The 43,818-nt window shown below is 74.0% G+C and carries 33 protein-coding genes (1 of these 33 cut by a window edge); 19 read left to right on the forward strand and 14 right to left on the reverse strand.

Annotated elements, in window-relative coordinates; translation table 11 throughout:
- Positions 1-429: the 5' end (the start) of a glycoside hydrolase family 18 protein gene (locus tag ABZ172_RS20240; RefSeq protein WP_356885113.1), read on the reverse strand. The gene continues 843 nt to the left of window position 1, outside the view; only the first 429 of its 1,272 coding nucleotides appear in the window; it begins with the start codon at positions 427-429; its stop codon lies off the left edge, out of view.
- A 345-nt stretch (positions 430-774) separates the two neighbouring features.
- Between ABZ172_RS20240 and ABZ172_RS20245 the strand changes: the two genes are divergently transcribed.
- Positions 775-1,947 (forward strand): acyl-CoA dehydrogenase family protein, encoded by a 1,173-nt coding sequence (locus ABZ172_RS20245; protein WP_356885114.1) that lies wholly within the window; start codon positions 775-777, stop codon positions 1,945-1,947.
- A 457-nt stretch (positions 1,948-2,404) separates the two neighbouring features.
- On the opposite strand, the gene ABZ172_RS20250 is transcribed toward ABZ172_RS20245, so the two are convergent.
- A complete protein-coding gene (locus ABZ172_RS20250) occupies positions 2,405-2,833 on the reverse strand; it encodes a hypothetical protein (protein WP_356885115.1) in 429 nt (142 codons plus the stop codon).
- A 203-nt stretch (positions 2,834-3,036) separates the two neighbouring features.
- Here ABZ172_RS20250 and ABZ172_RS20255 point away from each other — a divergent pair, with 203 nt between their 5' ends.
- From ABZ172_RS20255 to fxsA, 4 genes are all read left to right on the forward strand, one after another.
- Complete coding sequence (locus ABZ172_RS20255; RefSeq protein WP_356885116.1) at positions 3,037-3,477, forward strand: Lrp/AsnC family transcriptional regulator; 441 nt, start codon at positions 3,037-3,039, stop codon at positions 3,475-3,477.
- Between the two features lie 69 nt (positions 3,478-3,546).
- On the forward strand, positions 3,547-5,187 hold the full coding sequence (locus tag ABZ172_RS20260) for an amidohydrolase (RefSeq protein WP_356885117.1): 1,641 nt from the start codon (positions 3,547-3,549) through the stop codon (positions 5,185-5,187).
- Positions 5,188-5,724: 537 nt separating this feature from the next.
- The gene (locus ABZ172_RS20265; RefSeq protein WP_356885118.1) at positions 5,725-6,492 is read left to right on the forward strand and encodes a polyprenol monophosphomannose synthase; all 768 of its coding nucleotides are present in this window, start codon (positions 5,725-5,727) and stop codon (positions 6,490-6,492) included.
- A 67-nt stretch (positions 6,493-6,559) separates the two neighbouring features.
- Complete coding sequence (gene fxsA, locus ABZ172_RS20270) at positions 6,560-7,159, forward strand: FxsA family membrane protein (protein ID WP_356885119.1); 600 nt, start codon at positions 6,560-6,562, stop codon at positions 7,157-7,159.
- A gap of 196 nt (positions 7,160-7,355) precedes the next feature.
- Here fxsA and ABZ172_RS20275 read toward each other — a convergent pair whose 3' ends face one another.
- From ABZ172_RS20275 to ABZ172_RS20290, 4 genes are all read right to left on the reverse strand, one after another.
- Positions 7,356-7,730: an RNA polymerase-binding protein RbpA gene (locus ABZ172_RS20275; RefSeq protein ID WP_014044757.1), complete on the reverse strand. Its 375-nt coding sequence runs from the start codon at positions 7,728-7,730 to the stop codon at positions 7,356-7,358.
- A gap of 265 nt (positions 7,731-7,995) precedes the next feature.
- On the reverse strand, positions 7,996-9,375 hold the full coding sequence (locus ABZ172_RS20280; RefSeq protein WP_356885120.1) for an MFS transporter: 1,380 nt from the start codon (positions 9,373-9,375) through the stop codon (positions 7,996-7,998).
- 46 nt (positions 9,376-9,421) lie between these two features.
- Complete coding sequence (locus ABZ172_RS20285) at positions 9,422-10,195, reverse strand: glycerophosphodiester phosphodiesterase family protein (RefSeq protein ID WP_356885121.1); 774 nt, start codon at positions 10,193-10,195, stop codon at positions 9,422-9,424.
- A 29-nt stretch (positions 10,196-10,224) separates the two neighbouring features.
- Positions 10,225-10,860: a hypothetical protein gene (locus ABZ172_RS20290; protein WP_356885122.1), complete on the reverse strand. Its 636-nt coding sequence runs from the start codon at positions 10,858-10,860 to the stop codon at positions 10,225-10,227.
- A gap of 102 nt (positions 10,861-10,962) precedes the next feature.
- On the opposite strand from ABZ172_RS20290, the gene ABZ172_RS20295 reads away from it, so the two are divergent.
- Positions 10,963-12,459: a PLP-dependent aminotransferase family protein gene (locus tag ABZ172_RS20295; RefSeq protein ID WP_356885123.1), complete on the forward strand. Its 1,497-nt coding sequence runs from the start codon at positions 10,963-10,965 to the stop codon at positions 12,457-12,459.
- A 48-nt stretch (positions 12,460-12,507) separates the two neighbouring features.
- Here ABZ172_RS20295 and ABZ172_RS20300 read toward each other — a convergent pair whose 3' ends face one another.
- Positions 12,508-14,124 carry a hypothetical protein gene (locus ABZ172_RS20300; protein ID WP_356885124.1) on the reverse strand — a complete coding sequence of 539 codons (1,617 nt, stop codon included), beginning with the start codon at positions 14,122-14,124 and terminating at the stop codon, positions 12,508-12,510.
- 37 nt (positions 14,125-14,161) lie between these two features.
- Positions 14,162-14,356, reverse strand: coding sequence for a hypothetical protein (locus ABZ172_RS20305; RefSeq protein ID WP_014044751.1), 195 nt, complete (start codon positions 14,354-14,356; stop codon positions 14,162-14,164).
- 329 nt (positions 14,357-14,685) lie between these two features.
- Here ABZ172_RS20305 and ABZ172_RS20310 point away from each other — a divergent pair, with 329 nt between their 5' ends.
- The 6 genes from ABZ172_RS20310 (at position 14,686) to ABZ172_RS20335 (ending at position 28,140) form a co-directional block, all read left to right on the forward strand.
- Positions 14,686-15,078, forward strand: a complete 393-nt coding sequence (locus ABZ172_RS20310; RefSeq protein ID WP_356885125.1) for an ankyrin repeat domain-containing protein — start codon at positions 14,686-14,688, stop codon at positions 15,076-15,078.
- 230 nt (positions 15,079-15,308) lie between these two features.
- Positions 15,309-16,742: a HEAT repeat domain-containing protein gene (locus ABZ172_RS20315; protein ID WP_356885126.1), complete on the forward strand. Its 1,434-nt coding sequence runs from the start codon at positions 15,309-15,311 to the stop codon at positions 16,740-16,742.
- 263 nt (positions 16,743-17,005) lie between these two features.
- The gene (locus tag ABZ172_RS20320; protein ID WP_356885127.1) at positions 17,006-20,617 is read left to right on the forward strand and encodes a hydantoinase B/oxoprolinase family protein; all 3,612 of its coding nucleotides are present in this window, start codon (positions 17,006-17,008) and stop codon (positions 20,615-20,617) included.
- A gap of 57 nt (positions 20,618-20,674) precedes the next feature.
- Complete coding sequence (locus tag ABZ172_RS20325; protein ID WP_356885128.1) at positions 20,675-22,201, forward strand: hypothetical protein; 1,527 nt, start codon at positions 20,675-20,677, stop codon at positions 22,199-22,201.
- Positions 22,202-22,268: 67 nt separating this feature from the next.
- Positions 22,269-23,180: a hypothetical protein gene (locus tag ABZ172_RS20330; protein WP_356885129.1), complete on the forward strand. Its 912-nt coding sequence runs from the start codon at positions 22,269-22,271 to the stop codon at positions 23,178-23,180.
- Between the two features lie 58 nt (positions 23,181-23,238).
- Positions 23,239-28,140, forward strand: coding sequence for a hypothetical protein (locus ABZ172_RS20335; RefSeq protein ID WP_356885130.1), 4,902 nt, complete (start codon positions 23,239-23,241; stop codon positions 28,138-28,140).
- 262 nt (positions 28,141-28,402) lie between these two features.
- Here ABZ172_RS20335 and ABZ172_RS20340 read toward each other — a convergent pair whose 3' ends face one another.
- Positions 28,403-28,876, reverse strand: a complete 474-nt coding sequence (locus tag ABZ172_RS20340) for a hypothetical protein (RefSeq protein ID WP_356885131.1) — start codon at positions 28,874-28,876, stop codon at positions 28,403-28,405.
- Between the two features lie 508 nt (positions 28,877-29,384).
- Here ABZ172_RS20340 and ABZ172_RS20345 point away from each other — a divergent pair.
- From ABZ172_RS20345 to ABZ172_RS20360, 4 genes are read left to right on the forward strand one after another with little or no spacing between them, the layout of a single operon-like run.
- Positions 29,385-32,156 (forward strand): nitrate- and nitrite sensing domain-containing protein, encoded by a 2,772-nt coding sequence (locus tag ABZ172_RS20345; RefSeq protein ID WP_356885132.1) that lies wholly within the window; start codon positions 29,385-29,387, stop codon positions 32,154-32,156.
- Positions 32,153-32,596 (forward strand): roadblock/LC7 domain-containing protein, encoded by a 444-nt coding sequence (locus tag ABZ172_RS20350; protein ID WP_356885133.1) that lies wholly within the window; start codon positions 32,153-32,155, stop codon positions 32,594-32,596. Before ABZ172_RS20345 ends, ABZ172_RS20350 begins: the two co-directional genes overlap by 4 nt.
- A 9-nt stretch (positions 32,597-32,605) precedes the next feature.
- Positions 32,606-33,043 carry a DUF742 domain-containing protein gene (locus ABZ172_RS20355; protein ID WP_356885134.1) on the forward strand — a complete coding sequence of 146 codons (438 nt, stop codon included), beginning with the start codon at positions 32,606-32,608 and terminating at the stop codon, positions 33,041-33,043.
- Positions 33,024-33,629 carry an ATP/GTP-binding protein gene (locus ABZ172_RS20360; RefSeq protein ID WP_356885135.1) on the forward strand — a complete coding sequence of 202 codons (606 nt, stop codon included), beginning with the start codon at positions 33,024-33,026 and terminating at the stop codon, positions 33,627-33,629. Before ABZ172_RS20355 ends, ABZ172_RS20360 begins: the two co-directional genes overlap by 20 nt.
- A 129-nt stretch (positions 33,630-33,758) precedes the next feature.
- Here ABZ172_RS20360 and ABZ172_RS20365 read toward each other — a convergent pair whose 3' ends face one another.
- Positions 33,759-34,106, reverse strand: coding sequence for a DUF962 domain-containing protein (locus ABZ172_RS20365; protein WP_356885136.1), 348 nt, complete (start codon positions 34,104-34,106; stop codon positions 33,759-33,761).
- A 115-nt stretch (positions 34,107-34,221) separates the two neighbouring features.
- Positions 34,222-35,028, reverse strand: a complete 807-nt coding sequence (locus ABZ172_RS20370) for a M15 family metallopeptidase (protein WP_356885137.1) — start codon at positions 35,026-35,028, stop codon at positions 34,222-34,224.
- A gap of 60 nt (positions 35,029-35,088) precedes the next feature.
- On the opposite strand from ABZ172_RS20370, the gene ABZ172_RS20375 reads away from it, so the two are divergent.
- Entirely contained in the window at positions 35,089-35,586 is a 498-nt protein-coding gene (locus ABZ172_RS20375; RefSeq protein WP_356885138.1) for an NUDIX domain-containing protein, read from the forward strand.
- Here the strand turns inward: ABZ172_RS20375 and ABZ172_RS20380 are convergent.
- Positions 35,577-37,946, reverse strand: a complete 2,370-nt coding sequence (locus tag ABZ172_RS20380) for a glycoside hydrolase family 31 protein (RefSeq protein ID WP_356885139.1) — start codon at positions 37,944-37,946, stop codon at positions 35,577-35,579. The genes ABZ172_RS20375 and ABZ172_RS20380 overlap by 10 nt on opposite strands.
- Positions 37,947-38,161: 215 nt before the next feature.
- On the opposite strand from ABZ172_RS20380, the gene ABZ172_RS20385 reads away from it, so the two are divergent.
- Positions 38,162-40,147 (forward strand): acetoacetate--CoA ligase, encoded by a 1,986-nt coding sequence (locus ABZ172_RS20385; protein WP_356885140.1) that lies wholly within the window; start codon positions 38,162-38,164, stop codon positions 40,145-40,147.
- A gap of 77 nt (positions 40,148-40,224) precedes the next feature.
- The gene (locus ABZ172_RS20390) at positions 40,225-41,142 is read left to right on the forward strand and encodes a hypothetical protein (RefSeq protein WP_356885141.1); all 918 of its coding nucleotides are present in this window, start codon (positions 40,225-40,227) and stop codon (positions 41,140-41,142) included.
- A 76-nt stretch (positions 41,143-41,218) separates the two neighbouring features.
- Here ABZ172_RS20390 and ptsP read toward each other — a convergent pair whose 3' ends face one another.
- Positions 41,219-42,889, reverse strand: coding sequence for a phosphoenolpyruvate--protein phosphotransferase (gene ptsP / locus ABZ172_RS20395; RefSeq protein ID WP_356885142.1), 1,671 nt, complete (start codon positions 42,887-42,889; stop codon positions 41,219-41,221).
- A 76-nt stretch (positions 42,890-42,965) separates the two neighbouring features.
- Positions 42,966-43,415, reverse strand: a complete 450-nt coding sequence (locus tag ABZ172_RS20400) for a PTS glucose transporter subunit IIA (protein WP_356885143.1) — start codon at positions 43,413-43,415, stop codon at positions 42,966-42,968.
- Between the last annotated feature and the right edge of the window lie 403 nt (positions 43,416-43,818).

Raw genomic sequence — 43,818 nt, forward strand, 5'->3', positions numbered from 1 at the left:
CTTGCGCAACTGGTTGAAGCTGCCGCGCAGTTCCTGGTCCCAGGTGTCCGCGACGCCGTCCACCGACTGCTCGGCCGTGTAGGCCTTCTCGTAGTCGGCGTAGCTGTCCCCGACGGTGCACTTGCCGCCTTGGACGTTGCCGAAGGCGTAGTTGATGTGCGTCAGCTTGTCGGCCGAGCCCGAGGTCTCGATGTTCTTGACGTGGTAATCGCGCTGGTAGGTACCCCAGTTGGTGAAGTACCCGACCACCTTGTCGCCTGCCGCGGCGGGGGCGGCGGTGTCCGCGGCGGCTGCCGGGGCGGGGGAGGTGGGGGCCGCACCGGCGGAGGACGTGCCCGCGACGCCGAGGAGGGCTGCTCCCAGTGCGACGGTGCAGGCGGTGGCGGCGAGCGCCCGGAGGCGGGCGCCGGGACGGTGAAGTCCGTTCATTGTGGCTCCTCGTGGGGGAGGGCTGGGGTGTGGGGGGTGGCTGCCTCCGTCCACCGGGACCGGCATGGATGCGGTGAGGCAGTGAGGAGACCGTAGAAGGACTAGACCAGTGGGGTCAATGGTTCGGACCAATTTCCCTGATCACGAGGTCCGTCACCCGGTGACGCCCGCGCTCCGATCGGGCATACTCGACGCGCCACAGCCGCTGGCCAGCGTGTCCCGTGATCCGGGAAGGCAGGATCGGCTGCGGAGCCGTAGATTTCCGGGCATCGCCCGGGACCGTCCGGCGGTGCCGCGCCCACCCCGCGCGACCGCCTCACGCCCGACAGGGAGGAGAGCGCCGTCATGTCCGACCGTGCCCCGCAGCCGGTGGAACGCCGTCTGCCCAGCGAGGAGTCCCGGCAGCTCGTCGAGCTCGTACGCGACATCGTGGCCAAGGAGATCGCGCCCCGGGCGGCCGAGGAGGAGGAAGCGGGCCGCTTCCCCCGCCAGGTCTTCACCCTGCTCTCCGCATCGGGCCTCCTCGGCCTGCCGTACGACTCCGCACACGGTGGCGGTGACCAGCCGTACGAGGTCTGTCTCCAGGTCCTGGAGGAGCTCGCCGCGGCCCGGCTCACCGTCGGCCTCGGCGTCAGCGTCCACTCCCTCGCCTGCCACGCGCTCGCCGGATACGGCACCGACGCCCAACGGACCGCCCACCTCCCCGGGATGCTCGCGGGCGGCCTGCTGGGCGCCTACTGCCTCTCCGAGCCGTCCTCGGGCTCCGACGCGGCCTCCCTCCGCACGAAGGCCGTGCGGGACGGCGAGGACTGGGTGCTCACCGGGACGAAGGCATGGATCACGCACGGCGGGATCGCCGACTTCTACACCGTCCTGGCCCGCACCGGGGAGGACGGCCCCCGGGGCATCACGGCCTTCCTGGTCCCCGGCGACGCCGACGGGCTCGACGCGGCCCTGCCCGAGAAGAAGATGGGCATGAAGGGCTCACCCACCGCCCAGCTGCACTTCGACGGCGTACGGATCTCCGGCGACCGCAGGATCGGGGAGGAGGGCCAGGGTTTCGCCATCGCCCTGTCCGCCCTCGACTCGGGGCGCCTGGGCATCGCCGCCTGCGCCGTCGGCGTCGCCCAGGCGGCCCTGGACGAGGCGGTCCGGTACGCCACCGACCGGCGGCAGTTCGGCCGCCCCGTCGCGGACTTCCAGGGACTGCGGTTCATGCTCGCCGACATGGCCACCCAGATCGAGGCCGGCCGGGCGCTCTACCTGGAGGCGGCACGGCTTCGCGACGCGGGCCTGCCGTTCTCCCGCCAGGCGGCCATGGCGAAGCTCTTCTGCACCGACGCGGCCATGCGCGTCACCACCGACGCGGTCCAGGTGCTGGGGGGTTACGGCTACACCCTCGACTTCCCGGTCGAGCGGCTGATGCGCGAGGCGAAGGTGCTGCAGATCGTCGAGGGCACCAACCAGATCCAGCGCATGGTCATCGCCCGTCACCTCGCGGGTCCCGAAACGCGCTGAACCGCAGGGGCCGGTCCGACCAGACCGGTGTCGTCATGATCCGGTTCCACTCCTGGTCGTGACGGCCCGGCAGGGTCAGGCCAGCACTCTCCCAACGGCGCAGCATGGCCCGGTAGATGGGCGGATCGGTACTGTGCGCCCCCGGGGGCCGTACGGGCTCCTGGGGCTGCGGCGCGGACCGGGGGACCGATGCTCCGGGCGGTGGTGCGGCGAGACGGCGGCGGGCGGGTCCGGCCGATGAATGCAGCGTGGTCATACCGGGCCAACGCCGCGACCCGGCCCGGGGTCACTGTCCGGCCGATTCGCGCGCCCGTTCCTCGGGTGCCGCGGTCACCGGCCGTCCGGTGGGGCCGGCGCCACCGCACCGGCCTGACCGTCGGGATGCGCGCACCGTGCCCGCGGGCCGTCCTCGGGCCGTCCGCGCCGACCGGGCGCGCCCCGGGTGTGCGTGGGGGCGTCAGGCGGCCTGACGCTGCGCCTGCGGCAGGTACCGCAGAGGACGCGAACCGGGACCCCCGGCGTGCGAGAAGGGCTGCATCCGCCAGTCCAGTCCCTGGGGGAGCGTCAGCAGCAGGGCCGCCTCCTGCTCCTGGACCCCGGGCGCCTCGTCCGCGGGGCGGGCCCGGGAGGCGTCACTGTTCGTGCCGGGGCAGACGGTGAGGACGAACGGATTCCACGGCGTGGCGCACAGCGCGTGCTGGGGAAGCACGTCCTCGTCCTCCAGCAGGGCGATCGCCCGGGAGCAGTCCGGGCAGATCACCCGGTACATCCCGACCGTGTCGTACGCGTCGAGGACGGTGTCCTCGTCCGGAGCGGTGAACGCGGTGGTGACCGCGTCGGTATCGGGCTGCGGTTCGGTACGTCGGGTGAGCTTCAGGCTCTGCATGGGTCTTTCCCCCCTCGGGTGGGCCGGCGTGGCGCCTTGGCCTCGGCCACAGCAAGCACTTCCCGTGGGAGGCCGGCCGTAATCGCGGGTCCGTCGGCTACCCCTCCGTAAACATGTGGCATTGGTCACATGCCCCTCGAACGCGGCCCTCCCGGGCCTCCGCGACTGTGCCTGGAGGGACCCGGGGCCATAGGTTGATCCGCATGGAGGAGCTGGACCGTCAGATCGTGGAGTTGCTCGTCAAGGACGGGCGGATGAGCTACACCGACCTGGGCAGGGCCACGGGCCTGTCCACCTCGGCCGTTCATCAGCGCGTCCGCCGGCTGGAGCAGCGCGGGGTGATCCGGGGCTACGCCGCCGTCGTCGACCCCGAGGCCGTCGGCCTGCCCCTCACCGCGTTCATCTCGGTGAAACCCTTCGACCCGAGCGCACCCGACGACATCGCCGAACGGCTGGCCGGCGTGCCGGAGCTGGAGGCGTGCCACAGCGTCGCCGGCGACGAGAACTACATCCTCAAGGTCCGGGTCTCCAGCCCCCTGGAGCTCGAACACCTGCTGACCCGGATCAGGACGCTGGCCGGGGTGTCCACCCGGACGACCGTCGTCCTCTCCACCCCCTACGAGGCGCGGCCGCCGCGCGTCTGAGGCGCCTGGGCCGCCGGTCGCGCGGGGGGCGGCGCCGGGGCCGGTCCCGGCAGGCGCGAGACTGGTCCCATGACCGAGAGCACCGCCCCCCAGAGCGAACACCGCACCGTGCTGCTGCGCGGTGGAGACGTCCACAGCCCCGCCGATCCGTTCGCCACCGCCATGGTCGTCGAACGCGGCCACGTCGCCTGGGTGGGGTCCGAGGGGGCGGCCGACGCCTTCGCCGGCGGTGTCGACGAGGTGATCGACCTGGAGGGGGCCCTGGTCACCCCGGCCTTCACCGACTCCCACGTGCACACCACGTCGACCGGACTCGCCCTCACCGGTCTGGACCTCTCCGGTGCGCGCACCCTCACGGAGGCCCTCGCCCTCGTACGCGCGTCCGCGTCCGGCCGGACGGACGGCGGGGTGATCCTCGGGCACGGATGGGACGCGGCCCGCTGGCCCGAGCAGCGGCCCCCGTCGCGTGCCGAGCTGGACGAGGCGGCCGGCGGCCGGGCCCTCTACCTGCCCCGGGTGGACGTCCACTCGGCCGTCGTGACCACGGCGCTGCTGGATCTGGTCCCGGGCGTCACCGGGCTGGCCGGCTACCACCCCGACGGCCCCCTGACCGGCGACGCCCACCACGCCGTGCGTGCGGCGGCCCACGGCGCCGTCACCCCCGCGCAGCGCGCCCGGGCCCAGCGCGCCGCCCTCGCGCACGCCGCCTCCTTGGGGATCGGCACCCTGCACGAGTGCGCGGGCCCCGAGATCTCGGACGAGGACGACTTCACCGGGCTCCTGGCGCTCGCCGCCGAGCAGCCCGGTCCGCGGGTCTTCGGCTACTGGGCCGAGCACGTCGAGGACGCGGAGGGAGCCCGCCGGATCCGCGAGCTCGGCGCGGTGGGTGCCGCCGGCGACCTCTTCGTGGACGGTTCGCTGGGCTCGCACACCGCCCACCTGCACGAGCCGTACGCCGACGCCCCGCACACCGGCACCGGCCTCCTGGACGCGGCGGCGATCGCGGTGCACGTGAAGGCCTGCACCGAGGCCGGTCTTCAGGCCGGCTTCCACGCGATCGGCGACGCGGCGGTCTCCGCCGTGGTGGCCGGGGTGCGGGCCGCCTCCGAGACTCTGGGCCTGGCCCGGATCAGGGCCGCCAGGCACCGGGTGGAACATGCCGAGATGCTCACCCCGGAGACCGTCGCCGCCTTCGCCGAGCTGGGGCTCACCGCCTCCGTCCAGCCGGCCTTCGACGCGGCCTGGGGCGGCCCGGACGGCATGTACGCCCGGCGGCTCGGCCCCGAGCGCGCCGCGACCCTCAACCCGTACGCCGCCCTGCTGCGCGCCGGCGTGCCCCTCGCCTTCGGCTCGGACAGCCCCGTCACCCCGCTGGACCCCTGGGGCACCGTGCGGGCCGCCGCCCACCACCGCACCCCCGGGCACCGGGTCTCCGTACGCGCCGGTTTCACCGCGCACACCCGGGGCGGCTGGCGGGCCGTCGGCCGCGACGACGGGGGTGTGCTCGTGCCGGGCGCCCCGGCCGACTACGCCGTCTGGCGCACCGGTGACCTGCTGGTCCAGGCCCCCGACGACCGGGTGGCGCGCTGGTCGACCGATCCCCGCTCCGGCACCCCGGGCCTGCCGGATCTCACCCCGGGGGCTGAACTCCCGGTCTGCCTGCGCACGGTCGTGTTCGGACACACGGTCTACGTACGGCCGAACGAGTGACGTCTCGATGTTCCGTTCCGCCGATCGATGGCGCGGGGTCCGCGCCGCGAGCGGCGAATCCTCGGCGCTGACCAGGCGCTTTCCGAAGAAACAGCAGGTCGGGGGAGTGTTGACAGAAAGCGCCCACCGGCCGGTAGGTTCGGCCGGGTCCACCACTGGACGTCCGACCGGTCGGACCTCCACGCAGTCGTCGAACGCCGCTGGGTCATGTGGGGCGGTGTGCCGCACCGGCGCACCGCCACTGACAGCCAGGTCCAGCGCCGGCGCCTCGGGAGCGAGGGAAGGTTTCGTCCGGACGGCAGGTGTGACCCGGGTGGGGCCCGGAGGTTCAGTAGACAACGGCTCTCGGTCGACCCGCAGCCAGCGGATCCCAGGTCGGCCCGAAGGACGCCGGGCCCCGACCCGCAGTGCTGCCCTTCTGTCCCCCGATCCATGCTTCTGTCCGTGCGGACGCACGCCACCCCGTGACCGTGCCGGGGTCCTGCCGCGTCCTGCTGGATATGGTGTGCACCTGCGTACGGACTTTAAGGGGCAGTAGTGAACGACGGCGGACAGCGGCAGTTCGGCCCGCTCGGCAGGGTCCTGGTGATCATCCCGACCTACAACGAGGCCGACAACGTCGAGCTGATCGTCGCCCGGGTGCGCGCCGCCGTGCCGGAGGCGGACATCCTCGTCGCCGACGACAACAGCCCCGACGGCACCGGCAAGGTCGCCGACGCGCTCGCGGTCGGCGACAGCCAGGTGCACGTCCTGCACCGCAAGGGCAAGGAGGGGCTCGGAGCCGCCTACCTCGCCGGTTTCCGGTGGGGATCCGAGCACGGCTACGGCGTCCTGGTCGAGATGGACGCCGACGGCTCCCACCAGCCGGAGGAGCTGCCCCGGCTCCTCACCGCCCTGAAGGGCGCCGACCTGGTCCTCGGCTCACGCTGGGTGCCCGGCGGCCGGGTGGTCAACTGGCCCCGGCACCGCGAGATGATCTCCCGCGGCGGCAGCCTCTACTCCCGGATGCTGCTGGGCCTCTCGGTCCGTGACGTCACCGGCGGCTACCGGGCCTTCCGCACCGAGACCCTGGACGGTCTCGGCCTCGACGAGGTCGCCTCGCAGGGGTACTGCTTCCAGGTCGATCTCGCCCGGCGGGCCGTCGAGGCCGGCTACCACGTGGTCGAGGTGCCGATCACCTTCATGGAGCGCGAGATCGGCGACTCCAAGATGAGCCGCGACATCCTCGTCGAGGCCCTGTGGCGGGTCACCGGCTGGGGCATCACCGGCCGCGCCAACAAGGTGCTGGGCCGCAAGACCCCCTGACCGTCCCCGGCCGTCCCAAGATCACCTCCTTACGGCGCCCGGACGCCCGTACAGGCACACTGGGGGCATGACGACCGGCACACCGCCTCCGACCCGTCCACGGCGCTCACGCGCCCGTACCCTCCTGCCGCTGGGCATCGCCGTCTGGCTGGTGCTGGAGATCTGGCTGCTGACCGTGGTGGCCGGCGCGGCGAACGGCTTCACCGTGCTGCTGATCCTGGTCGCCGGCGCCGTGCTCGGAGCCGTGGTGATCAAGAGGGCGGGCCGGCGCGCCTTCCGCAACCTCACCGAGACCCTGCAGCGGATGCCCGGACAGCCGGGCGCCCCGACGGCCCCGGCCGAGGCCCCGTCCGGCACGAAGGGCAACGGCCTCCTCATGCTGGGCGGCCTGCTCCTGATGATCCCCGGCGTGCTCTCCGACGCGGCCGGCCTGCTCCTGCTGCTGCCCCCGGTCCGCGCGGTGCTCGGGCGCTACGCGGAGCGCTCCCTGGACCGGCGGATGAGGTCGGCGACGGCCGGAGGCTTCTCGGAGGCCTTCCAGCAGGCCCGTATCCACCGGCCGGACGGCAAGGTCGTCCAGGGCGAGGTCGTCCGCGAGGACGGTCCGCCCGGGCCGCACCGCCCCGACGACGGCGAGGGCACCGGCCGTCCGCCGCTGACCCCCTGAACCGCCCCGCCCGATTCCACCGGCCGCGCTACGGTCCGCCCCCCGGGGCGGGCCGTCCGGGCTCCGACGGGGAACCGCGGCGGCGCCGGGGAACCGGCGGGCGTCACCGTGTGAGGACGGACACACCAAGAGCCGCGGGCCGCGACACATGTGCTGTGTCGCGGCCCGCGGCTCTTGATCGTGCGGTGTCAGGCGGTCAGGCAGACTTCCTGCTGTCCCGCGGGTGCACGGCGATGTTCATGGCACCGGAGCGCAGAACCGCCAGCCTCTCGGCCAGCACCTCTTCCAGCTCCTCGCGGGTACGCCGCTCCATGAGCATGTCCCAGTGCGTGCGCGCGGGCTTGCCCTTCTTCTCTTCGGGGCCGTCCCCGTCCACCAGGAGTGCCGTGGCGCCGCACGCCTTGCACTCCCACTCCGGCGGAATCTCCGCCTCTACCGAGAACGGCATCTCAAATCGATGTCCGTTCGGGCATGCGTACTCCACCGCCTGGCGCGGGGCCAGATCGATGCCGCGGTCCGTCTCGTAGCTGGTAACCACGAGTCGCGTGCCGCGGAGAGCTCGCTCACTCATGAATCGTGCCTCCCGGGCTTGTCGCCCACAGGACAGGTGTCGCTGTCGTCGTCATCCGGTCAACGTCCGGTCGGCGGCAAAGATTCCCGTTGCCGGTCATGCGTCGCCCGTCGTCCCGCTGCTCGGTCTGGGTTGCTCTTACCCACGGGTGCCCGGTTTGTCACCTCTGGCGGAAGATGTCACCCAGGGGTTTCACTCTTCCACTCGCAGTAACGGTCCTCCGGGCAGGCCAAAGACGTATACTACCGGCCTTTCACTTCGGCGTCTAAACGCGTTCCGGCACGGGGTTGCCCGCGGCGGCCACCGCGGCCCGCACCGGCACCCTCGCCAGCAGCGCCGAGCCGACCACGAAGAAGAGCACCAGGGACAGGATCGCATCCCGGTAGCTGCCGGTGAGCTGGTAGCCCAGACCGAAGACCAGCGGCCCCAGCCAGCTGAGTCCCCGGTCGCTCATCTCGTAGGCGGAGAAGTACTCCGCCTCCTTGCCGCGGGGCACGAGGTGCGAGAAGAGGGACCGCGACAGGGCCTGGCTGCCGCCCATCACCAGCCCGATCGCCGCGGCCAGGACGTAGAAGAACACCGGCGCGTCGGAGGGCAGCACGTACGCCGCGGCCAGGATCAGGGTCCAGACGGCCAGCGACGCCAGAATCGTGTGCTTCGCCCCGTAGCGCCGGGCGAGTCGTCCCATCCCCAGGGCCCCCGCCACCGCGAGCACCTGCACGAGCAGCACCGCCGTGATCAGGGTCGTCTGGTCGAGGCCGAGCTCTGCGGAGCCGTAGAGGGACGCCTGCGAGATCACGGTCTGGATGCCGTCGTTGTAGACCAGGTAGGCGAGCAGGAAGGACAGCGTGAGCGGATGGCGGCGCATGTCGCGCAGCGTCGCCAGCAGCTGCCGCCAGCCGGAGCCGACCGCGCCCTCGCCGGCCGCCCCGCCGTCGCCGCGCACCACCCGGCGGTCCCGCAGCCGGCGCAGCGGGACCAGGGCGAACGCGCCCCACCACACGCCGGCCGAGGCGATGCAGATCCGGACCGCTTCGGACTCGGACAGTCCGAAGGAGTCGTGCCCCGTGTAGAGGACCAGGTTCAGGACGAGGACGAGGGCGCCCGAGGTGTAGCCGAACGCCCACCCGCGGGAGGAGACCGCGTCGCGCTCCTCGGGTGTGGAGATCTGCGGCAGGTACGCGTTGTACAGGGCCATCGAGACGGAGATCGACGCGTTCGCCACGATCAGCAGCAGGGCGCCCAGCAGATAGCGGTCGCCGTCCAGAAAGAACATGCAGGCGGTCGCCGTCGCGCCGGTGTACGCGGCTGCCGCGAGGAGGGGCTTCTTGCGTCCCGTGCGGTCGGCCGCCGCTCCGACGACCGGCATGACGATCACCGCCACGACGATCGACACCGACACGGCGTAGGCGAAGAGCGAGCCCGCCCGGACGGGTATGCCCAGCGGGTGCACGAACCCGTCCGCGTCGGCGGCCGCCTCGGCTATGGACGTCAGGTACGGGCCGAGGAAGACCGTCAGCACGCTGGTGGAGTACACCGAACACGCGAAGTCGTAGAAGTACCAGCCGCGTTGCTCCCGCCTGCGGTCGGCGTCCCCGGCCGGCCGCTCCGCCGGATCCGCGGTCCCTGCGGTGTCGGTGCTCACGCGGCGCCCCCTCGATCGTCCCGTGCGGACGCCGCGGTTCCCGGCGTCACGCCCAGGCCCCCCGCTCGCCCAGCACCGTGCGCAGCGTCTCGATGTGATCGGTCATGATGCCATCCACCTCCAGGTCCAGGAGCGCTGCCATCCGTTCCGGTTCGTTGACCGTCCAGACGTGCACCTGGAGTCCGAGCGCGTGCGCCGTGCGGACGAACCTCCGGTCGACGACCCGGACGCCGTTCTGGTGCTCCGGGACCTGCGCGCAGACCGCGCCCGCCCGGAGCGCCGCCGGTATGCCGTACGAGCGCAGCCTCAGGCCGAGCACGCCCCGCACCCCGTAGGAGGTGGCCAGCCGGGGGCCCGCGAGGCGGTGGGCCCGGGCCACCCGGGCCTCCGAGAACGACCCCACGCACACCCGGTCCCACGCGCCGGTCCTGCGGATCAGGGCGACGAGCGGGGCGAGGGCGGGCTCCGCCTTGATGTCCACGTTCCAGCGGGCGTCGGGGAACTCCTCCAGCAGGTCCTCGAACAGCGGCAGCGGTTCGCTGCCCGCCACCCGCGCCCGGCGGACCTCGCTCCAGGGCAGTGCGGCTATCCGCCCCGCGGCGTCCGTCACCCGGTCCAGCGTCGGGTCGTGGAAGGCGACCAGGCGCCCGTCCGCCGTGGCGTGCACGTCGGTCTCGAAATAGCGGTAGCCGGCGCCCGCCGCCCGGCGGAACGCGGCTGCGGTGTTCTCCAAGCCGTCCGCCGCCCCGCCGCGGTGGGCGAAGGGGATCGTCGACGGATGGTCCAGGTAGGGGTGGCGCCCCGGGGTCGCTGCGGTCACCGCGGGATTATCGCCCCTCGCGACGACCGTCAGGCAACGGCCGCGGTGCGGGCGTCCGGCGCGGGAAGGGCGAAGAGGCGCAGGAAGAGCTGGGCGAGCGGTCCGATGGCCAGGGCGTAGAGGACCGTGCCGACGCCGAGGGAGCCGCCGAGCAGGAACCCGGTCACGACCACGGCGACCTCGATCGCCGTGCGCACCAGCCGGACGGAGCGGCCCGTGAGCCGGTTCAGGCCCGTCATCAGGCCGTCGCGCGGCCCCGGACCGAAGCGCGCGGAGATGTACAGCCCGGTCGCGGCGCCGTTGAGGACGACGCCCGCCGCCATCACCGGGATCCGCGCCCCGAGGCCGTGGATCTCCGGTACGAGGGCCAGGGTGGCGTCCATGGCGATCCCGACCACGAAGACGTTGGAGACGGTGCCGAGCCCGGGGCGCTGCCTGATCGGGATCCACAGGAGCAGCACCACCGCTCCGACGACGATCGAGACGACGCCGATGGAGACGCCGGTCCGCCCGGACAGGCCCTGGTGCAGCACTCCCCAGGGTTCGAGTCCGAGCCCGGCGCGCACCAGGAGCGCCGAACTGGCGCCGTACAGGGCCAGGCCCACGGAGAGGTGGGCCAGCCGCCGGCTGAGACCGGCGCCGCTCCGGACGGTGGGATCGGACAAGGTGGTGCCCCCTGTGTGGTGACGGTGGACTGCTGCATGTCACTCTGTGGCAGGGGATCGGCCGCCAACTATGGCCAATCCGAGGAAGGTGGACTGATTCGCATGGCCCAGTGGACCTCGACCGTGGGTGCGGCGCAGCTCGCCCGCCAGCTCCAGAGCCGGCAGGCCCGGCCCCCGGTGCCCGGCACCCGCAAGCCCCCCGCCTACCGGGCCCTCGCCGACGGCGTCCGGCTGCTCGTCCTGGAGGGGCGGGTGCCCGTCGCCGCCCGGCTCCCGGCCGAGCGTGAGCTGGCCCTGGCCCTGTCCCTCAGCCGCACCACCGTGGCCGCCGCCTACGAGGCGCTGCGGGCGGAGGGGTTCCTGGAGTCACGCCGCGGGGCGGGCAGCTGGACCGCCGTCCCGGCCGGGAACCCGCTGCCGGCCCGCGGTCTCGAACCGCTGCCCCCGGAGTCCCTCGGCTCGATGATCGACCTCGGCTGCGCGGCCCTGCCCGCGCCTGAGCCGTGGCTGACCCGCTCCGTCCAGGGCGCACTGGAGGAGCTGCCGCCGTACGCGCACACGCACGGCGACTACCCGGCCGGACTGCCCGCCCTGCGCCGGATGATCGCCGACCGCTACACGGCGAGCGGCATCCCCACCATGCCCGAGCAGATCATGGTCACCACCGGTGCGATGGGTGCCATCGACGCCATCTGCCACCTCTTCGCCGGACGCGGTGAGCGCATCGCCGTGGAGTCCCCGAGCTACGCCAACATCCTCCAGCTGATGCGGGAGACGGGGGCCAGGCTGGTGCCCGTGGCGATGGAGGAGGGGCTCGGCGGCTGGGACATGAACCGGTGGCGGCAGGTGCTGCGGGACGCGGCGCCGAGGCTCGCCTACGTCGTCGCGGACTTCCACAACCCCACGGGCGCGCTCGCCGACGAACAGCAGCGCCGGGCCCTGGTCGAGGCCGCCCGCTCGGCCGGCACGGTCCTGGTGGTCGACGAGACCATGAGCGAGCTGGACCTGGACGGCGGCGACCTGCCGCGCAAGGTCTGCGCCTTCGACCCGGCGGGGAGCACCGTCCTGACCGTGGGTTCCGCCAGCAAGGCGTTCTGGGCGGGCATGCGGATCGGCTGGGTGCGGGCCGCGCCGGACGTGATCCGCAGCCTGGTCTCGGCGCGCGCGTACGCCGACATGGGGACCCCGGTGCTGGAGCAGCTGGCGATCGACTGGCTGATGCGGACCGGCGGCTGGGAGCAGGCCGTGACCGTCCGGCGCGAGCAGGCGAAGGAGAACCGGGACGCCCTGGTGCGGGCGGTGCGGCGGGAGCTCCCCGAGTGGGAGTTCGAGGTGCCGCGCGGTGGCCTCACCCTCTGGGTGCGTACCGGCGGGCTCTCCGGCTCCCGGCTGGCCGTGGCGGGCGAACGCGTCGGCGTCCGCGTCCCGTCCGGACCCCGGTTCGGGGTCGACGGTGCCTTCGAGGGCTATGTGCGGCTGCCCTTCACGGTGAGCGGGGCGGTGGCGGACGAGGCGGCCCAGCGGCTCGCCATGGCCGCCGGACTGGTCGCCTCCGGCGCGGGAGCGGGAGCGGAGGCACCCCGGACCTTCGTGGCCTGAGGTGCCGCCGCGCCGCCCCTCCGCCGTGTCCCGAGGTGCCCCGCCGCGCTATCCCTCCGCGGTGGCCGGGGCCCCGATCAGCCGGTCCGCGGGGGCGGAGGCCCGGCCGGGCGGCCCGGGCGCGGGGCGAGCGTCCGGAGCGGCCCGCTCCACCGCCGGTGCCCCGGCGGGCAGCAGGTCGAGCACCGCGGTGCGGTGCGCCTCGCTCGTGGCCTCGTCGTACGGGTCCGGGGTGGCCGGTACCTGGAGCCGCAGGACGGCGCCGCCGCCCAGCCGGGTGTAACCGCGGCCCGGGGGGACGTCGGGGGTGGGCGTGGTGTGCGGCTGCGCGCCGAGCACCGCCTCGACCTGCTCGCGGTCCGCCGGGCCGAGGACGGCGCGCGCCCTGGTGTGCGCGTGCACGGACTCGTCGAGTGCGTCCAGGCTGTCGAACTGCTCCGCGACGACGACCGTCACGCCGGCGGCGCGGCCGTGCCGCAGCGGCACCCGGAGCAGCTCCTGCGGGTCCTGCCTGCCGTCGGCCGCCGCCAGGTGCCCGAGTGCGCCCGGGCGGTCGACCAGGATCCAGAGCGGGCGTCCGATGTCCTCGGGCTCGGGGTGCCCGGCCTGGCGGGCGCGGTTGGCCGCGATGAGCCGCCGCTCGGTCTCGTGCGCCGCCCATTCGAGCGTGGCGAGGGCCCCCGCCAGTCCGCGTTCCACGGCCAGGACGCCGGCCCGCCCGGTCAGGAAGCCGTACTCGCCGCTCCCGCCGCCCTCCACGACGAGGACGTCGCCGTGCTGGAGGGCCTGCAGGGCGAGCGAGCGCAGCAGGGTCGTGGTGCCGCTGCCCGGGTGCCCGGCGACCAGCAGATGGGGCTCCGTCGAACGGGCCCCGGTCCGCCAGATCACGGGAGAGGCGTCCCGGGTCGCGTCGCCGTCCTCCACGGGCACGGTCCGCCGGACCGCGTCGGCGTCGGTGAAGCCCAGCACCGTCTCGCCCGGGGCGGTGACGAAGCGCTGGGCGGCGAGGGTGGTGGGCAGCGCGGCCAGCACGGTCATGAGGAGGTGGTTGTTCTCCTCGTCCCAGGCGAAGTGGTACTCGCGGCCCCGGCCCGACTTGGCGTGGAGCACCTGCTCGACGCGGGAGCGGGCGTCGGGATCGCCGTCGGTGAAGTACGCCGGATAGGTCACCTGGAGCCGGGTGAGCCGGCCGTCGGCGTCGAAGGCGTACGAGGTGCCGAAGGTCTTCTCCCAGTCGCCGCCGTGGGAGAACAGCGGGCCGGGGTCGTCGGGGACGGAGAAGTGCGGGACCAGCGCCTCGTAGAGCGCCCGGAGCCGGGCCGTCTCCGCCTCGTCGGGGCCGGTCTTCACGGGGGTGCGGTCGCGCCCCCGCCATGCGGCGGCGCCCATCACCGAGATGAGGGCCAGCAGCGGCCCGTAGGGGATGAGCGCCACCACCAGGACGCAGGCCGCGACGAGGAACAGCGCGTGCCCGCGCCGTTCCCTCGGGGTCGCGGCCCACTTCTGCCGTGCCGCCCCCGCAAGCAGCCGCATGCCACGGGTGACCGTGATCAGCGGATGGAGGACGTCGGTGGCGTTGTCGGCGGCCGTGCGCGCGATCTCGCGACTGCGGGTGATCGAAGCGCTGCCGCTGCTCAGAATGCGGGGGAGTGGTCGCCGGGCCACGTCGGTCTCCTGAAGAGGTCGGAGCGGTTTCGGAGCGTCAGAACTTGATCCCGCCCAGCATGCTGGCGAGGCTCGCCCCGCCGGCCGTGATGCTCGGCGCGATGGCGGTGCCGGCCAGGTAGAAGCCGAACAGGGCGCAGATGAGGGCGTGGGACGCCTTGAGCCCGTCCTTCTTGAAGAACAGGAAGACGATGATGCCGAGCAGTACCACGCCCGAGATGGAGAGGATCATGAGCGGTTCTCCTGGTTGATGGGGACAGTCACCATGAGTACTTCCAGGATCACAAGATGTACCTATACGATAAAAGGTGCAAGTGAGTGAATAAGGATGCATGTCACCCGACCGGCGGGCGCGGAGCCATCGCCTCCGCAGGGCCGCCCGATCCCCGCGAGCCCCGCCCGCACGGGGAAAAGGGCCCCGGAACCGTGATCCACGGCCGCTCCGGGGAAGGCTGACGAGCGACCCGAGCAGTACTCTGTCGATTCACTCGTACGGCCCCTCCGCCGTACCCCCCACCAGGCCGGCCACGGCCGGAAGCCCATGGAAGGCGGTCCGCCCCGATGAGCGAAACCCCCGATCCCGAGGTGGTCGAGCTGGCGACGAAGGTCTTCGACCTCGCCCGCCGGGGGGAGAGCGGCACACTCGCCGCCTACGTCGACGCGGGGGTCCCCGCGAACCTCACCAACGACCGGGGCGACTCCCTGCTCATGCTCGCCGCGTACCACGGGCACGCGCCCGCCGTCGTCGCGCTCGCGGACCGCGGCGCCGACCCGGACCGGGCCAACGACCGGGGACAGACCCCCCTGGCCGGAGCCGTCTTCAAGGGCGAGCGCGCGGTGATCGACGCACTGCTGGCCGCGGGCGCCGATCCGGCCGCCGGAACACCCTCCGCGGTGGACACCGCGCGCATGTTCGGCAAGGACGACCTGCTGGAACTCTTCGGTGCGCGCTGAACGGCGGGCCGGGCGGTCCGTCGTAAATGTGGTCGCGTCGGCGAAATGGCTGGGTCATCATGACGTCGCGGGTCCGCACCGGGCCACCGACGAGAGGCAGAGGAAGATGAACACCAGGCGGAAGACGGCGGTCGGCCGATCGTGCAGCTGCGCGGGCTAGGGGATGTCACCCCGGCACAAGGAATAGCACAGTCCCGGTCGCGTCGACAGCTTGATGTGAGGCTTTCCCCATGTTCGATCCGTTCATAGCGCCGAGCGGCACCCTGCTCGGCCTGCTGCAGAGGGGCCGCGGCGACGGCACGCTCCACGCGCTCGCCGCACCGCGCCCCGAGGCCCTCGCGGCGCTCAACCACTGCGTCCTGAGCGATCCGCGTCACGACTGGCAGATCGAGAACCGCTCCCTCTACTACGCCCGCCTGTACCTCGACCTCGACGGTGGCACCGAGGAGATCGAGCGGCACCTGTGGGACCCCGAGGACCACCTCGACACCGACGACTCGCGCACGGGGCTCGCACTCGCCGTGCTCGGGCACCTCGCCTCCTACGGGCGCGACGACGCCCTCGTGCTGCTGCGCCGGTACGCCGCGTCCGGGGCCAACTGGGCCTGGGCGCTCGACGAGCTGGCCCTGCGCGACGACGACACCGGGCTGCGCTCCCTCGCCGAGGCGGTGCTGGCCCGCTTCCCCGCCACCCCCGACGGCACCGCCGAGCTCGCCGCGACCGTGCGGGACGCCTTCGAGCCCCGCCCCTGGCGGCTCTGGGCCGACGACCCGCGCGAGACGGTCGGCGCCCGTGTCCGGGCCGCGACGGAACAGGGCTCCTTCGACCGCTGGCAGCGGCAGATGAGGCCGGGCGGACCGCGTCCCGGCTGGAGCGTCGAGGCCGTCTTCGCCTGGGCCCAGGAAGGCCTGGAGCGCGGCAGCGCCCTGCACGTCCCCGCGGCGCGCTGCCTCTCGGCCGTCGCCGGGGCCGAGGACCGGCCGCTGATCGTCGAGGCCGCCCGCAGCGGCCCGGACGGCGCGCGCTGCGCCGCCCTGCACTACCTCGCCGAGGCCCGGGACCCCGCCGTGCTCGATCTCGTCGAGCTCGCCGTCACCGGCCCCTCCCGGACCGGCCCCTCCCGGACCGTCGCCGATGCGGCCGTCGCCGCCTTCGAGCGCATGTGCGGCGACGAGGCCGTCGCCCGCGCACGCCGCTGGGCCCACCGGCCCGACGCCCTCGGCGCCTCGGCGGCCGGCGTCCTCGCCTGCCGCGGCGCCGCCCAGGACACCCCGCTGGTCCTCGCCGCACTGCGCGAGGCGGTCCGCGGCGAAGGCCCCGACACCACGCGGCTGTGGACCCTCGTCGACGGTGCGGGCCGGCTGGGCATCGCCTGTGCCGCCCCCGTCCTGCGTCACGTCTACCGGGAGACGTCCTCCTCGCACCTGCGCGGCCGCGCCGCCCGGGCCCTGGCCGCCACCGACCCGTCGTTCGCCAGCGGGTTCGCCGTCGAATGCCTCTGGGACTGCGAGGAGACCACCCGGGAGCTGGCCGCACACCACGCGGAGACCGGGGACATCAGGGTCGCCGAACGACTGCGGCGGCTCGCCGCCGACCCGGCCGAGGAGGCCGAGGTGCAGACCGCCGTACGCAGCCGGATCGGACCGGACGCGCCCGCCGTCTGAACCGGTGCCCGGCCGACCGGGCCCGGACGCCGCGCGCCGGGGGCGCGCGGCCCACGCCCCTGCGACGCCCCGGGCGGAGAGCCCCGGGCCGGCCGCGGACACCCGCCCGGTGCCGCCACCCGCGTCCATGCCGTTTCCCGCGCCGCGCTTCGCGCCCGCCCGCTACCGGCCCGCCCCGCGCCCGCCCGCGCCCACCGGCCGCCCGTCACCGCCCCGTACGCGGCTCTGCTGCGGGGGTCCGTGCCCCGCACCAGAATGGAGGGATGACCGGGCGCTGGGAGTTCTGGATCGACCGCGGCGGCACCTTCACGGACATCGTCGGGCGCGACCCCGAGGGCCGCCTGGTCTCCCGCAAGCTGCTCTCGCGCGACCCCGGACGCCCCCGCGACGCCGCGGTCGCCGGAATCCGCCTGCTGCTCGGCCTCGGCCCGGACGACCCGGTCCCCGCCGACCGGGTCGCGGGCGTCAAGATGGGCACCACGGTCGCCACCAACGCGCTCCTGGAACGGCGGGGCGAGCCGACCGTCCTGGTCATCACCGAAGGGTTCCGGGACGCCCTGCGGATCGCGTACCAGAACCGGCCCCGCCTGTTCGACCGCCGCATCCTGCTCCCCGAGGCCGTGTACGACCGGGTCGTCGAGGTCCCGGAGCGCGTCGACGCCCGGGGCGGGACCGTACGCCCCCTCGACCGCGCCGCCGTGGCCGAGCGGCTCCGGGCCGCCGCCGGGGACGGTCTCCGCAGCGCCGCCGTCGTGCTCATGCACGGCTACCGGTACCCGGAGCACGAGCGAGCCGTGGCGCGGGAGGCCGAGGCGGCGGGCTTCACCCAGATCAGCTGCTCGCACGAGGTCAGTCCGCTGATCAAGCTCGTCCCGCGCGGCGACACCACCGTCGTCGACGCCTACCTCTCGCCGATCCTGCGCAGGTACGTCGAGGAGGTGGCCGGTGAACTCGCCGGGATCCGCCTCATGTTCATGCAGTCCAACGGCGGGCTCCGCGAGGCGGCGCACTTCCGGGGCAAGGACGCCGTGCTCTCCGGGCCCGCCGGCGGCGTCGTCGGCATGGTGCGCACGTCCGCCCAGGCCGGGTACGACCGGGTCGTCGGCTTCGACATGGGCGGCACCTCCACCGACGTCTCCCACTACGCGGGCGAGTTCGAGCGGGAGCTCGACACCCGGGTCGCCGGGGTGCGGATGAGCGCCCCCATGATGAGCATCCACACCGTCGCCGCGGGCGGGGGATCCGTCCTGCACTTCGACGGGCGGCGCTACCGGGTCGGCCCCGACTCGGCGGGCGCCGACCCGGGCCCCGCCTGCTACCGCCGGGGCGGCCCGCTCACCGTCACCGACGCCAACGTCATGCTGGGACGCGTCCTCCCGGAGCACTTCCCCGCCGTCTTCGGCCCGCGGGGCGACGAGCGGCTCGACGCGGCCCTGGTCCGGGAACGCTTCGCGGCCCTCGCCGAGGAGGTCTCCGCCGCCACCGGGAGCGGGCGGACGGCCGCCGAGGTGGCCGGCGGCTTCCTGGAGATCGCGGTGCTCAACATGGCGAACGCGGTCAAGAGGATCTCCGTCCAGCGGGGCCACGACATCACCCGCCACGCACTCACCTCCTTCGGCGGCGCCGGCGGGCAGCACGCCTGCGCCGTCGCCGACGCCCTGGGCATCGGCACCGTCCTCGTACCGCCGCTGGCCGGTGTCCTCTCCGCGTACGGGATCGGTCTGGCCGACGCCACCGCGATGCGCGAGCAGTCCGTCGAGGCCCCGCTGGACGAGGACACGGCGAGACGCGTGCGCGCGGTGCGCGACGACCTCGCGGAGCGCACCCGGGCCGAACTCCGCGCGGACGGCCTGTCCGACGGCGCCGTCGGCACCCGGGCGCGGGTCCTCCTGCGCTACGCCGGCACGGACGCCGCCCTGCCCGTGGCCCACGGCACCGTCGCCGCCATGGCGGCGGAGTTCACCGAGGCGCACCGGGCCCGGTACGGCTTCACCATGGACAAGCCCCTGGTGGCCGAGGCCGTCTCGGTGGAGGCCACCGGCACCGCCGGACCGCACGTCGCGCCCCGGACCGGCGTGCGCACCGGCGAGGGCCCGCCGAGGCCGCTGGGGACCGTCACCATGTTCACCGGGGGCGGGTGGCGCGACGCCGGGCTGCACCGCCGCGGCACCCTGCGCGCTGGTGACGTCGTGCCCGGCCCGGCCGTCGTCGCCGAGGACGACGCCACCACCGTCGTCGACCTCGGCTGGCGGGCCGTGGTGGGGCCGGCCGGGCACCTCGTGCTGACCCGGGCCGAGCCGAGACCGGGCCGGACCGCCGTCGGCACCCGGGTGGACCCGGTCCTGCTCGAAGTCTTCAACAACCAGTTCATGTCGGTCGCCGAGCAGATGGGCGTGCGGCTGGAGAACACGGCGCACTCCGTCAACATCAAGGAGCGGCTGGACTTCTCGTGCGCCCTGTTCGACGCCGACGGCGGCCTGGTGGCGAACGCCCCGCACATCCCGGTGCACCTGGGATCGATGGGGGAGTCCATCAAGGAGGTGCTCCGTCGCAACGCGGGGTCCCTGCGGCCCGGCGACGTGTACGCCGTCAACGATCCCTACCACGGCGGGACTCATCTGCCGGATGTGACCGTCGTGACACCGGTGTTCGACGAGCCCGCACGGGGCGGGCGGGACCGGCTGCGCTTCCTGGTGGCCTCGCGCGGCCACCACGCGGAGATCGGCGGCATCACCCCCGGCTCCATGCCCGCCTTCAGCCGTACGGTCGACGAGGAGGGCGTCCTGTTCGACAACTGGCTGCTGGTGCGCGACGGCACGCTGCGCGAGGCGGAGACCAGGCGCCTGCTCACCGGCGCCGCCCACCCCTCGCGGGACCCGGACACCAACCTCGCCGACCTGCGCGCCCAGATCGCCGCCAACGAGAAGGGCATCACGGAACTGCGGCGCATGACCGAGGAGTTCGGCCAGGACGTCGTCGAGGCGTACATGGGCCACGTCCAGGACAACGCTGAGGAGTCCGTACGCCGGATCGTGGCCGGGCTGCGCGACGGCTCCTGCCGTTACGAGACCGACGGCGGCGCCGTCATCGAGGTGGGCGTACGGGTCGACCGCGCGGCCCGCCGCGCCGTCATCGACTTCGCGGGGACCTCCCCGCAGCTGGCCGGCAACTTCAACGCCCCCCGGGCCGTGGTCATGGCCGCGGTGCTCTACGTGTTCCGCACCCTCGTCGCGGAGGACATCCCGCTCAACAGCGGCTGCCTGAAACCCCTGGACATCCGCGTCCCGGAGGGATCCATGCTGGCCCCGGTCCACCCGGCGGCGACCGTCGCGGGCAACGTCGAGACCTCCCAGGCCGTCACCGGCGCCCTCTACGCCGCCCTGGGCGTCCAGGCCGAGGGGTCCGGCACCATGAACAACTTCACCTTCGGCAACGACCGCGTCCAGTACTACGAGACCGTCGCCAGCGGTTCCGGCGCCGGCGACGGCTTCGACGGGGCCGACGCGGTGCAGACCCACATGACCAACTCCCGGCTCACCGACCCGGAGATCCTCGAATGGCGCTACCCGGTGCTGCTGGAGAGCTTCGGCGTGCGCGGGACCGGCGGGGGAGCGGGCCGGTGGCACGGCGGGCGCGGGGTGGAACGCCGGATCCGCTTCCTCGAACCCGTCACCGTGACCCTCCTGTCGGGCCACCGCAGGGTCCCGCCCTACGGCATGGCCGGCGGCGCCCCCGGAGCCCTCGGCGAGCAGTACGTCGAACGGGCCGGCGACGGGTCCGTGACACCCCTCGAAGGTTGCGACACCGCCGCGCTGGACGCCGGGGACGTCCTGGTGCTGCGCACCCCGGGAGGCGGCGGTTACGGGCCGCCGTGACCGGTCGCTTCTGCGCCGTTTCGACCGTTGTCGGTGCGAGGACCTAATCTGTGCAGCGTGACTTCGCCTGCCGACACCCAGACCGCTGCGCCCCAGCTCAGCGCGGGACCGAGGCCCGCTCCGGGACCCGCCGCCGACGAGGGGCTCTCGCGTCGGCTGCGCGCGCTCGCCTGCACCGCCCCGCTGCACGACCTCGACGTGCGCAAGGCCAACCTCGCCGGCGCGTACACGGTCTACGCCATGGCGGAGGTCGCCCTCGCGGCCATCGACCTCGTCACCCTCAACATGGACTTCGACACCGGCGCCGACCACGACCAGATAGTGGCCAGGCTCCTCCCGCGCGTCGCGGCCCAGGCCCCGGACCGCCCCGTCACCGAGCACGAACGGGTCGCGCGCTGGGTCCTGGAGAACCTCGTCAACGTCGGCACCGTGGACCGTGGCTTCCGCGCCGTGTACGGCACCTTCGGCCCCGACGGCGTCTACGTCCGCAGGGACTACGACTTCAAGCTCATCGAGGAGGTCCCGGGCCACGGCGGCAGCGTCTACCTCCGCACCACCGACGAGGCGGTCAACGTCCTGGTCGGCGCCCTGGACACGGACGTCACCAGCGCCCAGATCGCCGCCGAGGTGAAGCTGGAGGTCCTCATCAGCAGGGGCCGCCTCGCCGACGCGCAGCTCGCCGCCGAACAGGCCCGCTACCGCACCGTGCAGTACGCCGAGACGCTCCGCAGGACCCTGGAGGCGACCCGGCGCAACGTCCGCGCCGTCGACTGGCTCAACGCGGTCCCCGACATGATCACCGAGGCCCTGGACCACGTCGCCGACCGCTACCGCCACGAGAACGCGATCCTCACCAACATCCGCAAGGCCAGGGACGAGGCCGAGGAGCCCGAGCACAAGCGCCGCGCCGCCGAGCTCGTCGACATCGTCAAGGACTGCATCCGCCGCCACACCCAGCTCCAGTCCAGGCTTTTGGAGGCCGGACCGCTGTTCCGCGCCGAGCAGGACCGGCAGGCGTTCGCCCCGCCCACCGCGCGGGCGGGCCTCGACCTGTACGGCCAGCTCGTCGTCCCCGTGCTGCCGCTCCCGGTCGAGCGGGCGAGCCGGGTGACCGACGCGTTCTTCGCCCACGGCACCGGCCTGCGCACCCCCGTCTCGGTCCGCGTCGGCGACCTCGTCGACCTGCTGCTCATGCCTCCGGTCGAGCGGGAGCACCTCGGCGCGGAGATGCCCGAACCCGACCTCATCGCCACCCCCGACGACAGCAGGTTCAGCGAGGAGCAGCTCGCCTCCGCCATGGAGCTGCTCGACCTGGACCACGACGTCCCGCGGCGGCTCTCCGGACTCCTCGCCGAGGCCCGGCTGCGCGATCCCGAACTCCCCTACCTGGTCGCACTGCTCGCCGTGCACGCGGCCAGCCCGCCGGTCGGCACGGCCTACCGCCAGGGCGAGCGCCGCCTGTTGTTCGCCGTCGACGACGGCACCCCGCTGGAGGACCACGAATTCGGCGGGGCCGACCTCATCGTGGGCACGGCCCTGCTGGACGCGGCCGGCATGGCCGCGGACCGCAAGGACGCCTCGTGAGCGTCCACGGCCCGGCCCCCCACCCCCGGCCGCCGGAGCGCGGCACCCGTACCGAGGAGTCACCGAGTTGAGCGAGCAGCACGCCGAGCACACCGACGCGTGGGCAGACCCCTCCCCGGCGCACGCGGCGGACGCCGCACGGCCGGCCGCTCCCGCCGCCGTCACCCCGGCGGACGCGGCCGACGCCGCCCGCCTGGTCTCCTTCGGGCTCCAGCCGAAGCTGATGCCGGCCCGCGACACCGAATACACCGAGCTGCTCCGCCGCTACCGCGAGGAGCCCGCCTTCGCCCGGCTCGCCGACGCCGTCGCCACCGGCCTCGGACTCGTCGTCCTGGAGGTCTCCACCCGCGCCGGGATGGCCGTGACCGCCGGCGAGGACTCGGTCTTCGCCGTCCGGATGGGCGACTACGCCCGCCGCGCCTCCTCCGACTCCGCCGACCGCTTCCTGCACGGGCTGGCCCACCTCGCCGTCGCCGCCATGGCCTTCCCCCGGCCCGAGGACCTGGCCGACGACTCCTACATCGGCCGGCTCACGGTCAACGGCGTCGACGCCTTCGTCCGGCAGGCCTGCCTCCGCCTGGAGCAGCGCGCCGAGGAGCGGGGCGACAACACCGACCCCGCCACCGACGCCCCCGGCCTGGAGTCGGGCTGGCGGATCTACGCCCGCCGCAGCTCCACCGGAGCGACGAAGGACGCCCGCAGGCTCGCCGGCTCGACGACCGGCATCATCGGCAAGGCCGTCGCCTTCCTCACCGACTCGGGGTTCCTCCAGCGCACCGGGGACGACGCGGGCGGCGCCTACCGCACCACGGCCCGCTACCAGCTCCAGGTGCGCGACATGGCGGGCAGCGCCGCCATGGCCGAGCTCCTGGAGCTCGGCGTCGTCCCGGTCACGGACGGCTCGGCCACCCTGCTGCCCCCGCCCGAGACCGACGGCCTGGAACTCGCCGCCGACGCGGGCCTGCCCTTCCACTCCTGACCGACCGCCTCCCCGCCGCCCCGCCCGTCCCCCGAACGAACGACGAGAGTCCGCCGCCATGTACGAGTTGTCCCGGGTCCGCCTCTACTCCATCGGGCCCGCCGGTGCGCGCTACGCCGACACCGTGCTCGACCTGCGCGGAGTCGGTGAGCCCGTGCCCAGCCCCGCGCCGGCCCAGGCGGAGTTCTTCGAGGACGAGCCCGTCGGCCCCCCGCGCCGCCCGGCACCCGCCGGTGTGCTCTTCCTGGAGAACGGCGGCGGCAAGTCCGTCCTGCTCAAGCTGATCTTCTCGGTGATGCTTCCGGGGCACCGCAACACGCTGGGCGGAGCCAGCTCCGGCGTGCTGCGCAAGTTCCTGCTCGCCGACGACTGCGGGCACGTGGCCCTGGAGTGGCAGCACACGCTCACCGGCGAGTGCGTCGTCGTCGGCAAGGTCAGCGAATGGCGCGGCCGCCAGGTCTCCAACGACCCGCGCAAGTTCGCCGAGGCCTGGTACTCCTTCCGCCCGGGCCCCGGCCTCAGCCTCGACAGCCTTCCCGTCGCCGAGGCCGGTGCGGTCCGCAGGCCCGCCGAAGGCGTCTCGGGCGCACGCGGCAGGCGCCGCACGATGAAGGGCTTCCGCGACGCCCTCACCGACGCCGGCAAGTTCTACCCGCACCTCGACGTGCACTGGGAGGAGATCCACGACCGCTGGAACGAGCACCTCGGCGAGCTCGGACTCGACCCCGAACTCTTCCGCTACCAGCGCGAGATGAACGCCGACGAGGGTGAGGCGGCCGGCCTTTTCGCCGTCAAGAAGGACTCCGACTTCACCGACCTGCTGCTGCGGGCCGTCACCGACACCCGCGACACGGACGGCCTCGCCGACCTCGTCAGCGGCTTCGGGAACAAGCTCGGCCGCCGTGCGGAACTCACCGCCGAACGCGACTTCACCGCCGGTTCCGTCGACCTGCTCGGCCGGATCGTCGAGGCCACCGCGACCCGGGCCCGCAGCCGCGACGTCCACGCGGGCGCCGAGCGACGCACCCGCACCCTCGCCCGCAGGCTCTCCGGCCGGGCCGCCGAGGAACGCGGCCGGAGCGCCGAGCTGGCCCGGCAGGTCACGGCCGCCGCCGACACCGCCACCGAGGCCGAGGCCACCCGCGGCCGACGGGACCTGATCGCGGCCGAACTCGCCTACCGGCACGCCTCGCTGGCCCTGACCGCCGCCGAGAAGAGCGCCGCCGCCCAGCGCCGCGAGCTCGGCGAGGCACGCACCCTGCACTCCGCCTGGCAGGCCGCCGAAGCGGTCCTGCGCCACCGGGCCGCCGCCGACCGCACCGCCCGCGTCGCCGTCGCCATCCGGGAGGCCGAGCGCGACGCGGCCCCGGCCCTCGCCGCCCGCGCCACGGCCGCCGCCGACCTCGTACGCGCCCTGCACACCGCCGCCGAAGCGGGGGAGCGGGTGGCCGACGAGGAGGAGGAGCGCTCCGCGACCCTCCAGGCCACCGGGGAGGCGGCCCACCGGGACGCCACCACCGCCGCCACCGAGGCCCAGCGCGCCCGCAGCGAGGCCGGACACCTGCGCCAGCGTCTCGCCGAGGTCGAGCAGGAGACCGCCGAGGCCGTCCGGGCCGGCTGGCTCGACGACACCGCGCCGGACGCCGACCCGGCCCGTGCCGCCCTCGCCGCGAACGACGCCGAACAGGCCGCCGTCGCCGCCTGGGACACCGCACGGGACGCCGCCCGGTCCACCGCGGACCGGGCACGGGAGGCCGCGGCGGCGGAGAGCCGCACCGAGCTCGCGTCGGCCCGCGCCGCCGACGCCGCCCGGGCCGCGGAACAGTCCTACGAGGCCGAGCACAGGGCCGCCGGAGCGATCGCCGCCGACCACCGCCTCGCCGACCTGCTGGGCCTGCCCACGGCCGGCGCGGGTTTCCCGCGCCCCCGGCGCTCGGCCGCCGGGACGCCGGACACCGACGACGGCCCGCACGAGGGGGCGTCCGGCGAGGACCGCGGCCTCACGGCCGAGGAGTTCGACCACAGCGCCGACGAGCTGAGGGCACTCCTCGACCAGGGCGTCACCACCGCCGAACGCCGGCTCTTCGACCTGCGCACCGCCGCCGCCGACGACTCCCGCATCCTCGGCGCCCTCGGCGACGGGGGGCTGCTGCCCCCGGGCCCCGACGTCCTGGCCACCGTCGAGTTCCTCGGCGAGCACGGCATCCCGGCCCTGCCCGGCTGGCGCTACCTCGCGCAGGCCGTGGACCCGGCCGACCACGCGGCGGTCCTGGCCGCACGTCCCGAGCTCGTCGACGGCGTCGTCCTCACCGATCCGGACGCGCACGCCCGCGCCCGCGAGGCCCTGTCCGCCGCCGCCCTGCTGCCGCGGTCGGCCGTCGCCGTCGGCACCGCCGCCGCCCTGCTCGCCCCCGTGCCCGCGTCCGGCGGCCCCGGCGACGCCGACGTGTTCCTCGTCCCGCCGAACCCCGCGATGCACGACGAGCACGCCGCCGACGAGGAGCGCCAGGCCCTGCGGGAACGGGCCGCGGCCCGCGACGAGGACATCAGGTCCCTGGCGGCCCGGCTCGCCGCCGACCGCTCCCTCGCCGCACGCATCGGCTCCTGGCGGGCCGACTGCCCGCCCGGGATGCTCGCCGAACTCGCCGCCTCCGCCGGCGCCGCCCGCACCGCGGCGGAGACCGCCGAGGCCGAGCTCGCCGAGGCCCGCACCGTGCGCGCGGAGGCCGACGTGGCGGCCACCGACGCCGCGCGGGTCCGCGACGAACGCCAGGAGGCGGCACAGCGCGCCCGCCGCGCCGCCGACGCGCTCGCCGGACTCGCCCACCGGCTCCGCGACCGGGCGGGCTGGCAGGCGCGGCTGCGGGAACTGACCGACGAGGCTGCCGAGTCCGAGGCGCGGGCCACGGCCTGCCTCGACCGGGCCCGGGCCGCCGACGAGGACCGCCGGGCCGCCCAGCGCGCCGCGGACGACGCCCACCGCACCGCCCGCGCCCTGCGCGCCGAACGCGCCGAGATCGCGGGCGCCCCGGAGACCCTGCCGGAGCCCGACGCCTCCGCCGTACGCACCTCCCTGCCCGCCCTGCGCGAGGCGTACCGCGCGGCCTCCCGGCTGTACGAGAAGGTGGGCGTCGGCGCGGACCTGCGGGCGGAGCAGGCGCGCGCCGAGAGCGACGAGAGCGCCGCACTGGCCGAGCTCGACCGGCTCACCAACAAGGTCCGCACCCGCGCGGCCCAGCTCCTCGAAGGGACCGACGGTGCCGACGGGCCGTCCCGGCAGGCGGCCTCCGCCCGCGCCGAGTCCCTCGTCCAGCTCCTGGAGACCCGCGCGTCGACGGCCAGCGAACAGCTCGGCCGGCTGCGCGGCGAGGCCGAACGGCTCGCCCCCGCCGACGAGGCGCCCCACCACACCGAGCTCCCCGCCGACCTGGCGCCGGCCGACGCCGGACAGGCCCAGACCCTGCTCCGTACGGCCACGTCCGAACTGGCCGCCGCCACCGGCGCGCTGGACACCGCGCGCGCGGCCCACGCCGAACTGCTGCGCGCCCACCGCATCGCCGAGGACTCCGCGAGCGGCTTCGACGAGACCGCCGCCCTGCTGCGCGACCTGCTCCGGGACCACGGCCCGGAGGACGAGCCGCAGGAGCCCGAGCCCTACCCGGGCACCCTGGAGGAGGCCAGGCAGTCGGCCGCCGACGCGCGCCGCTCGCTGCGCGGCTGTGCCACCGACCTGTCGGCGGCGGAGAGCTCCGTGCGGGAGGCGAGCGACGTCCTCGTGCGGCACGCCAACTCCACCCGCTACGAACAGGTCCGCACCCCGGCCCGGCAGCAGATCCGCGAGCTCCCCGCCGTCGCTCTGCCCGAGCACGCCGAGAAGTGGGCGGCGGCCTTCGCGCCCCGGCTGCGTGTGCTCACCGACGAGCTGGCCCAGCTGGAGCGCAACCGCGAGTCCATCGTCGACCGGCTCCGCGGCCTGGTCGAGTCGGCTCTCACCACGCTCCGCTCCGCGCAGCGCCTTTCGCAGCTCCCGGAGGGGCTGGGGGAGTGGTCCGGCCAGGAGTTCCTGCGGATCCGCTTCGAGGAGCCCGACCAGGCCACGCTCACCGACAGGCTCGGCGAGGTCGTCGACGAGGCCACGCACGCGGCCCTCAAGAAGAACTCCGATCTGCGCAGGGACGGCATGTCCCTGCTGCTGCGCGGGGTGCAGGCGGCGCTGCAGCCCAAGGGCATCGCCGTGGAGATCCTCAAGCCCGACGCGGTGCTCCGCGCCGAGCGCGTTCCCGTCGGGCAGATGGGCGACGTCTTCTCCGGCGGTCAGCTGCTGACCGCCGCGATCGCGCTGTACTGCACGATGGCGGCCCTGCGCAGCAACGACCGGGGCCGTGACCGGCACCGGCACGCGGGGACCCTCTTCCTGGACAACCCCATCGGGCGCGCCAACGCCACCTACCTCCTGGAGCTGCAGCGCGCGGTCTCCGACGCCCTGGGGGTGCAACTGCTCTACACGACCGGGCTGTTCGACACCACGGCGCTCGCGGAGTTCCCGCTCGTCATCCGGCTGCGCAACGACGCGGACCTGAGGGCGGGGCTGAAGTACATCAGTGTGGAGGAGCACCTGAGGCCCGGTCTGCCGCAGCAGGACCCCGAGGGCGAGACCGTCCACGGCGAGATCACCGCGACCCGCATGTTCAGGCGGACCGGCGAGACGGCCGCGGGTGGCTCCGCCGGGGGCGGGGCCGGGGCCGGAGTCCCCGAGATGCGCTCGGAGATGACGGCACCCCGCACGGCCCCGCCCTCCGAAGCCCCCGCGGTGGCGTCCACGGACATCCCGGAGGACAAGCCCACGGACGCCTCCGCCGACGTGCCCGCGGACCTCTCCGACGGCGTGTCCACGGACGCGTCCGCCGCGGTGCCCACGGACGGGCCGGACCGGTCCGCACCGGCCGGCGACAGGCGCTGAGGGAAGCCCCGGGGGAGGCGCTCATGTGCTCAGGGAAGCCCCGGGGATCAGGCGCTCAGGCGCGGAGGAGAGCCGGACCTGTGGCGCTGTGGCGCTCGGGCGTCGAGGGCAGCCGGAGCGCATGCCGCTCGGGCGTCGAGCAGGGACGAGCCGCTCGCGAGCGGGCGCTGACGGAGTCCGGGCGCGGGCGTCCGGGCACTGAGCAAGGCGCAGGGCCGCGCCGGCAGGCGACAGGTGCTGAGGACGACCGGGGCGGAGACCGTCAGGCCCGGGAGAGCCTGCCTTCGCCCCGGCGCCGTATCCGCGCCTCCCCGCGCTCCTTGGACCGGGCGGCGCGCTTGGCGATCCGCCGCTCCCGGCGCATCCGCCGGGCCGTGCTGCTGGGCACCGAGACCACGCCGTTGCGCTGGTTCCACACCTGACGCGTCACCCAGACGTCCAGCACCGACCACGTCGCCACGACCGTGCTCGCCACACCGCCCAGGACCATCGGGAAGGCCAGCCAGGACTCGGCCAGCGTGCACAGGAAGGCCACCACGGCCTGGATGATGGTCAGCGACATGATGAGGACGGCCCGCACCGCCGCCGTCCTGACCGGGTCCGGCATCCGGCGGCGTATCGCCGGTTCCTCCACCCACAGCTGCCGCGGGATCCGGGCACCGGTCCCCGGCTCCGCCGACGCGCCGCCCGCGGGTGACGCGCCGGCCGCCGCCCCCCGACGCTCATCCGTGTCCACGGACCTCAACTCCCCACCACTGTCCGACACAGGGAGTGGCTGCCCGGAACGCGCCGCTTCTACGCGGGCGGAGCCCTTGGTCCGCCGTGCGTACCCCCCTGAGGTTCTTCTGCCCCGTACGTATGGACGAACTCCGGGCCGTGAAGATTCCCGCCCAGAGCGCTCAACCGGCACTCAAAGGTCACGGAACGAAAAATTCCAGCCAACTGCCCTGTGCAGGCGTACCGCTCGCGGCCAGCGGTTCTCTGTCGCTTTCGCGAACTACTTCGCAGGCAGTACCGGGACAACTGGTGAAAAACGCAGGAAACAGCGGCCTGAAATAGTCCGGACATGTCTTCGAGTTACCGGCACGTCAGTAGTAGGCTCACGCCGTTTGTTGACGGAACACGGGCAGCTGCCCGGTGACCCGCGGCAGGAACACCGGAACGACCAGGAAGACCGGGCAACCGGAACCACCCGGAACGCCGAAACGAACACCCCCGTGGTGCGGGGCGAGCTGGGGGAGGCCATGCGCTTTCGCGGGAAGTCCATCCGCAGGAAGATCGTGGCGTTGCTCCTCGTGCCGCTCGTCTCCCTCACCGGCCTCTGGGTCTTCGCCACCTACGTCACCGGCCGCGAGGCCGGCCAGTTGATGGGCGCGAGCGCCATCGTCGAGCAGGTCGGCCACCCCCTGGAAGACACCATCCGCGCCGTCCAGGGCGAGCGCCGCCAGACCCTCGTCTACCTCGCCGACCCCCGGGCCTCGGACTCACTGCCCCTGCTGCGCAGCCGGCGCGCCGTGACCGACCGGGTCGTCGCCGAGGTCAGGAAGAGCGCGAAGAGCACGGACGTCCGGGACAAGCTCAGCGCCGAGTCGGAGGCCCAGCTCGACTCGATCCTCAGCGAGGTCGACGGACTGGACGCGCTGCGCGACTCCGTCGAGCGGCGCACCATCGACCGGACCAGGGCCCTCGCGTTCTACAACGGGCTCGTCGATCCCTGCTACCGCTTCCTGAACGGTCTCCACACGATGGAGAACGTCTCGATGGACAAGCAGGTCCGGGCCCTCGTCGGTATCTCCCGGGCCCGCGAGATGCTCTCCCGCGAGGACGCGCTGGTCGCGTCGGGGCTCATCGCGGGACGGCTCGGCGCCCCCGAACTCCGCGTCGTGTCCGACCTCGCCGCCAGCCGCAGCCTCCTGTACGAGGTCAACCTCGAACTCCTGCCGGGCAGCGAGCGCGGGCGCATGGAGCAGTACTGGAGCAGCCCCGACACCGAGCCGCTGCGGACGACGGAGCAGCGGCTCATCGCCGCGGGGCCGATCACCGAGCCCGGCGCCGTCGACGCCGGGCGCTGGGAGGAGGTGGCCACACCGGTCCTGGAACACCTCGCCGAGGACGGCACCGAGATGTCCCACCGCTTCCAGGACCGCGCGGAACCCGCCGGCTACCGCGTCCTGATCCGGGCCGGGGTCGCCGGAGTGCTGGGGTTCGTCGCGCTGCTCGTCTCCGTCTTCGTCTCCGTGCGGGTGGGACGCGAGCTCGTCCGGGACCTCTCCCGGCTCCGCAAGGACGCCCACGAGGTGTCCGGGGTGCGGCTGCCCAGCGTCATGCGGCGGCTGGGCGCGGGCGAACAGGTCGACGTGGAGACCGAAGCCCCCCACCTCAGCTACGAACGCGACGAGATCGGCCAGGTCGGACAGGCGCTCAACACCCTCCAGCGGGCCGCCGTCGAGGCCGCCGTGAAGCAGGCGGACATGCGGCGCGGGGTTTCCGAGGTCTTCGTCAACCTGGCCCGCCGCAACCAGGTGCTGCTGCACCGTCAGCTGACCCTCCTGGACGCCATGGAGCGGCGCACCGAGAACGGCGACGAACTCGCCGACCTCTTCCGTCTCGACCACCTCACCACCCGCATGCGCCGCCACGCCGAAGGCCTCGTGATCCTTTCCGGGGCCGCCCCCTCCCGGCAGTGGCGCAAGCCGATCCAGCTGATGGACGTGGTGCGGGCGGCGGTCGCGGAGGTGGAGGACTACGAGCGCGTCGAGGTCCGGCGGCTGCCCCGCATCGGCGTCGGCGGACCGGCGGTCGCCGACCTCACCCACCTGATCGCGGAACTGCTGGAGAACGCCACCGTGTTCTCGCCCCCGCACACCGCCGTCCAGGTGCACGGCGAACGCGTCGCCAACGGCTTCACCCTGGAGATCCACGACCGCGGCCTCGGCATGGCGCCGGAGATCCTCCTGGACGCCAATCTGCGCCTCGCCGAGACGCCCGAGTTCGAGCTCTCCGACACCGACCGGCTCGGCCTCTTCGTCGTCAGCCGGCTCGCCCAGCGGCAGAACGTCAGGGTGTCCCTGCAGACCTCACCGTACGGAGGGACGACCGCGGTCGTCTTCATCCCGGCGCAGCTGCTCACCGACGCCCCCGACACGCACGGCACCGGTTTCCGCCTCGACCGGCGCGCCGAGAGGGCGATCGTCGGGGACGTGCCCGGCAGCGACAAGGCCCGCAGGGACGGTGCCGCGGCCCCGGACGTCCCCGGCAGGCCGTCCGGACTCTCCCCGGTCCCCACCGGCCTCACCGACCCGTCCGTGCTCGACGGGCCCGTCGAGCTCGAAGGCCCGGTGGGCACGCTCGGGTTCACCGATCCGGCACGGGACAGGGAGCTCGACCCGGCGCTCGCCCCGGTCCTCGACGGGGTGTCCGACCTGGAGGACACCGAGAGCGAGCGCGGCGGCATCTTCCGCGCCCGCGACCTGCGCCGGGAGCCGGACCGGGAGCAGCACCAGCAGGCCTACGACACGCCCGACGGCCGCTCCGCCGACGTCCGCCCGATGCGGCCGGCCGGACCCGTCCCGCTGCCCCGCCGCAAGCCGTCCACGCTCGTCGGCGACCAGGGCCGCCGCATCGGCGGCCGGGGCCGTTCGCACCACGGCGCGCCCGACGGCTTCCCGGTGGGCGGCGCGGCCGAGGAGACCGGCCCCGGGCCGACCGCGGCCGACGCGCCCCCGGTGCGGCTCAGGCCCGCGTCCGGCCCGCCGGCCCCGGACACGATCGGCGGCCTCCCGCGCCGGATCCGGCAGGCCAGCCTCGCCCCACAGCTCCGGGAGGACTCCGCAGGGCGGACTTCCGGCCCGGCCCCCGCGGCCACCGACGACCTCGAACGTGACGCGGAGGCAGTACGCAAGCGCATGGCCTCGATGCAACGCGGCTGGCAGCGCGGACGTCGGCAGAACGCCGAGGACGTGGCCGGCCCCGGCGAGACAGCACCAGGAACCACTCCGGGAGGGGACGGTCGATGACCGCACCGAACGCAGCAGCACGCAACGCCGCACGCCAGGGCTCCGGCGAACTCGACTGGCTCCTCGACGAACTGGTCGAACGCGTCGCGAGCATCCGCAAGGCGCTGGTGCTCTCCAGCGACGGGCTCGCCACCGGCACGTCCCAGGACCTGACCCGTGAGGACGGCGAACACCTGGCGGCCGTCGCCTCCGGATTCCACAGCCTGGCCAAGGGGGTGGGCCGGCACTTCGACGCCGGCCGGGTCCGGCAGACCGTGGTCGAGCTCGACGAGGCCTTCCTCTTCGTGACGGCGGCGGGTGACGGCAGCTGCCTCGCCGTCCTGGCCGACTCGGACTCCGACGTCGGGCAGGTGGCGTACGAGATGACCCTGATGGTCAAGCGGGTGGGGGTCCACCTGGCCAACGCCCCCCGGACCACCGGTCTGCCCGCCGGAGGGTGAGGCGGGGGGATGAGCGCAGACTCCGCCCGGGACACCGCGCCCGGATCACCGCCCGCCTCCGCCGAGGCGGGTCCCTCGCGCTGGTACGACGCCGAAGCGGGTCCGGTGGTCCGGCCCTACGCGATGACCCGGGGGCGTACCAGCAGCGCGTCCCGTCATCGTCTCGACCTGATCGCGATCGTCGTCCCCGCACCGGCGGCCGACGATCCCGGCCGGGACCAGACGCTCTCCCCGGAACACGTGGAGATCGTCGAACTGTGCAGCGACCTGCCCCAGTCGATCGCCGAACTCGCCTCCGGGCTCGACCTCCCCGTCGGGGTGGTCCGGGTCCTGGTGGGTGACCTCGTCGAGGACGAACTGGTGCACGTCACCCGTCCCGTTCCGCCGGCCGAGCTGCCGGACGTGAGCATTCTTCGCGAGGTGATCAATGGCCTTCGGGCGCTCTAGCCGCGGAAAGCGGCCCGTCGAGCCCGTGACGCTGAAAATCCTGGTGGCGGGCGGCTTCGGTGTGGGCAAGACGACCCTGGTGGGCGCGGTCAGCGAGATCAGACCGCTGCGCACGGAGGAGAGGCTGAGCGAGGCGGGCCGCCCCGTCGACGACGTGGCGGGGGTCGAGGGCAAGAGCACCACGACCGTGGCCATGGACTTCGGGCGCATCACGCTGCGCGAGGACCTCGTCCTCTACCTGTTCGGCACCCCCGGGCAGGACCGCTTCTGGTTCCTCTGGGACGAGCTGGCCCAGGGCGCCCTGGGCGCGGTGGTCCTCGCGGACACCCGGCGGCTGGAGGACTGCTTCTCGGCCGTCGACTACTTCGAGCGCCGGGCGATCCCCTTCACCGTCGCCGTCAACCTCTTCGCGGGGGCCGAGCAGTTCGCCGTGGAGACGGTCCGGGCCGCACTCGACCTCGACCCCGGGGTGCCCGTGCTGCTCTGCGACGCGCGCGACAGGGCGGCCGCCCGGGACGTGCTCGTCGCGGTCGTGGAACACGCCATGGAGCGCGTGGACGGCGTCCGGGAACCCGCCGGGACCTGACGTCCGCACCGGACGCGGCCCGTACCCCCGCCGACCGGGGTACGGACCGCGCGTACGGGTGCGGGGGGCGGGCGTGGAAGGAGTCTTCACCCGGGCTGACGGCCCGTCAACCCCGCGTGCGCCGCGGGGTCACCGGTTCTCGGCGAGCCACTCGGCCGCGGTCCGGGCCAGCTCGTCGTCCCGTCCCGCCAGCATCATCCGGATCATCTGCGCGTCCCCGCGCAGCGACCACGCGGGGTTCCCGAACGTCGCCGGGTTGTTCTTCTCGATGAGGAAGTGCGCGGGCCACGCCGTGCCGTATCCGATCAGGGGCAGCGCCAGGGCGTACCGCCTGCGGCCGCGTGCCAGGCCGTACGCGCTGACCGCGAGGCCGGTCAGCGTCCCGGCCAGATGGATCCAGCGGGTGGCCGCCCTGGAGTGCATGGCGACGTAGTAGGGCCAGAACTCTTCGTACGAATCGAACGTCTGTGGTGGCATAGGGGCACGGTAACCGCTCGGCCGGCAACCGGACACGGCTCCTCCGCGTCCATGGGGGAGGACGGCGGCCGGAGCCCACGGGGGTGGTCCCGGCCGCCCGTCCGCCGCCCGTGCCTCAGTGCCCCGCGACGGAACTCCGGGCCACCGGGAAGTCGAAGTAGGTGTCCGGGAACGGCTCGGGCCGGTAGGTGAAGTGCCACCACTCCTCGGCGAGGTTCACGAAACCGAGGTCCGTGAGCGTCGACCTGAGGAACTGCCGGTTGGCGCGCTGCACTCCCCGCACCCGGGGGGCGTCCGTGTGCGACAGGGTGTCGAAGCAGTCGTACCCCGTGCCCATGTCCACCGAGTTGTCCGGGAAGCGCTCGCCCTTCGGGGCGAAGCACGGTGCCAGCTCCTCGCCGGGCCGGTACGGGCGGGTCGGCAGGGCCGGCAGCCGCACCAGGGTGAGGTCGACCGTGCTGCCCCGGCTGTGCCCGGACCTCTCCGCGATGTACCCGTCCTCGAACAGCCGCGTCTTGTCGACCCGCGGGTAGAACTCGTCCTTCATGACCTGGTCGTCGAGGTCCTTCGCCCAGCGCACGAAGTGGTCCACCGCGCGCTGCGGCCGGTAGCAGTCGTACACCTTGAGCGAGTAGCCCCGGCGCAGGAGGCTCCGCTGGGCCGTGCGCAGCGCGAGGGCGGCGGGCCGGGTCAGGATGCAGACGGGCTGGCGGTAGCCGTCCACCCGCTCGCCCATGAAGGTGTGCGCGGTGGCGTACCGCATCTCCGTGATGATCGTCGGATCCACGGAACGGAGGTCGACGAACGCGGGCGGCGCCTCGGGGCCGGGCCTCGCCGCGGCGGACGGGGCGGCGGCGGTGACGGAGAGCAGAGCGGCGCCGGCGGCGGCCAGGGCGCGGAGGGCACGAGCGATTCCTGTCATGGGCACACCGTCTATCAGCTTCCGCGCCGCAGGAGAAGAGCGATCGGATACAGTCCGCCCGTGAAGGACTCCCACTGCTCCGACTGCGGGACCCCGTACACCTCCTCCGCCTGGCCGCGCACCTGTCCCGCCTGCGGCCGCACCGCCTACCGCAACCCGCTCCCGGTCGCCGTGGCCCTCCTCCCCGTCACCGGCCCGCACGGCACCGGCCTCGTGGTCATCACCCGCACCGTCCCCCCGCACCGCGGCGGAACCGCGCTCCCCGGCGGCTACGTCGACGGGACCGAGGACTGGCGCCACGCGGTGGTCCGCGAACTCCGCGAGGAGACCGGGATCCGGGCCGACGAGACGGACGTACGCCTCTCCGACGCCCTCAGCTCCCCGGACGGGCACCTGCTGCTCTTCGGACTCCTCCCGGCCCGCCCCGCCGGCGGACTCCCGCCGTCCGCACCGACCGACGAGACCTCCGGCTACGACGTGCTGCGCGCCCCGGGCCCGCTCGCCTTCCCGCTGCACACCCGCGTCGTGCGCGCCTGGTTCGCCGGCGCCTACGGCTGACCGGCGCCGGGCAGCCCCCGGACCCGCACCGGACAGGACACCGCACCCTCCCGGCCCTCCCGCTCGACCACCACACGCCCGTCCCTGAGCCGGGAGGTGTACCGCTCCACCTCGGCCTCCTCCCACCCGTCACCCCGGTCCCGCACGACCAGCCCGCCCCCACCGCGCCCGGCGGGCGGAGCCCACACCTCCAGACACAGGGCGCCCTCCGGACTCCGCACCGGAAGCACCGCACCGGCCCGCGCCAGCACCGGGATCCGCGACAGCGGCGCCTCCACCACCACCTGCCCCGGCCCCTCGAAGGCCCGCCCGGTCGCCGTGTCGTACCAGCGGCCCGGCGGCAGCCGCACCGACCGGCGGACGGCCCCCTCCTCCAGCACCGGCGCCACCAGCAGCGCGTCACCCAGCAGGAAGGCGTCCTCGCAGTCCCGCAGCTCACGGTCCCCGGGCGCACCCCACCACACCGGACGCACGTACGGCGCCCCGGTCAGCCGGGCCAGGTGCGCCAGCGTCACGAAATACGGAAGCATCCGCTCCCGCTCCTCCAGCACCCGCCGGGCGTGCCCGAGTACCTCGGACCCGAACTCCCACGGCTCCCGGCGCCCCGCGTCGACGGCCGCGTGGGTCCGGAACAAGGGCATGTACGCGCCCAGCTGGAACCAGCGCAGATACAGCTCCGGCGAAGGCGATCCGTCGAACCCGCCGACATCGGGACCCGAATACGGCACCCCGCAGAGCCCCAGCCCCAGCACCAGGGCCAGCGAGGCCCGGAGCCCCGGCCACCCGGTGGCCACGTCACCGGACCAGGTGCCCCCGTACCGCTGCATCCCCGCCCACCCCGAACGGGAGAACAGGAACGGCCGCTCCCCGGGGCGCAGCCGCCGCAGCCCCTCGTACCCCGCCCTCGCCATCGCCAGGGCGTACACGTTGTGCGCCTCCCGGTGGTCGCCGCCACGGCCCTCCAGCGCGTGCCTGGACGAACGCGGCAGGGACGGATCCCCGAAGGCCGAGAACGACACCGGCTCGTTCATGTCGTGCCACACCCCGGCGAACCCCTGGCCGAGCCGCTCCTCGTACAGCCCGCCCCACCACTCCCGCACCGACGGATCGGTGAAGTCCGGATAGACGCACTCACCCGGCCACACCTCGCCCCGCACCGGCCGGCCCCGCGCGTCCCGCACGAAGGCGCCACGCTCGCCCACCGCCAGGCCGCTGTCGAACACCGCGTCGCCCGCCGACGCCCGCACCGCCGGATCGACGATCGACACCAGCCGCACCCCGTCCTCGGCCAGCTCCTTCGCCAGCCCGGGGAGATCCGGGAACCGGTCCCGGTCGACCGTGAACACCCGGTGCGCGTCGTAGTGGTCGATGTCCAGGTGCAGCACCGACAGGGGCAGCCCCCGCTCCCGGTACCCGGCGACGACCCGCCGCACCTCCCGCTCGCTGCCGAAGCCCCAGCGCGCGTGCTGCGGCCCCAGCGCCCACGACGGCGGCAGCGCGGGCGCCCCCGTCAGAGCCGTCCAGCCCTGCAGCACCCGGGCCGGCGTCCCCACCACCACCCAGCAGCGGAGCGGGCCCCCGTCCATCCGCACCTCACAGGTACCGGGCCGGTCGTGCCCCGAACCGGCACCCTCCGCACCCTCCCGCAGCGTCACCACGCCCGACCACGAGTTGTCCTGGAACGCCAGATGCGTCCCCGCGTCGGAGACCACCACCTGCACCGGCATCGTCAGGTACAGCGGATCGTCCCCCGGACCGAAACGCCCGCCCGGATCCGTGTTCCACAGCCGGTACGCGCCCTCCCGCAGCCGCGGCCCCCCGGAACGCCCGCCCAGCCCGAAGAACCGCGCGTCCGCCGGGACCTCGGACCGCTGCACCCACCGCGCCTCGCCCCCCTCCACCGGCTCCCACCAGCGCGGCGGCAGCTCCCGGCGCAGCAGCACCCCGCCGGGCGTGCGCAGTTCCACCGCGCCGTGCCGCGACACCACGACCGTCAGCCGCTCCGACACGACCTGCCAGCCGCCGTTCGTGTCCGGCTCCAGGCGCGCCCGCGGATCCGGCTCCGGACCGTCCCCGGGCAGCGCGTACGAGGGAAGCGGCCCGGCCCCGTCCCAGGACCAGAACACCGCACCGCCCACCGCCACCCGGACCAGCAGCCGCGAGCGGGCGAACCGCACGACCCCGCCACCGGGACCCGGCTCGGCGCCGGCCAGCAGCCCCGGCACCCGGGCCCGCTCGGCACCGCGCGGCGCCAGCCCCCGGGCATCCGCTCGCCGGTGCCGCCAGGCCGAGCGCACCGTGCGCAACCCCCGCAGGGAACCGACCGATCTCACCGAGCGCACCAGGTCACGAGCATCCATGCGGCCACCCTGCCATCAGCCCGGACGCCGGCGTGCTCCGTTCAGCTTCCGTTCACCTGTGGCCCCGCCACACAGCGGGACACGCAACCATGTCCGGGGGACCCTGGTGCGCGGGACGATCACGTGGCATCGTCCGTGACAGCCTCACCCGCACGCCTCCGCCGTGCCCGCATCACGCACGACCCGCGTACATCCCGAAAGGCCAGGGAGCCCCCATGACCTCAGCAGCCGGCGAAGCCCCCCTCTGGCAGCCCCAGCCCGAGCGCGTCGAGGCCGCGGCCGTCACCCGCTTCCAGCGCTGGGCGGCGGAGCACCACGGAGCCCCCGCCGACGGCGGATACGCGGCGCTCCACCGCTGGTCGGTCGACGAACTCGACACCTTCTGGAAGGCCGTCGCCGACTGGTTCGACGTACGCTTCTCCACCCCGTACGACACCGTCCTCGGGGACCGCACCATGCCCGGCGCCCAGTGGTTCCCCGGCGCCACGCTCAACTACGCCGAGCACGCCCTGCGCACCGCCGACGACCCGATCCGCGCCGACGCCCCCGCCCTGCTGCACGTCGACGAGAACCACACCCAGGCCGCAGTCAGCTGGTCCGAGCTCCGGCGCCAGGTCGCCTCGCTCGCCGCCGAGCTGCGCGCGCTCGGCGTCACGCCCGGCGACCGGGTCAGCGGATACCTCCCGAACATCCCGCAGGCCGTCGTCGCCTTCCTCGCGACCGCCGCGGTGGGCGGCGTCTGGACCTCCTGCGCCCCCGACTTCGGCGCCCGCAGCGTCCTGGACCGCTTCCAGCAGGTCGAACCCGTCGTCCTGTTCACCGTCGACGGCTACCGCTACGGCGGCAAGGAGCACGACCGCACCGCCACCGTGGCCGAACTGCGCCGCGAACTCCCCACCCTGCGCGCGGTCGTCCACATCCCGCTGCTCGGCACGGACGCCCCCGAAGGCGCCCTCGCATGGTCGCGGCTCACCGCCTCCGACGTCGCACCGCACTTCGAGCAGGTCCCCTTCGAACACCCCCTGTGGGTGCTCTACTCCTCCGGCACGACCGGCCTGCCGAAGGCGATCGTCCAGTCCCAGGGCGGCATCCTCCTCGAACACTTCAAGCAGATCGGGCTGCACTGCGACCTCGGCCCCGACGACCGCTTCTTCTGGTACACCTCCACCGGCTGGATGATGTGGAACTTCCTGGTGTCCGGCCTCCTGACCGGCACCACCGTCGTGCTCTACGACGGCAGCCCCGGCCACCCCGACATCAGCGCCCAGTGGCGCGTCGCCGAACAGACCGGCGCGACCCTCTTCGGCACCTCGGCCGCCTACGTCATGGCCTGCCGCAAGGCGGAGGTCCACCCGGCCCGCGACCACGACCTCAGCCGCCTCCAGTGCGTCGCCACCACGGGCTCCCCGCTCCCGCCCGACGGCTTCCGCTGGCTGCACGACGAGTTCGCCGGCAAGGACGCCGACCTGTGGATCGCCTCCGTCAGCGGCGGTACGGACGTCTGCAGCTGCTTCGCGGGCGCGGTACCCACCCTCCCGGTCCACATCGGCGAACTCCAGGCCCCCTGCCTCGGCACCGACCTCCAGTCCTGGGACCCCGCCGGCAACCCGCTCACCGACGAGGTCGGCGAGCTCGTCGTGACGGCACCCATGCCCTCCATGCCCGTCCGCTTCTGGAACGATCCCGACGGCCGCCGCTACCACGACAGCTACTTCGACGTGTATCCCGGCGTGTGGCGCCACGGCGACTGGATCACCCTCACCGACCGCGGCTCGGTCGTCATCCACGGCCGCTCCGACTCCACCCTCAACCGGCAGGGCGTCCGGATGGGGTCCGCCGACATCTACGAGGCCGTCGAACGGCTCCCCGAGATCCGCGAGTCCCTCGTCATCGGCCTGGAGGAGCCGGACGGCGGCTACTGGATGCCCCTGTTCGTCCACCTCGCCGAGGGCGCCACACTCGACGACGACCTGCGCGCCGCCATCAAACGGACCATCCGCGAGAACCTCTCGCCCCGCCACGTCCCCGACGAGGTCATCGAGGTCCCCGGCATCCCGCACACCCTCACCGGCAAGCGCATCGAGGTTCCGGTCAAGCGCCTCCTCCAGGGCACGGCCCTCGCCAAGGCCGTCAACCCGGGCTCCATCGACAACCTCGAACTCCTCCACTTCTACGAGGACCTGGCCCGCGAGCGCCGCTGAACCGGCCGCCCCTGACCCGCTGTCAGTCCCCCTGATTACGCTGAGTGAGCAATGACCGACCGCGCACAGGGGGACCCATGGCGCACATCCGACCGACCGCGCGGAGCCGACGACGCTCCGCACCGCCCTCCGCACGCCGCGCACTGCGCCGCGAAGCACCCAGCACCGTCGGCCTGTTGGTCGACCCCGAGGACTTCGCGGCCATGCGCCACTACCGCAGCTTCACCTTCGACGACCACACGGTCTACCTCCGGCAGGTCGAGGGACTGCTCCGCACACTCACCGCCCAGGGCACGCACACCACCGTCGCCCTCTTCGACCCCGAGGACTACGCGGAGTTCTGCACCGCATCGGGCCTCGACCCCGACCGGCCCACCAGCCGGAGCCGCTTCACCGCCGAGATCGCCGCGGCCGGCGCCACGGTCGCCTACACCGGCCAGCCCATCGACACCCTCGTCCCGCTCCTCGTCTCCCGCGCCGTCCGCCGCGCGACATGGGAGTACGCCACCATGCTGCTCGCCGGCACCGGGGACTGCGTCGACTGCGGACAGGACATCGGCCGGGCCGCCTTCGACCGGGCGTCGCACCTGCTGATGCGCCTGCTGGAGACGGCCGGTCCGGGCACCCACCACCTCGTCTGCAGCACACCCACCGCCGACGAACAGCTCCTCGCCGTCCTCCACACCGCACAGGACGCGGACGGCCCGGCCCGGCTCTCGTCCTCCGAGGGAGCGGAGTTCGCCACCGTGCTCGCCGTCGCGGTCGCGCTGGACACCCGGGGAGGCGTGGTCCTGCGCACCACCGCGTCCGGGGCCCCGGACCGGGTGCACGGCTGGCGCCTGTACGGGGGCAGCCTCCTGCCGCTCACGGCGGGGGAGGTGTTCAGCGCCTACTGCACCGACGCCGACACCGGCGAGCCCGTGTCCCCCGAGCCGGGCGTCGAGTACTGCGCGGGCTTCGACCTCGGCACGGACGAACCGGAGCCCCACCACTGACCCCGGACAGAGCGAAGGGGTTCCCACCGGGACCGGCGGGAACCCCTTCACGTGCGGCGGCGCACGCCGGGCGGAGTCACTCGCCCGACAGCACCGCCTGCGCGGCGATCCGCGCCTCGTCGGCGGAGTCCGCCGCACGCGCGGCGGAGGCCGCGCGCTCGCACTGCGCGAGCGTGTGCTTCGCCAGCGTCGCCCGCACATAGGGAAGAGACGCCGCACCCATCGACAGGGAGGTGACACCCAGACCGGTCAGCACACATGCCAGGAGCGGATCCGAAGCGGCCTCACCACAGACACCGCAGCTCTTGCCCTCGGCCCGGGCGGCCTCGGCGGAGAGGGCGACCAGATCGAGCAGCGCGGGCTGCCAGGGGTCCTGGAGCCTCGACACGGCACCCACCTGACGGTCGGCCGCGAAGGCGTACTGCGCCAGGTCGTTGGTGCCCAGCGAGAGGAACTCCACCTCCTGCAGGATCGAGCGGGCCCGGAGCGCGGCGGACGGAATCTCCACCATCGCCCCGAACTTCGCCTGCAGCCCCGCCTCACGGCAGGCGTCGGCGAACGCCCGCGCGTCGGTGCGGTCGGCCACCATCGGCGCCATCACCTCGAGGTACACCGGGAGGCCCTCGGCCGCCCGCGACAGGGCGGTCAGCTGCGTCCGCAGCACATCCGGGTGATCCAGCAGACTGCGCAGCCCCCGCACACCCAGCGCGGGGTTCGGCTCGTCCGCCGGCGTCAGGAAGTCCAGCGGCTTGTCGGCGCCGGCGTCCAGCACCCGCACCACGACGCGCCCTTCGGGGAACGCCTCCAGCACCGCACGGTAGGCCTCGACCTGCTTGTCCTCGGACGGCGCCTGCTTGCTGTCGTCCAGGAACAGGAACTCCGTACGGAACAGCCCGACACCCTCGGCGCCGGCCTCCAGGGCCGCCGGGACGTCACCGGGGCCACCGATGTTGACGAGCAGCGGCACCTTGTGACCGTCGGACGTGGCCCCGGGCCCGGTCACGGCCGACAGCGCCGCCTTGCGGGCCGCCGACGCGCTCTCCATCTCGGCGCGCTTCTCCTCGCTCGGCTCGACGAAGATCTCACCCGTGCTGCCGTCCACCGCCACGACCGTGCCCTCGGCGATCTCGCCGGCACCGGGAAGGGCCACCACGGCCGGGACTCCGAGCGCCCGCGCGAGGATCGCACTGTGGCTGGTCGGCCCGCCCTCCTCCGTGACGAAGCCGAGGACCAGCGCGGGGTCGAGCAGCGCGGTGTCGGCGGGCGCCAGATCACGCGCGATCAGGACGTACGGCTCGTCGCTGTCGGGCACACCCGGCATGGGCACACCGAGCAGCCGGGCCACGATCCTGTTCCGGACGTCGTCGAGGTCGGCGACCCGTCCCGCCAGGTACTCCCCGGCATTGGCCAGCAGGGCCCGGTACGCGGCGAACGCGTCGTAGACACCGCGCTCGGCGGTGCTGCCCACGGCGATCCGACGCTCGACGTCGGCGATCAGCTCGGGGTCCTGCGCCATCATGGCCTGGGCCTCCAGCACGTGCTGGGCCTCGCCCCCCGCCAGGTTGCCGCGCGCGTTGAGGTCGGCCGCGACGGCTTCCACGGCCTGACGGGCACGCCCCTGCTCGCGCTCGGCCTCTTCCGCGGGGATCTGTTTGGCCGGGGGTTCGAGCACCGCCGTACCCATGTGCCGAACCTCGCCGATCGCCACACCGTGGCTCACGCCGACGCCTCGCAGCGTTGTCTCCATTTCACCCGTCTCCGATTGTGCGGCGGCTGCGCCGCCGCGGTGGATACCCGACTGGCTCATCACTGCGCCGAGGGTGTCACTGCCAGCCGAACAGCGTCTCGCCGACCTTGACGTCGCCGTCCTCGCGCACGTCCGACAGGGACTCGGCCGTGGCCTCCAGGGCCACGACCGGACAGATGGCGGACTTCCCGGCCGCCTCGACGCCGGCGGGGTCCCACCGGACGATGCCCTGACCGCGGGTCACCGTGTCCCCCTTGTTCACGAGGAGCTCGAAGCCCTCGCCGTTGAGCTGCACGGTGTCGATCCCGAGGTGCGTCAGCACGCCGTGACCCTGCTCGTCGACGACGACGAACGCGTGCGGGTGGAGGGAGACGACGATCCCGTCCACCGGTGAGACGGCCTCGGAGGGCTCGCGCACCGGGTCGATGGCGGTACCGGGACCCACCATCGCTCCGGAGAACACCGGGTCGGGCACGGCGGTGAGCCCGATGGCGCGGCCGGCAAGAGGGGACGTCACTGTGGTCATGGAGAGCCTCCCAGGGGTGGGGATCCTGATGGTCACCGCCACGGCTGATCGGGGGCGGCGTACTGATCAGCAGCGTAAGTCATATGAAGTCCCGGTTCCGCCCGAGAGCGACCGGTTGACCGCCCCGGAGGCGCACCGCGAACGATTTGCCCCGCACTTCGACGGCCTGTACTGTCGTACCCCTGCCTGACACCCACAGGGCTTCACGTCCGGGATCGGCAGCGACTTCCAAGCCCAGACTCTAACTCTGATTGCGCTCCCGCATGCTCGCGAGGACCCCGGTCAGAAGCACGGAAAAGGCCTGATAGAGTCGGACTCGCCGGAAAGGGAAACGCGAAAGCGAAGAACTGGAAAGCGAATAGAGTAGTACCGCAGGATCCCGCTTCGACCGGGAATCGGACGC

Source organism: Streptomyces sp. NPDC006296, from assembly GCF_040613235.1.
Classification (GTDB): domain Bacteria; phylum Actinomycetota; class Actinomycetes; order Streptomycetales; family Streptomycetaceae; genus Streptomyces.

Excerpts from the sequence above, each read along its gene's own strand:
- ABZ172_RS20245 (WP_356885114.1), top strand. The coding sequence starts at position 775 with ATGTCCGACCGTGCCCCGCAGCCGGTGGAACGCCGTCTGCCCAGCGAG.
- ABZ172_RS20250 (WP_356885115.1), bottom strand. The coding sequence starts at position 2,833 with ATGCAGAGCCTGAAGCTCACCCGACGTACCGAACCGCAGCCCGATACC.
- ABZ172_RS20255 (WP_356885116.1), top strand. The coding sequence starts at position 3,037 with ATGGAGGAGCTGGACCGTCAGATCGTGGAGTTGCTCGTCAAGGACGGG.
- ABZ172_RS20260 (WP_356885117.1), top strand. The coding sequence starts at position 3,547 with ATGACCGAGAGCACCGCCCCCCAGAGCGAACACCGCACCGTGCTGCTG.
- fxsA (WP_356885119.1), top strand. The coding sequence starts at position 6,560 with ATGACGACCGGCACACCGCCTCCGACCCGTCCACGGCGCTCACGCGCC.
- ABZ172_RS20275 (WP_014044757.1), bottom strand. The coding sequence starts at position 7,730 with ATGAGTGAGCGAGCTCTCCGCGGCACGCGACTCGTGGTTACCAGCTAC.
- ABZ172_RS20295 (WP_356885123.1), top strand. The coding sequence starts at position 10,963 with ATGGCCCAGTGGACCTCGACCGTGGGTGCGGCGCAGCTCGCCCGCCAG.
- ABZ172_RS20305 (WP_014044751.1), bottom strand. The coding sequence starts at position 14,356 with ATGATCCTCTCCATCTCGGGCGTGGTACTGCTCGGCATCATCGTCTTC.
- ABZ172_RS20310 (WP_356885125.1), top strand. The coding sequence starts at position 14,686 with ATGAGCGAAACCCCCGATCCCGAGGTGGTCGAGCTGGCGACGAAGGTC.
- ABZ172_RS20315 (WP_356885126.1), top strand. The coding sequence starts at position 15,309 with ATGTTCGATCCGTTCATAGCGCCGAGCGGCACCCTGCTCGGCCTGCTG.
- ABZ172_RS20320 (WP_356885127.1), top strand. The coding sequence starts at position 17,006 with ATGACCGGGCGCTGGGAGTTCTGGATCGACCGCGGCGGCACCTTCACG.
- ABZ172_RS20335 (WP_356885130.1), top strand. The coding sequence starts at position 23,239 with ATGTACGAGTTGTCCCGGGTCCGCCTCTACTCCATCGGGCCCGCCGGT.
- ABZ172_RS20345 (WP_356885132.1), top strand. The coding sequence starts at position 29,385 with ATGCGCTTTCGCGGGAAGTCCATCCGCAGGAAGATCGTGGCGTTGCTC.
- ABZ172_RS20350 (WP_356885133.1), top strand. The coding sequence starts at position 32,153 with ATGACCGCACCGAACGCAGCAGCACGCAACGCCGCACGCCAGGGCTCC.
- ABZ172_RS20355 (WP_356885134.1), top strand. The coding sequence starts at position 32,606 with ATGAGCGCAGACTCCGCCCGGGACACCGCGCCCGGATCACCGCCCGCC.
- ABZ172_RS20360 (WP_356885135.1), top strand. The coding sequence starts at position 33,024 with ATGGCCTTCGGGCGCTCTAGCCGCGGAAAGCGGCCCGTCGAGCCCGTG.
- ABZ172_RS20365 (WP_356885136.1), bottom strand. The coding sequence starts at position 34,106 with ATGCCACCACAGACGTTCGATTCGTACGAAGAGTTCTGGCCCTACTAC.
- ABZ172_RS20370 (WP_356885137.1), bottom strand. The coding sequence starts at position 35,028 with ATGACAGGAATCGCTCGTGCCCTCCGCGCCCTGGCCGCCGCCGGCGCC.
- ABZ172_RS20380 (WP_356885139.1), bottom strand. The coding sequence starts at position 37,946 with ATGGATGCTCGTGACCTGGTGCGCTCGGTGAGATCGGTCGGTTCCCTG.
- ABZ172_RS20385 (WP_356885140.1), top strand. The coding sequence starts at position 38,162 with ATGACCTCAGCAGCCGGCGAAGCCCCCCTCTGGCAGCCCCAGCCCGAG.
- ABZ172_RS20390 (WP_356885141.1), top strand. The coding sequence starts at position 40,225 with ATGGCGCACATCCGACCGACCGCGCGGAGCCGACGACGCTCCGCACCG.
- ptsP (WP_356885142.1), bottom strand. The coding sequence starts at position 42,889 with ATGGAGACAACGCTGCGAGGCGTCGGCGTGAGCCACGGTGTGGCGATC.
- ABZ172_RS20400 (WP_356885143.1), bottom strand. The coding sequence starts at position 43,415 with ATGACCACAGTGACGTCCCCTCTTGCCGGCCGCGCCATCGGGCTCACC.